The following is a 56736-nucleotide window of genomic DNA, read 5'->3' as shown; positions in this document are numbered from 1 at the left end:
AGGCCGAGACCGTGCGCACGACCTTATCCGAATGGCCATATTCGGCCAGCTTGTGCCGCGCGATATTGGCCGTAAAAGCCCGCGCATAGACCGGCGCACCCAGCTTTTCATAGAGATGCCCCACAGCGCCCACGTGATCCTCGTGGGCGTGGGTGATGAAGACGGCCTCCAGCTGGTTCTTGCGTTCCTCCAGCCAGGTGATGTCGGGCATGATCAGATCCACGCCCGGGCTGCCGTCCATATCGGGGAAGGTCACGCCCATATCGACCAGGATCAGCCGCTCGTTGTCTTCGGGCCCATAGCCGTAGACATAGCAATTCATGCCGATCTCTCCCGCGCCACCGAGAGGGAGGTAAATCAGTCGTTCGCTGCTCATGTGTTGCCTTGATCCTTGTTATAATTGTGAATGACCGTCAGGCCGTGCACGGTCAGAAATTCGTCAAAGACGTCAAACAGTGTATCCCCCTGCCCGAACAAAGGTGCAAGCCCCCCGGTCGAGATCACCCGCATCGGACGGTCATGTTCTGCCTTAATCTGCTCGCAAATCCCGCGCACCAGCCCGACATAGCCCCAAAAGATACCGCTTTGCATACAGGCGACGGTGTTGGTGCCGATCACCTTGGTGGGTTTGGTCACGTCCACATGCGGCAGCGCGGCCGCCATTTTGTGCAGCGCCGACAGTGACAGGTTCACACCCGGCGCGATCACCCCGCCGACATAGGCGCCATCCTGATCCACCACGTCAAAGGTGGTTGCCGTGCCGAAATCCACCACGATCAGATCGCCGCCATAGCGATCATAGGCGCCAGCCGTGTTCACCAGACGGTCTGGGCCCACCTGGGTGCCCGCATCCACACGCGGATCGGCGGGCAGCAGGCAATCGGGGCGGCCCACGACCAGCGGACGACAATCAAAGTAGCGATCCGCCAGAACCCGCAGGTTGAACACCACGCGCGGCACCGTCGAGCTGATGATCACCGCGTTGATGTCCATGGTGACATGGTGATGCTGCAACAAGCGATCCAGCCAGACAAAGTACTGATCTGCCGTGCGCTGATGGTCGGTGGCCGTGCGCAGGGTGCAGTGGATTTTCTCTCCGTCCCAGATGGAAAACACGGTGTTCGTGTTACCGCAGTCGATGGCAAGAAGCATGTGCGAGCCTCCTTAGAAAAATATTTCGGCCGCAGGAACCGTTTCGCGCCCGTCCGCTGTGGATAGGACAATATTGCCCGCCTCGTCCACAGTCTCGAACACGCCAGTGATCTCGTGACGCATGGTTCTGGCGGTAATGACCTCGCCCAGCCGGGCCGCGCGAGACAGCCACAGCCTGCGAATGGGGGCGAACCCGTAGGTTTGAAAGGTTTGTTCGTGGCGCGCATAGGCCGGTGCCAGAAGGTCCAGGAATTCCTGCGGTGTGATCCTTAGCCCGGTCTCGGACAAGATGGACACTGGCGGGACCGAGCGTTGCTCTAGATCGCTGGCCTCGGGAACTAAGGTCAGGTTCACCCCGATCCCGATCGCGATATGGCTGACGCCTTGCATCCCGCCGGCGCTTTCCAACAGTATACCCGCCAGCTTGCCCCCGTTCAGCAGCACGTCATTGGGCCATTTGAGGCTGAAAAGGTCCTCGCGCCCCGTGGCGGCGACACAGGCGTCATACAACGCCAACGCCGCCAGAAACGAGCGCAACGCGACCCTGTCGGGGCTTTCATTCGGCCGCATCACCAAGGTGGCCGAAAAATTACCGCCCGGATCGGCCCAAGGGCGGCCACGTCGGCCCCTGCCCTGCGTCTGACGCAGGGCCAGCACCCATTCGGGGCCGGTCAGGTCGGGGGCAATGCGCGCGGCCTCGGCATTGGTGCTGTCCACGCTGTCCAGAATGCGGCGGCCATAGCCTTGGGGCCAATCCATCATGTCGCGGCTTCCTATGTTTCAAACGCAAAACGACGCGCCCCACGGACGCGTCGCATTGAAAAGTCAGGGATCGCTCAAGCTTAGTTGACCAGAGCTTCGGCAGCGGCCGTCGCCATGCTTTCGACGCCCAGCAGGTCGATCCCGGGTATCCAGGCCAGACCGATGACCACGGCGCTGGCCATCAGGAAGCCCCACAGAACCGGCGAGCGGTTCTTGTCCAGGCCTTCGCCCTCTTCCCCGAAATACATGTAGAACACGATCCGCAGATAATAGAAGGCACCGATGACCGACGCGATCACACCCAGCACCGCCAGCCAGATCAGACCGGCCTCATATGCGGCTTGCAGCACGTAGAACTTACCGAAAAAGCCCACCAGCGGCGGCACACCCGCCAGGCTGAACATCAGCACCAGCACGGCCAGCGCCTTGCCGGGTTCACGCTTGGCGTACATGTTCAGCGAGGTGATGTCGGTGACGGGCTGGCCGTCTTTTTCCATGGTCAGGATGAAGGCAAAAGTGCCAACATTCATGGTGACGTAGATCGCCATATAGACCAGCAGAGCCTGCACACCGAACGCGGTGCCCGCCGCCAGACCCATCATCGCATAGCCCATATGGGCAATCGAGGAATAGGCCATCAGACGTTTGATATTGGTCTGACCGATCGCCGCGACAGCGCCAAGGAACATGGACAGAAGCGCCAGCAGCGCGATGATCTGCTGCCAGTCGGCAACCACGTCGCCAAAGGCGTCATGCATCACGCGGGCGAACAGGCCCATCGCGGCCATTTTGGGCGCGGTGGCAAAGAAGGCAGTGACCGGGGTCGGTGCGCCCTCGTAGACGTCCGGGGTCCACATGTGGAACGGCACGGCCGAGATCTTGAACGCCAGGCCCGAGATCACAAAGACCAGACCGAACAGCAGACCCAGCGAGGCATGCCCACCCGAGGCCGCCTTGATGATGTCCGAAAACAGCGTGGTGCCCGCAAAGCCGTAAACCAGCGACGAGCCGTACAGCAGCAGACCCGACGACAAAGCGCCCAGCACAAAGTATTTCATGCCCGCCTCGGTCGATTTCACGCTATCTCGGCGCAGCGAGGCCACGACATAGAGCGACAGGGATTGCAGCTCCAACCCCATATACAGGGCCATCAGGTCCCCGGCCGAAACCATGACCATCATGCCAACGGTCGCCAGCACAACCAGCACCGGGTATTCGAAGCGCAGCAGGCCTTTGCGGGCCATATAGTCCTGGCTCATGACCAGAACAGCAGCACCGCCCAGCAGGATCACAACCTTGGCAAAGCGGGCAAAGGCATCGTCGTTGAACATGCCGCCAAAGGCGACATGGGTACCTGAACCGCCGATGCCGATCCATGCGGCGACCAGCACCAGCACGGCCGCAGTGGCCCAGGTTAGCAGACCGGCCAGCCGGTCTTTGCCCGTGTAAACCGCCAGAACCAGCGCCAGCATCGCGTATACGGACAGAAGGATTTCCGGCAGGACAATATTCAGATCAGCCTGGATCATCTCTCAGGGCTCCTGTTTCAATGCGACGCGGCGACTTGCGTGGCGCCGGGGGCGTCCGCAAGGGCCAGTTCATAGTTGTGGATCAGCGCCTCGACCGAGGGGCCAATGATATCGGTGACCAGCGCGGGGTAGACCCCCAGCAGCAGGGTCATGAAAACCAGCGGAGCAAAGATCGCCTTTTCGCGGGCGGTCATGTCCTTGATGGTTTTCAGGCTTTCCTTGATCAGATCGCCAAACACGACGCGGCGGTACAGCCACAGCGCATAAGCCGCCGAGAAGATCACGCCCGAGGTTGCGATCAGCGCCACCCAGGTGTTGACCTGGAAAATGCCCATCAGCGTCAGGAATTCCCCAACAAAGCCCGAGGTGCCCGGCAGGCCCACATTCGCCATGGTGAAGAACATGAAGATCAGCGCATAGGCCGGCATCCGGTTGACCAGGCCGCCATAGGCCTCGATCTCGCGGGTGTGCATGCGGTCATAGATGACGCCCACGCACAGGAACAACGCGCCCGAGATAAAGCCGTGGCTGAGCATCTGGAAGATTGCGCCGTCGATACCTTGCTGGTTGGCCGCAAAGATGCCCATGGTGACATAGCCCATATGCGCGACCGAGCTGTAGGCGATCAGCTTTTTCATGTCGTCCTGCACCAGCGCCACCAGCGAGGTATAAACGATCGCAATCGCCGACATCCACAGCACCAGATCGGTCATCACATCTGCGCCGATGGGGAACATCGGCAGGCTGAAGCGCAAGAAGCCGTAGCCACCCATTTTCAGCAGGATCGCCGCCAGAACGACCGAGCCCGCAGTGGGGGCCTGCACGTGTGCGTCCGGCAACCAGGTGTGCACCGGCCACATCGGCATTTTCACCGCGAAGCTGGCAAAGAAGGCCAGGAACATCAGCGTCTGCATCCCGCCGACAATGTGAATGCCCAGCACGCTGAAGCTTTCCGACGCGAAGGTGTGGTTCATCAGCGTCGGAATATCCGTGGTGCCCGCGTCGACATACATCGCGACCATGGCCACCAGCATCAGCACCGAGCCAAGGAAGGTGTAGAGGAAGAACTTGAAGCTGGCGTAAATCCGGTTCGCCCCGCCCCAGATGCCAATGATCAGGAACATCGGGATCAGGCCTGCCTCGAAGAACAGGTAGAACAGCACCAGGTCCAGCGCCATGAACACGCCCAGCATCAGCGTTTCCAGCAGAAGGAAGGCGATCATGTATTCCTTGACGCGCTTCTCAACGCCCCAGCTGGCCCAGATGACCAGGGGCATCATGAAGGTGGTCAGCATCACGAACAGAACCGAGATACCATCCACGCCCATTTTGTATTTCAGGCCCAGGATCCATTCGCGCTCTTCCACGAACTGCATGCCCGTGTTTTGCGCGTCAAAGCCCGCCAGGATGAACAGCGACACCAGGAAGGTGATGCCGGTGGCCACCAGCGCCGACCATTTCGCATTGCGCTGCGCGGCGGCATCCTCGCCCCGCAGGAAGACAGCCAGAATGGCCGCCGCCAGCGCGGGAATGAAGGTGACAATGGAAAGAAGGTTATCCATTAGTGCGCTCCTCCGCTGAGCGCCATCCATGTGATCAGGACAACGATCCCGACCACCATGGCGAAGGCATAAGTAAAGATGTAACCGGATTGCGCGCGGCCAGCCAGGCGGGTGAAGAAGGGCACGATGCCCATGGCCACACCGTTCAGGAAGCCGTCGATGACATTGCCATCGCCGCGTTTCCACAAAAAGCGACCGATCGCCTGAGCAGGACGCACAAAGATGACGTCATAGATCTCGTCAAAGTACCATTTGTTCAGCAAGAACAGGTACAGCGGACGCTGGGCCGCAGCCAGTTTCTTGGGCATTTCAGGGTTCACGATATAGAACCAGATCGCCACCAGCAGACCGATGATCATCGCGATGAAGGGGCTGACCTTGACCCAGGTCGGGGCGTGGTGCGCCTCGTCCATCACGTGGTTGTCGGGGTGCATGAAGATCGCGCCTTGCGGGGCCATACCGTGATCGGCGGCCTTAGCGTGGTCATCACCGTGGTCATCATGCAAATCCGCAGCGGCATGGGTGTCGCCGTGATCATCACCATGCCCCTCGGATGCCTCGACGTGATGGTCGGGGATGCCGAAGAACTTGTTGACCTGGCTGTGATCGCCAAAGAACGAACCGTACCAGATCATCCCCGAGAACACGGCCCCCAGCGCTAGCACGCCCAGCGGGACCAGCATGACGGTCGGGCTTTCATGGGCATGCTCGTGCGTGTGCTTGTCTCCGCGCGGGGTGCCCCAGAAGGTCAGGAACATCAGGCGCCAGCTGTAGAAGCTGGTGAACAGCGCTGCCACAACCAGCATCCAGAAGGCATAGCCGCCTTGCGTACCGGCCCAGGCGCTTTCGATCACAGCGTCCTTGGACAGGAAGCCAGCAAAACCGATATGGGTCAGCGGAATGCCGACGCCGGTGATGGCCAGCGTGCCCAGCAGCATCGCCCAGAAGGTATAGGGCAGCTTTTTACGCAGACCGCCATAGTTGCGCATGTCCTGTTCGTGGTGCATCCCGTGGATCACCGAGCCCGCGCCCAGGAACAGCATCGCCTTAAAGAACGCGTGGGTGAACAGGTGGAACATCGCCACGCTGTAAACGCCCACACCAGCGGCCACGAACATATAGCCCAGCTGCGACATGGTCGAATAAGCGATCACGCGTTTGATGTCGTTCTGCACCAGGCCGATGGTGGCCGCGACAAAGGCGGTGGTCGCGCCCAGGAAGGTCACGAAACCCATTGCCTCGGGGGCGTATTCCATCAGCGGCGACATGCGGCAGACCAGGAACACACCCGCGGTCACCATGGTCGCGGCGTGGATCAGGGCCGACACCGGGGTCGGGCCTTCCATCGCGTCCGGCAACCAGGTGTGCAGGAACAGCTGCGCCGATTTCCCCATGGCCCCGACAAACAGCAGGAAGGCCAGCAGGTTCGCCGCGTTCCACTCGGTCCACAGGAAATGCAGCTGCGTGTCCGCCAAAGCAGGCGCGGCGGCAAAGATATCGTCAAAGCGGATGCTGTCGGTCAGATAGAACAGGCCGAAGATCCCCAGGGCAAAGCCAAAGTCACCCACTCGGTTGACGACGAAAGCCTTGATCGCGGCCGCGTTCGCGCTGGGTTTCTTGTAGTAGAAACCGATCAGCAGGTACGAGGCGACGCCCACGCCTTCCCAGCCAAAGAACATCTGTACCAGGTTATCCGAGGTGACCAGCATCAGCATCGCGAAGGTAAAGAACGACAGGTAGGCAAAGAAGCGCGCCTTGTAGTGCTCGCCATGTTTCCAGTTGTCGTCATGGGCCATGTAGCCGAACGAATAAAGGTGCACCAAGGCCGACACCGAGGTCACAACGATCAGCATGATCGCGGTCAGACGGTCCAGACGGATCGACCATTCAGTGCTGAGCGTCCCGGACTGGATGTAATCCAGAATATGCACATGTTTGACGTGCCCCGCGTCCAGACCCAGGAAGGTGATCCAGCTGAGGATACAGGCCAGGAACAACAGGCCGGTGGTGACGTATTGCGCGCCCTTCTCACCGATCAGTCGCCAGCCAAAGCCTGCGATTAGCGCCCCAACCAGCGGGGCAAAGAGGATAACGGTTTCCATATCTCTTTACCCCTTCATGACGTTGACATCTTCGACGTCAATCGTGCCACGGTTACGGAAGAAGACGACCAGAATGGCCAGACCAATCGCAGCCTCGGCGGCGGCAACGGTCAGAACCAGCAGCGTGAATACCTGTCCCACCAGATCCCCTGCAAAAGAGGAGAAGGCGACAAGGTTGATGTTCACCGACAGCAGCATCAGCTCGATCGACATCAAGAGGATGATCACGTTCTTCCTGTTCAGGAAGAGGCCAAAGATACCTATGACAAACAGCGCGGACGCCACTGCCAGGTAGTGTTCTATACCAATCATTTTTCCCTCGGTCCTTATTCGGTCCGGTGGCGAGCCTTACAGGCCCTGCCCCGGTTTCACGTCTTTCAATTCCATTGCGGTTGCCGGATCGCGATACATCTGGGCCAGCACGTCCTGGCGTTTGATGTCTTTGCGGTGGCGCAGCGTCAGCAGGATGGCGCCGATCATCGCGACCAGCAGGATCAGGCCAGCCAGCTGGAACAGCATGAAGTATTTGTCATACAGCAGCAGACCCAGCGCGGCGGTGTTCTCGATCCCTTCGGGGGCGACGGCCTGGCGCGCGGCCTCGGCATGCTCCGAGGTTTCCCAGGCACCGTAGGCCAGCCCCAGTTGCATCAGCAGCACAACCCCGATCAGCAGGGCCAGCGGCATATAGCGGGCCATCTCAGCCTTGAGCTCGGCGAAATCCACATCCAGCATCATCACGACGAACAGGAACAGCACCGCAACGGCGCCCACATAGACGATGATCAACAGCATCGCCACGAATTCGGCGCCCAGCAGCACGAACAAGCCGGCCGAGCTGAGAAAGGCAAGGATCAGCCACAAAACCGAGTGCACAGGGTTCCGGCTGATCACCGTGAACAGGCCCCCGATGATGGCGCAGATCGCGAACAGATAGAATGCCAGCGCTGCAATCGTCATTTCGTTTTATCCTCTTTGTCGTCCATGACCTCGCGGGCCAGTTCCATGCCCTTGGTCATGGCGGGTATGCCTGCGAACATCGACATCTGCGCGATGGTCTCGGCGATTTCATCCTTGGTTGCGCCTGCTTCCAATGCGTGGCGCACAGTCATTCTAAAGCCCGTATCATTCTGGGCCCCCTGCATGGTCAGCCCGGCCAAAGTCAGCAGCAGCCGCGTTTTCGCATCCAGCCCGTCTTTGCTGATCCCTTTGCCAAAGGCCATTTCCATCATGTCCTTGGGCAACGTCGGCCACAGGGCCTCCAGCCCCTTCGGAGAGAAGGATTCAAGCGCCGGATTGAACGCTTTGGCCATCGATTGGGCTTGCTGCATCAGCATTTCAAACGGGTTAGAGGAATCGCTCATCGGTAGGGGGCATCCAGTTCCAGGTTGCGGGCGATCTCGGCTTCCCAACGTTCGCCATTCTCCAGCAGCTTGGCCTTGTCATAGAACAGCTCTTCGCGGGTTTCGGTCGCGAATTCAAAGTTGGGACCCTCGACAATCGCATCCACCGGGCAGGCCTCTTGGCAGAACCCACAATAGATGCATTTGGTCATGTCGATGTCATAGCGTGTGGTGCGACGGCTGCCATCATCGCGCGGTTCCGCGTCGATGGTGATCGCCTGCGCCGGGCAGATGGCCTCGCACAGTTTACAGGCAATGCAACGTTCCTCGCCATTGGGATAACGACGCAAAGCATGCTCGCCCCGGAAACGCGGCGACAGCGGCCCCTTTTCATGCGGGTAGTTCAAGGTAGCTTTGGGCGCAAAGAAATACTTCAGACCCAGCTGGAACCCTTTGATGAAGTCCGCCAGCAGGAAGTATTTCGCGGCGCGTCCGTAGTCGATAGCTGCCATGGATTAGCCTCCAATTGCCCAGCGGGCATAGGCCCCGCCGAAGGCTTCGAATTTTGCCAGGAATGCCACGATCACAACCCAGGCCAGCGACATGGGCAGGAAGACCTTCCAGCCAATGCGCATCAGTTGGTCATAGCGGTAACGGGGGGTGATGGCCTTGACCATCGAGAAGATGAAGAAGACGAACAGCATCTTGCCCACCATCCACAGGATGCCATCAGGCAGACCGGGGATCGGCGACAGCCAGCCACCAAAGAACAGCAGCGTGGTCAGGGCGCACATCAGCACCACGGCGACCAGTTCGCCGATCATGAACAGCAGGAACGGGGTCGAGCTGTATTCAACCTGATAGCCGGCCACCAGTTCGGATTCTGCCTCGGGCAGGTCGAACGGAGGACGGTTGGTTTCGGCCAGGGCCGAGATCAGGAACAGGAACAGCATCGGCAGATGCGGCAGCCAGTACCAGCTGAACAGGCCATAGGCGCCGTCTTGTGCACGAACAATGTCACCAAAGTTCATCGACCCGGTCGAGATGATCACACCGATGATGATCAGGCCGATGCTGACCTCGTAGGAAATCATCTGCGCAGCCGAGCGCAGCGAGCCCAGGAACGGGTATTTCGAGTTCGACGCCCAGCCGCCCATGATCACGCCGTACACCTCGAGCGAGGAGATCGCGAAGACATAAAGGATGGCCACGTTGATATCCGACAGGACCCAGCCATCGTTGAACGGGATCACCGCCCAGGCGATCAGCGCCATCACCAGGCTGATCATCGGCGCCAGCAGGAACACCGCGCGGTCAGCCCCGGCGGGGAACACGACCTCTTTGACGATGTATTTCAGGAAGTCCGCAAAGCTTTGCAGCAGACCAAAGACACCCACAACGTTGGGCCCCCGGCGCATCTGGACAGCGGCCCAGATCTTGCGGTCGGCATACATCAGGAAGGCCAGAGCCACGAGCAGAGGAACGACGATCAGCAGGACCTGCCCGATGATCACCAGCGCCATGCCCAGGTAAGTGTTAGCAAAGAAATCAGCCATAGGTCCTCACACCGTCGGTATTCCGTTTTCCGCGCAATGAGCAGCGACGACTTCGGCGTCGATCGTTCTCAAACCGCGAGGCAGCGCAGGCGAGATGGTGTAAACCGCATCTCCTCGCCACAGGCCGCCCTGTTGCTCTACGTTCGTGCGCACATGGCGCGCGAACCCATATCCACGGATCAACGCGTATTGTGCGGCTGCACATTCGGCGTAATCCGAAACATCTTCGCCCGTACGGGCCCCGGTCATGGTCACCACAAAGTTGACCAGTTCACCGTCCAAAAGCTGCGTGTCGATCCCGCGATAATCCGGGCGGAACGCCGCAGCGTCGGGCTGTGCTTCGACACAACCCGCCACGGGCGCCGCCAGGGCCAGGGATATGACCGCAGTGCGCAGCATCACTCGGCAGCCACCGAGGTTTCAGCGCGTGCATTCGCCGTGCCGGCCAGCTCGCCCATCAGGGCGCTGGCCCGCGCGATTGCGTTGGTCAGGTAGTGGGCTGCATCCGAGTCCACCGCCAGTTTGAAGTGGCCCGCTTTCAACTCAGCGGTTTCCAGCGCCTGCCATACGTTTTCGATCACCTGATCGATCTGCGCCAGATGCGGCACCTCGGCGATCATCGCCTGACGCAGCTGGGCCAGGCTGTCATAGGCCAGCGGGGCGTCCAGTTCGGCGCTCAGCGCACGCAGGATGGCCCAGTTTTCCTTGGCCTCGCCCGGGGCAAACCCGGCGCGCATCGCCAGCTGAGGACGTCCTTCGGTGTTCACGAACAGGCCGTTTTCCTCGGTATAGGCGGCGGCGGGCAGGATCACGTCAGCGCGGTGCGCCCCTCGATCCCCGTGGCTGCCTTGATAGATCACGAACGGTCCTTCGGCGATGTCCACCTCGTCAGCGCCCAGGTTAAAGATCACCTCGACACCATCCATGGCCTTTTCCAGACCACCCTCGGTGACGGCGCCCAGATCCATGGCGCCCACGCGGCTGGCAGCGGTGTGCAGGACCAGCATCTTGCCGCCCAGTTTTTCGGTCAGAGCCTGCGCCTGAGCCAGAACCTTGATCCCGTCGCCCTCGGAAATGGCGCCCTGCCCCACGATGACGATCGCACCGTCGGTGGCCTTGGCGCTGCTGACTGCTTTGTTCAAAGGGTTGCGGCCAGGGCCGACATGCACTGTGTCATAGGTCAGATCCATGCCGGCAGGTCCGATCACACGAACCTCGGCGCCCGACAACCAGGCCTTGCGAATGCGGGCGTTCATTACCGGAGCTTCGTTGCGCGGGTTGGTGCCGATCAGATAGATCACCTTGGCGCTATCGATATCCTCGATCGCAGCGGTGCCCACATAGGCCGAGCGGTTGCCAGCGGGCAGAACCGCGCCGTCGGTGCGGGCCTCGATCGTGCCGTCCTGGCCTTCAACCAGCTGTTTCAGTGCAAAAATAGCCTCGGTCGGAGCCAGATCACCGACCAGAGCGGCCAGGTTTTTGCCTTTGATGGCCGTGGCTGCGGCGCTCAGCGCCTCGCCCCAGCTGGCCGGACGCAGTTTGCCGTCTTCACGCACATAGGGGCGATCCAGACGCTGGCTGCGCAGCCCATCCCAGACATAGCGGGACTTGTCGCTCAGCCATTCCTCGTTCACGCCGTCATGGTTGCGCGGCAGGATACGCATCACTTCGCGCCCCTTGGTATCCACACGAATGTTGCTGCCCAAAGCGTCCATCACGTCGATGGTTTCGGTCTTGGTCAGCTCCCACGGGCGGGCAGTGAAGGAATAGGGTTTGTTGACCAGCGCGCCGACCGGGCACAGGTCCACGATGTTGCCTTGCAGGTTCGAGACCAGCGTTTCGTTCAGATAGCTGGTGATCTCGGCATCTTCGCCACGACCGGTCTGACCCATCTGGGTGATGCCGGCGACCTCGGTGGTGAAACGCACGCAACGGGTGCAGCTGATGCAGCGGGTCATGTGGGTTTCAACAAGCGGGCCCAGATTCAGATCATCCACGGCGCGCTTGGCTTCGTTGAAACGGGTGCCCGACAGACCATAGGCCATGGCCTGATCCTGCAGATCGCATTCACCGCCCTGATCGCAGATCGGGCAATCCAGCGGGTGGTTGATCAGCATGAATTCCATCACGCCTTCGCGGGCCTTCTTGACCATGGGCGAGTTGGTTTTGACCACAGGCGCCTGACCTTCGGGGCCGGGGCGCAGATCGCGCACCTGCATCGCGCAAGAAGCAGCGGGCTTGGGCGGGCCGCCAACGACCTCGACCAGGCACATACGGCAGTTGCCCGCAATCGACAGACGTTCGTGATAACAGAAGCGCGGCACCTCGACCCCGGCCTGTTCACAGGCCTGGATCAGCGTCATGGCGCCGTCCACTTCGATCTCGTTCCCGTCGATGTTAATCTTGCGTAGGTCAGACATGGGGTCTCACTTTGCTCTCAGTAGTTGACCGATCTGGGTGCCCTTCGAAATCTCGGCGCGGCCAAGAGTGCAGAAGGTTTCCGGATCGGCATAGCTCACGCCGTTGGCTTTCAGGTAGGCTTCGCCCCTGGCACGCATCCGCGCCTTTTCGTTGGGCGATTTGACATAAGTGTCGATCTCGGACTGGGAATACCCCAGATCACGGGCGCGACGCTCGAGCCTGTTCATATAGGACAGGGCCCGGAACATACGGGCGGAAATGCTGTCGCATTGCTTGCGGATTTCGTTGGCGACGGCCACGACAAACAGCCCGTCGTCGATCTCGGCCACATCACGCAATGGGACTTTGGCAAAGGCAGGCTGGGCCGCTGTGATTGAGGCCATAAAAACCAGAGGAATAATCTTGCGCATATCAGTTCTCCTATCTGCAGGACGGCGCGGGCTGCGCATGGCAGACCGCCCATCTCTGCAAGAGATGGGGAGAGACGCGTTTGTCATGCAATAACAATCGCCCTTACCCTTTGATATGACGGAAGAATTCATCATGCTTTGCACCGGCCCCGCAACAGCAGAATGTCTTCGCTGACAACGACTTCGCGATTGTCGCGTTCTTGTACAACCAACCATTCCAGGGTCGAGTTGCCATAGCGCGTCACACAGTGGCGGGTGGCTTCGTAGCGGCCGGCATCTTCGGCCGCTTCATAGCTTTGATTGGCGCCACGCACAGTCACGTCAAACACTTGCGGATCTTCTTTCACAGCCTTCAACGAGGCCCTGAACGCATAGCCATCAAAGGTCACGCGTTGCTTGGAGCCCTTGCCGCTGCACCCGGCCAGCAGGCCCAGACTGATCATGAAAAGAACCACAAACCGCATCTCGATTACTCCGCCGCCATGGCGCCCATGCGCCCTGTTTTGTTGGCCTTGATGCGGTCCTCGATTTCTTCGCGGAAATGACGGATCAGGCCCTGGATCGGCCAGGCCGCCGCATCCCCCAGCGCACAGATCGTGTGGCCTTCAACCTGTTTGGTCACATCAAACAGCATGTCGATCTCTTCGATTTCGGCCTCGCCGCGCACCAGGCGATCCATCACGCGCATCATCCAGCCCGTGCCTTCGCGACAGGGGGTACACTGGCCACAGCTTTCGTGCTTGAAGAACTTGGCCAGACGCCAGACCGCTTTGATCACGTCGGTGTTCTGATCCATCACGATCATACAACCGGTGCCAAAGCTGGATTTGTTTTCACGCATCCAGTCGAAATCCATGATCGCATCTTCCAGGGCGTCTTTGGGCAGCACCGGACACGAGGCCCCGCCGGGGATGATCGCCTTGAGGTTATCCCAACCACCGCGGATGCCGCCGCCATGACGCTCGATGATCTCGCGCACGGGCATGGACATGGATTCTTCGAAGACGCAGGGATTGTTCACGTGGCCGGTCAGCGCCATCACCTTGGTGCCTGCGTTGTTCGGACGCCCGAACGAGCTGAACCACTCGGGGCCACGCCGCAGGATGGTGGGCACAACCGCGATGGATTCCACGTTGTTCACAGTGGTCGGGCACCCATACAGGCCCGCGCCCGCCGGGAACGGAGGCTTCATCCGGGGCATGCCCTTTTTGCCTTCCAGGCTTTCGATCAGGGCGGTTTCTTCGCCGCAGATATAGGCCCCTGCCCCGTGGTGCAGATACAGGTCGAAATCCCAGCCCGAGCCAGCCGCGTTGCGGCCCAGCAGGCCTGCGTCATAGGCCTCGTCGATGGCGTTTTGCAGCGCTTCTTTTTCGCGGATGTATTCCCCGCGAATATAGATATAGGCCGTATGTGCATTCATCGCGAACGAGGCGATCAGCGCGCCTTCGATCAGCGTGTGCGGATCGTGACGCATGATTTCGCGGTCTTTACAGGTGGCCGGTTCGGATTCATCCGCGTTGATCACCAGATAGGCCGGGCGACCGTCGCTTTCCTTGGGCATGAAGGACCATTTCAGACCGGTGGGGAAGCCCGCACCGCCCCGACCGCGCAGGCCGCTGGCCTTCATCTGGTCGATGATCCAGTCGCTGCCCTTCTGGATGATCCCGGCAGTGCCGTCCCAATGCCCACGTGCCTTAGCGCCCGCCAGGGTCCGCTCGTGCATCCCGTAGAGATTGGTAAAGATACGGTCTTGATCCTTCAGCATCCCATTACCTCTGATCGTTTTGGCGCGAACGCCAGATTTGATAGATCTTCACGATGGCCAGCACAAAGCCAACCAAGGCGATCAGGTCCAGCAACGCGCGCGTGCGTTGATCCAAACCCAGTTGTCCTCCGATGAAGGTGGCCAGCGCCCAGTACACACCGGTGCCCGCAATCAAGAGCGCAACCTTGCGCCCCCGAGCAGCCGTATCCGTGTCCCGTTCCGCCATCCTTCGTCTCCGTTAGTACACGCTGCCCTTGTCGACGCGCTTCGAGAACTCGGTGTCCTCGCCCGCTGCCAACAGTTTGGCCTGCCCGATCCAATCGTCGCGTGTGATCCGGCCTTTGAATTTCAGGCGGTTGTCGACCCACTGAATTTCGGCCTCGGTCCAGGCGGCGATTTGATCGAAATGATAGAAACCCAGCTCGTTCAGGGTTTGCTCCAGCTTGGGGCCAACGCCTTTGATCCGCTTCAGATCGTCGGCACCACCCTCGCGGGCACCGCTCAGCAATTCTGGAGCGGCCTCTTCGACCTCGCCTTCTGGTGCTTTGGTCGGAGCGGGCTTTTCCTCTTGGACCGGAGCAGCCTTGGGCGCTTCGGCCTTGGCGGCCTCTTCAACCTGTTTGGCCACGGGTTTGGCCGCAGGGGCTTCGGGTGCCGGGGCCGGAGGTGTTTGGGTTGGCGCCTCGTCGCGGCCTTTCAGCCAGGGCGTCAGGATCGGAACCTCGGTGCCGTCGATCCGCTTGAGCGTGTCACCGATATCGGTCGCCAGTTGAACGCTTGCGTTATACTTTGTGTGGCCGCTGTCGAAATCCTTGAGCGTGGTCAGACCGCCCAGCGGTTCCGATGCAAACCGGCCATTTTGCGGACCCGGCACCGGCACTTTGCCCGCGGCCATGTCGTCCAGCAATTTGGCGAAGCCTTCAGCCGTCAGATCCTCGTAATAGTCTTTGCCGATCTGCGCCATCGGAGCGTTGGTACACGCGCCCAGACATTCGACCTCTTCCCAGGTGAACTTGCCGTCCTCGGACAGGGTATGGGGGGTCGGAGCGATCTTTTCCTTGCAAACCGCAATCAGATCCTCGGCGCCGCAAATCATGCAGGTCGTGGTGCCACAAATCTGGATATTGGCAACAGATCCAACCGGTTGCAGCTGGAACATGAAGTAGAACGAGGCCACTTCGAGCGCGCGAATATGGGCCATGCCCAGCATATCCGCGACATGTTCAATCGCGGGGCGGGTCAGCCAGCCTTCTTGTTCCTGGGCGCGCCAAAGCAGCGGAATGACCGCAGATTGCTGGCGTCCCTCGGGGTATTTGGAGATCTGCCCCTGAGCCCATTCCTGGTTGGCGGGGGTGAAGGCAAAGCTGTCGGGTTGGTCTTTGTGAAGACGGCGGAGCATTAGGCCATCCCTTCGGCTGCGCGGCGGCTGTCGGAGCCTCCGGCGGGAGTATTTTGGGAACAAAGAAAGGCGGGCAGCGACATCAGCGGTCGATCTCCCCAAAGACGACATCCATGGTTCCGATGATCGCGGCAACGTCGGCCAGCTGGTGGCCACCTGCCACGTGATCCATGGATTGCAGATGCAAGAAGCCCGGCGCGCGCAGCTTGGCGCGGTAGGGTTTGTTGGTGCCATCTGCCACCATGTAGACGCCAAACTCGCCCTTTGGGGCTTCGACCGCGGCGTAGACCTCGCCTGCGGGGACGTGGAAGCCTTCGGTGTAGAGTTTGAAGTGGTGGATCAGCGATTCCATCGAGGTTTTCATGTCGCCGCGTTTGGGCGGGGTCAGCTTGCCACGCGCCAGCACGTCGCCGGTGGCTTCGCGCAGTTTGGTGATCGCCTGACGGATGATGCTGGTCGACTGGCGCATTTCTTCCATGCGGCACAGGTAGCGGTCATAGCAGTCGCCGTTTTTGCCAACGGGGATCTGGAAGTCGAATTCGTCATAGCATTCATAGGGTTGCGCGCGGCGCAGGTCCCAGGCGAGGCCCGACCCGCGCACCATCACGCCCGAGAAGCCCCATTCCTGGATGTCTTCTTCGGTGACGACGCCGATATCACAGTTGCGCTGTTTGAAGATGCGGTTTTCGGTCAGCAACCCGTCGATATCGTCCAGAACTTTGGGGAATTCGATCGCCCATTCTTCGATATCGTCCAGCAGCTCGTCGGGCAGGTCCTGGTGCACACCGCCGGGGCGGAAGTAGTTCGAGTGCAGACGGGCCCCGCAGGCGCGTTCGTAGAAGATCATCAGCTTCTCGCGCTCTTCAAAGCCCCACAGCGGCGGGGTCAGCGCGCCAACGTCCATCGCCTGGGTGGTCACGTTCAGCAGGTGGTTCAGAACACGGCCGATTTCCGAGTACAGAACCCGGATCAGCGAGGCCCGGCGGGGCACCTCGACGCCGGTCAGTTTTTCGATCGCCAGGCACCAAGCGTGTTCCTGGTTCATCGGCGCCACGTAATCGAGGCGGTCCAGATAGGGCAGGTTTTGCAGATAGGTGCGCGATTCCATCAGCTTTTCGGTGCCACGGTGCAGCAGGCCGATATGCGGATCGCAGCGTTCTACGATCTCGCCGTCCAGCTCCAGCACCAGACGCAGCACGCCGTGGGCCGCAGGGTGTTGCGGGCCGAAGTTGATGTTGAAGTTACGGATCTGCTGTTCGCCGCTCAGGGCGTCCACGCTGCCGTCGTCAAACTTGGAGCCGTCCATCATTTGGCCTCTCCTTTTTCATCACCGGGCAGGATGTATTCGGCACCTTCCCACGGGGACATGAAATCAAACTGGCGGTATTCCTGGACCAGCGACACGGGTTCATAGACGACGCGCTTTTGCTCTTCGTCGTAGCGCACTTCGGTATAGCCGGTGGTCGGGAAATCCTTGCGCAACGGGTGGCCGCGGAAGCCATAATCCGTCAGCAGGCGACGCAGGTCCGGGTGGCCCGAGAACAGCACGCCGAACATGTCAAAGACCTCGCGCTCGAACCAGTTGGCCGAGGGATGCACATCGGTGATCGAGGGCACCATCTCGTCTTCGCGGATCGACACGCGCAGGCGGATGCGCTGGTTCTGGTACATCGACAGGAAGTGATACACCACGTCGAACCGTTTCGCCCGATCCGGGTAGTCCACAGCGGTGATGTCCACCAGGCTGGAGAATTTGCAGGTCGGGTCGGTTTTCAGGAACTCGACAAAGCCCACGATATTGCCGGGGGTTACGTCGATGTTCAGCTCGTCATAGGCAATGTCCCAGGCCAGAACGCAATCGGGGCGTTTCAGCTCGATATGGGTGCCAAGCTCGGTCAGGGCTTCGGTCATGTGTCTTGTCCTTCCCGCTTAGCGCACGATCGTGCCGGTGCGGCGAATTTTGCGGGCCAGCTGCATGATACCGTACAGCAGCGCCTCGGCGGTCGGGGGGCACCCGGGCACATAGACATCCACGGGCACGATGCGGTCACAGCCGCGCACAACCGAATAGCTGTAGTGGTAATAGCCGCCACCGTTGGCGCAGGACCCCATCGAGATCACATAGCGCGGCTCGGGCATCTGGTCGTAAACCTTGCGCAGCGCGGGGGCCATCTTGTTGGTCAGGGTCCCGGCCACGATCATCACGTCCGACTGACGCGGGGATGCACGCGGGGCGATCCCGAACCGTTCAGCGTCATACCGTGGCATGGAGGTATGCATCATCTCGACGGCGCAGCAGGCCAGGCCGAAGGTCATCCAGTGGAGCGAGCCCGTGCGGCCCCAGTTGATGATGTCATCCACCGTGGTCAGCAGGAAGCCCTTATCCTGAAGCTCGCGGTTCAGCTCTTGCGTGGCGACTTCGCGGTCAAAGCCTGCCGTGTTCGCACCGGTCATCACTCCCATTCCAGGGCCCCTTTCTTCCACTCATAGGCAAAGCCAGCCGTCAGCACGCCCAGGAACACCATCATGCTCCAGAACCCCACCATCGAGATGTCCTTGAACGCCACCGCCCAGGGGAACAGGAAGGCGATTTCAAGGTCGAAGATGATGAACAGGATCGACACCAGGTAGAAACGAACGTCGAACTTCATCCGGGCGTCGTCGAAGGCGTTAAATCCGCATTCGTAGGCAGACACTTTTTCCGGGTCCGGATTGCGCACGGCAAGAACAATAGCTGCGAGGATAAGAACAAGACCAAGAGCAATGGCAATGGCCAGAAAGACGAGGATGGGAAGGTATTCCCTCAGCATCTCTTCCACAGGTGGCTCCTTTCATGCGCGCGGGCGCAGTCAGTAGGCTGATTTTGTAGGCCCGGGTTTACTCCTGCGTCACACTGGGGTCAACCGAACCAGCAACACATTCATCAATGTGAAAGTGTGTGGCGTTCCCCAATGTATACAATGGCACACGATTGCTTTGGCCTTGCGCTGCGTCAATTCGCCAACGGTTTTTAGGGGTTTTTCCACACTGAAAGACAAGAACCAGCGCCGTTTCTGCCCAACAGGGCGAATTGGCCGGCGCGCAATTCCTTGTAAAGGCGCGTCAGGCATACATATTTAACTGGAAAAACGGCACCCTATCGGGCGCCGTGTCACATATTTAATCGAATGAGATTTGGTTTGGCAGCGCGCTGATCACCCTTGCCAGTTTGGTTTCCGCTTTCCGAAAAACGCGCCAATTCCTTCCGGGGCTTCGTCGCCCTGCCAGCACGCGGCCAGTTCCGAGACCGTATGTTGGATCGTGGCCTCGTCGATCTGCGGCCCAAGGGCGCGCAACAAGGCCTTGGCACGGGCCACCGCCCCCGGGGCGCATTCCAGATAGGGCGCAACCTCGGCCTCGATCGCAGCGTCCAGATCTGAGGCGGGAACCGCGCGGGCCAACAGACCCAGATCCATCGCCTCGGCCGCGTCAAACCGGCGACCCGACATAAAGACCCGGCGCGCCCTGGCCTCGCCCATGCGGGCACAGACATAGGGGCCGATGGTGGCCGGGATCAGGCCCAGCCGCGTTTCGGTCAGCCCCATCAGCACGGTGTCGGCGCCGATGGCCACGTCGCACACACTGGCCAAGCCGACACCTCCCCCAAAGGCGTTCCCCTGCACCCGCCCGATCAGGGGCTTGGGCATGGTGTTCAAAGCCTGCAACGCGTAGGCCAGTTTCGAGGCCTCGGCCATGCGCACATCCGGGTCCGCCTCGAATTGTTCACGCATCCAGCCCAGATCGCCCCCCGCACAGAAGCTTTTGCCCCTGGCGGCCATGACCACAACGCGCACGCTGTCATCCGCGCCCAGATCGGTCGCGGCCTGGTGCAACTCGGCGATCATCAAAGCCGACATGGCATTGTGTTTCTCGGCCCGGTCCAGCCACAAGGTGGCCACGCCGCGAGCGTCTTTTTCGATATGGAGTGTCTCGCCCATGTCAGTCCCTTCTAACTGCGCATCGCGCGGGCCAAGCCCGCCGCCCGCGCCAAAATCTCGGGGTCCAGCCCGGTATCATAGCCCATCTCGGTGACGCGGGCTTGCACGGCCTCGGTGGCCACATTGCCAGCAGCCCCGGGCGCATAAGGACACCCGCCAAGCCCCCCAACCGCCGCGTCGAACACGCGCAGGCCCTTTTCGATCGAGGTTTCAATATTGGCCAGCGCACGCCCTGCCGTGTCGTGGTAATGCCCGGCCAGACGGGCAGCAGGCACTTCGGACAGCACCGCATCCAGCATGGCCGCGATGGTTTCTGGGGTCCCCTGCCCGATCGTGTCGCCCAAGGACACCTCGTAACAGCCCATCCGGTCCAGCGCCTTGGCCACCTTTGTCACCTGCGCCGGATCGACCGGCCCGTCATAGGGGCAATCTGTGACACAGCTGACATAGCCGCGCACTTTGATCCCTGCTGCCTGCGCCGCCTTGGCCACAGGGGCGAACCGCTCCAGACTTTCGGCGATCGTAGCGTTGATATTGGCCTTAGAGAAACCCTCTGAGGCCGAGCCGAAAATAGCCACCTCGTCGGCCTGCGCCGCCATCGCGCGTTCCAGCCCCATCATGTTGGGCGTCAGCGCCGCATAAGACACGCCCGGTGCGCGGGTGATCCCGGCCAGCACCTCGGCGCTGTCGGCCATCTGCGGCACCCATTTGGGGCTGACGAAACTGGCCACTTCGATCCGGCGGAAGCCAGCGCCGCTGAGGCAATCGACCAGCGCGATCTTGGCGTCGGTCGCGATCATCTGCTTTTCGTTTTGCAGCCCGTCGCGCGGGCCGACCTCGAATATCTCGACAGTCGCCCCCATACGCAGCCTCCTGCTTTGCTCTGGCCAGACGTCCAGTTGCTCGTCCCCGTCCGAGCCGCGCTGCGGCGCCTCCTCAGTCTTCATCGGCCAACCGCACCAGCGCGGCCCCCGCTTCGACCTGCGCACCGGCATCGGCCAGCACCTCGGCCACAACGCCATCACGGGCTGCCAAAAGGGAATGTTCCATCTTCATTGCCTCCAGAATGGCCAGGCGGTCGCCCTCGGACACCTGCTGGCCTGGCTCTACGAACACGGCTTTGACCAGGCCGGGCATCGGAGCCTCGATCAGGTTGCCATCGCCCGCAGCGCTGCTGGCACGATCCAGCGGATCAATCGTGTGGAACACCTGCCCACCATCGCGGAACACGGTGATTTCATCGCCCAGATGCGTGAAGGCCAGCTTGCTGCCGTCAAAGCTCCAGCCATCATTATATAGCGCTTCGACCACCAGCCCGTCCACATCCACCAGCGCCGAGCCAGGCCGGCGCAGGCGCACACCAACGTGGCGTTCCTCGCCATTGTGTTCGATCACCACATCGCGCCACGAGCTGTTCCACAGCGTGAATCCGTCATCCCATTTCGGAGCCCCCGTCAGCCCCACAGCGGCCATCGCGGCCTGCGCCACGACCTGAGGGCTGGCCTGGGGCTGTGCCACCAAGCTGTCCAGATCCCGCGCGATCAGGCCGGTATCCACCTCACCAGCGGCAAAGCCCGCATGATCGCACAGCGCGCTTAGGAACGTCAGGTTGGTCACTGTGCCCGCAACCTGCGTTTCCTCCAGCGCCTGCGCCATCTGTTTCAGCGCCACCTCGCGGGTGGGGCCGTGGGTGATGATCTTGGCGATCATGGGATCATAAAACGGGCTGATCGTGTCGCCAGTGCGCACACCGCTATCGGCGCGACAGCCCTCGGGAAAGGAAAGATGGCCCAGCGTGCCGGTGGCCGGTAGGAAGCCCTTGGGCACGTCCTCGGCATACAGACGGCTTTCGAACGCATGGCCGGTGATGGTCAGCGCGTCTTGCTGTTTGGGCAGACCCTCGCCGCTGGCCACACGCAGTTGCCATTCGACCAGATCGACGCCGGTGATGGCCTCGGTCACGGGATGTTCCACCTGCAGACGGGTGTTCATCTCCATGAACCAGAACCCGTCAGGGCGCAGCCCGTTTGACCCGTCCACGATGAATTCGATCGTGCCCGCGCCTTTATATCCAATCGCTTCGGCGGCGCGTACGGCGGCATCGCCCATCGCAGCGCGCATTTCGGGGGTCATACCGGGGGCCGGAGCCTCTTCGATCACCTTTTGGTGGCGCCGTTGCAGCGAGCAATCGCGTTCAAACAGATGCACTGCCTGGGTGCCATCGCCAAACACCTGCACCTCGATATGGCGCGGCTGTTGGATGTATTTCTCGATCAGCACATCGGGATTGCCAAAGGCGGTCTGCGCCTCGCCCTGCGCGCTGGTCAGAGCGGCTGCAAATTCGTCGGGCGCTTCGACCAGACGCATCCCCTTGCCGCCCCCGCCCGCGACGGCCTTGATCAGGACCGGATAGCCGATCTGAGCGGCCTGCTGCGCCAGGAATTCCGCGTCCTGATTGGTGCCGTGATAGCCGGGAACGACCGGCACACCGGCCTCTTCCATCAACACCTTGGCGGCGTCTTTCAGGCCCATTTTGCGGATCGCGTCGGCCGAAGGCCCAATGAAGGTCAGCCCGGCGTTCTGGACCGCCTCGACGAAATCGGGGTTTTCGGACAGGAAACCATAGCCGGGATGAATGCCCTGCGCGCCGGTGGCCTGTGCGACCTTGATGATGGCCTCGCCCAACAGATAGCTTTCAGCCGGGGCCGAGCCACCGATATGGATGGCCTCATCCGCCATGGCCACATGTTTGGCCCGCGCATCCGCATCCGAGTACACGGCCACGGTCTTCACCCCCATCCGGCGGGCGGTTTCCATGACGCGACAGGCGATTTCACCGCGATTGGCGATCAGAATTTTATCGAACATCTTGTCAGTCCTTTTCGCTCGGGTCTGGCCGATTACATCCGGAACACGCCGAACTGCGTGTCCTCGATTGGGGCGTTCAGGCTGGCGCTGAGCGACAGGGCCAGGACGTCTCGGGTTTTGCGCGGATCAACGATTCCGTCATCCCACAGCCGGGCCGAGGCATAGAGCGGGTGGCTTTGTTCCTCGAACATATCGATGGTGGGTTGTTTGAAAGCGGCCTCTTCCTCGGGCGACCAGGTGCCGCCCTGGCGTTCAATGCCGTCGCGTTTCACCGTGGCCAGAACCCCGGCGGCCTGTTCACCGCCCATCACACTGATGCGGCTGTTGGGCCAGGTCCACAAGAAACGCGGGCTATAGGCGCGCCCCGCCATGCCATAGTTCCCCGCCCCGAACGAGCCCCCGACCAGCATGGTAATCTTGGGCACTTTGGTGGTGGCCACAGCCGTGACCATCTTGGCGCCGTGCCGGGCGATCCCTTCGTTTTCATATTTGCGCCCCACCATGAAGCCGGTGATGTTTTGCAGGAAAACCAGCGGGATCTTGCGCTGGCTGCACAATTCAACGAAATGCGCGCCCTTTTGTGCGGCCTCGGAAAACAGCACGCCATTGTTGGCGACGATCCCGACGGGGCAGCCTTTGATATGGGCAAAGCCCGTCACCAGAGTTTCCCCGAACCGGGGTTTGAACTCGTCAAACCGGCTGCCATCCACGGTGCGCGCGATCACCTCGCGGATGTCATAGGGGGTGCGCAGATCAGAGGGCACAACGCCCAGGATTTCCTCGGGGTCATACAGGGGCTCTTCCGAGGTTTGCCACTGCACGCCCCCCGGTTTGGCGCGGTTCAGATGGCTGACCGCGCGCCGGGCCAGCGCGATGGCGTGGGCGTCATCCTCGGCCAGATAGTCAGCCACGCCGGACAGGCGAGTATGCACGTCGCCACCGCCCAGATCTTCGGCGCTGACGACCTCACCCGTGGCGGCCTTGACCAGCGGCGGACCCGCCAGAAAGATCGTGCCCTGTTCTTTCACGATAATGGTGACGTCGGACATGGCCGGGACATAGGCGCCCCCGGCCGTACACGACCCCATCACCACGGCGATCTGCGGGATGCCCTTGGCGGACATATTGGCCTGATTAAAGAAGATACGGCCGAAGTGATCCCGATCAGGGAAGACCTCGTCCTGATTGGGCAGGTTCGCGCCGCCACTGTCGACCATATAGATACAAGGCAAGTGGTTCTGTTCGGCGATTTCCTGAGCGCGCAGGTGTTTTTTCACCGTCATCGGATAGTAAGACCCGCCCTTCACCGTCGCGTCGTTGCACACGATCATGCAATCCTGCCCATGCACGCGCCCGATCCCGGCCACAACTCCTGCGCTTGGGGCGGCATTGTCGTACATGTTATGGGCGGCGGTGGCTCCGACCTCGAGAAACGGTGAGTCCGGGTCCAGAAGCGTGCGGATACGGCGGCGTGGCAGCATCTTGCCCCGGGCCTCGTGGCGCTGACGCGAACGTTCCCCGCCCCCGATACGCGCGGCCTCGGCGGCCTCGCGGATGACCTCCAGCGCCTCCAGATGGTTGCGCTGGTTGGTCTGGAAGGTCTCGGAAGACGGAATGGCGGATGAGCTGAGTTTCATAGGACCTCCGGTTCAGTTTCTGGCTGGTGCGAGCGGCGGATCATGCGCATTCCTCGGCAGCTAGGCGTTTCAGTTCCTTGCGGATCACCTTGCCGGTCACTGTCATGGGCAGCGCGTCGGTAAAGGTGATCTCGCGCGGGTAGGAGTGTTTGGCGACGTGGCTTTTGGCGAAGTCCTGAAGCTCTTGTGCCAGGGCATACGATGGCGCGTGGTCCGGTTTCAGCACCACATAGGCCTTGACCATTTCGGTGCGCAGCGGATCGGGCTTGCCGACCACCCCAACAGTTGCGACAGCGGGATGTTTCAGCAGGCAGTCCTCGATTTCCGAGGGGCCAATGCGATAGCCCGCGCTGGTGATCACGTCGTCTTCGCGGCCCAAGAAGCGCAGGAAATCCCCCTGCCATTGGCCGCGATCCCCGGTCAGCATCCAGTCACCATGGAATTTCGCGGCCGTAGCCTCGGGGCGGTTCCAATAGCCCAGCATCATGCTGGCGGCGCCTTTGCGGATGGCGATATCGCCCTCGCCCAGTGTGGGCTGACCGTCCCTATCCAGAACCGCGATATCAAAGCCTGGTGCTGGCTTGCCCAAGCTTCCCGGAGCCACGTCAAACAGCGCGCCGCAGGACGAGGCAACCATGTTGCATTCGGTTTGACCGTAAAATTCGTTGATCGTCACGCCAAGCGCCTGCCGCCCCCAGGCCAGCATCTCGGCGCCCAAAGGCTCGCCCCCCGAGGCGACAGTGCGCAGGCCGGAAATCGTGGCGTCCTGCGCCTTCAGCATCCGCAGCGCCGTGGGCGGGAAAAACACGTTGCGCACGCCGGTGGTTGCGATGATGCGCTGGCATTCGGCCACGGTAAATTTGTCCATCCGGGCCGCCACGACGGGCACGCCCAGGGCAAGGCCAGGCATCAGCACATCAAACAGCCCGCCGATCCAGGCCCAATCCGCCGGGGTCCACAGGCAATCGCCTTCTTGCCCAAGGAAATCGTGACTGACCTCGACCCCCGGCAGGTGGCCCATCAGCACGCGATGACCATGCAACGCCCCTTTGGGCGCGCCGGTGGTGCCGCTGGTATAGATCAGGACGGCCGGGTCCTCGGGGCCGGTATCTGTGGGATCAAAAAAGGTGTCCGAAAGGGCCAGATCCTCGGGGATCACTTGCCCGTGCCCCTCGATGGCCAACCAGTCGCGCAGGCCATCCGTGCCCTCGGGGTCCGCGACGACCCAGGCCACGCCCGCGTCCTGCAACCGGGTCAGCAGCCCATCCGTGCCAAACAGTTTGAACAGCGGGATCGAGACCGCGCCCAGCTTCCAGCAGGCGATATGCGCGGCGGCCGTCCACGGCGATTGCGAGCGCAAGACACCCACACGATCGCCCCGCCGCACGCCGCGCGCGGTCAGATCCGCGGCCAGCGTATCGGCCATACGACGCAGCGCAGCATAGCTGACATCCACGCGCCTATCGCCGGTCAAGTCGATGATCGCCACGCGATCCGGCGCACGCGCTGCCCAGTCGTCACAGACCTGCCGCGCCATGTTCAGCCGTGCGGGGATGTCCCAACGGAACCCCCGCATCAGCGCCGCATAGCTCTCCTCCCGCCGCAGCATGGCTTAGCTCATGGCCGCCATCATTTCGCGACCCACCAGCATCCGGCGGATTTCCGAGGTGCCAGCCCCGATCTCCATCAGCTTGGCATCGCGGAAAATGCGGCCCACAGGGTTGTCGGACAGATAGCCCGCCCCACCAAAGGCCTGTACCGCCTGGTGCGCCACGGCCATCGCCTCCTCGGAGGCATAAAGGCAACAGGCCGCTGCGTCCTGGCGGGTGACCTCGCCGCGATCACAGGCCTTGGCGACCTCATAGACATAGGCCCGGGCCGAGTTCATTTTCGTGTACATATCGGCCAGTTTGCCCTGCATCAGCTGGAAATTCCCGATGGGCTGACCGAATTGCTTGCGCTCGACCATATAGGGCATGACCTCGTCCAGACAGGCGGCCATGATGCCGGTGCCGATCCCGGCCAAAACCACGCGTTCGTAGTCCAGGCCCGACATCAGGACGCGTACGCCTTTGCCCTCTTCACCCAACACGTTTTCAAAGGGCACTTCACAGTCTTCAAAGATCAGCTCGGCGGTGTTCGAGCCCCGCATCCCCAGCTTGTCGAAATGTTTGGAGGTGCTGAACCCCTTCATGGATTTTTCAACGATGAAGGCGGTGATGCCTTTGCTGCCGGCCTCGGGGTCGGTCTTGGCATAAACCACCAGAGTGTCGGCATCCGGACCGTTAGTGATCCAGTATTTGTTACCGTTCAGCACGTAATACCCGTTGCGCTTCTCAGCCTTGAGCTTCATCGACACGACATCTGACCCGGCCGAGGGTTCGGACATGGCCAGCGCCCCTACATGCTCGCCCGAGATCAGGCCGGGCAGGTATTTCTTCTTTTGCTCTTCCGAGCCGTTCAGCTTGATCTGGTTGACGCATAGGTTGGAATGCGCGCCGTAAGACAACGATATGCTGGCCGAGGCCCGAGCGATTTCTTCGACCGCGATCACATGCGCCAGATAGGACATGCCCGCTCCGCCGTATTCTTCGGGTGTGGTGATGCCTAGCAGGCCCAGCTCACCCATTTCACGCCACAATTCGTTGGGGAACTCATTGTCCAGGTCCACCTGTGCGGCCATCGGCTTTACGCGCTCTTGCGCCCAACGGTGCACCATCTCGCGCAAGGCGTTGACATCTTCCCCCAGATCATAGGCCATCACTGCATTGAACACGGACCATCCCTCCGATCGCTTTATTGAACAATTGTTCATTAATAGGCACGCGCAGCGAGTTGCGTCAATCGAAATCGATCAGCACTGCAAAAGTAAGGGATCTATCATCCAATGGAGCGCGCTATCGCGCGCCCTCGATATCTCGGCATCGGCCTTTGGCCTCTGCCTCGGGGGTTGGCGGACAAGCCGCCAACAGCACGCCTTGCGACCTTCGACCTATCGAAACGCACAGATTGTGACGCACCGCTGAGACACCCACCCACCCGAGGCCGCAGGCCGAGACGACCTGCGCGCGCGCAGCGCGCTCCGCTTAGTCGTTCTGCCAGACTGCGCTGATCTCTGCCCGAATGATCCGTGCAATCTGTGCGCAGTCCTGCAAAGAGAACGTCAACGGCAGACGCATATCCAATAGCCCGCGCAAGATCCGGTCGGTGACGGGCATCGGCGTGGCATCTGCATAGTTCCAGCTGTCATATCTGCTGGTAAACCCGCTTGGTTCAGCCCCCCCGAACCATTTCAGCTCGACACCGCGATCCGCGCAGCGCCGCAGCGCCGACTGAACGGCCTCTTCGCTCCAATCCAGCAACAGGAACTGGATCGACGAGCCCACAAAGCTCTCTTCCGCTGGTCGCTCAACAATCGTCAGGCCAGGCGTGTGGCGCAGCCCTTGCTCGACAACCGCGTAGCGTTCGTTCCAGCGCGCACATAGCAGGGACAGATCGCGCAGCTGAGGCCGCAGGATCGCAGCGCGCAGGTTGTCCATGCGCCCCGAGATATTGGGGGTCTCGTATTTGATCTGCTCGAAGATCGCGGTATCGGGGCCCGCCAGATGACGATCATAAAGCATATAGCTGCCCGACAGCATCACCATCCGCGCCATCACCTGCGCGTCATTGGTGATCAACAGACCGCCTTCGCCGGAATTCACGTGCTTGTAGGTCTGTGTGGAATAGCAACCGATCAGGCCATCGGTGCCCGACAGGCGCCCCCTCCAACGCGCGCCCATGGTGTGGGCGCAATCCTCGATCACGGTGACACCTGCATCCTGGCACAGCTGCATCAAGCGATCCATGTCACATAGGTGGCCCCGCATGTGGCTGAGCATCAGAACCTGCGCCTGATCCAGCTTGGCCGCAAGGTCGTCCAGATCGATCACCAGCCCATCGGTGACCCCGACAAACACTGGCTGCGCCCCAACACTGGCGATCGCACCGGGGACGGGCGCAAGCGTAAATGCATTAGTCAAGACACGATCCCCTGGCTGCACCCCCACGGCCCGCAACGCAGTGGCCAGCGCATACCCGCCCGAGGCCACCGCCAAGGCATACTCCGACCCCATGGCGGCCGCGAATTCCTGCTCCAGCAACGCGACCTCTCCGGCCTCGTCCCCAACCGTGTTGTAGCGATGCAACCGCCCCGAGCGCATGACCCGCAATGCGGCCTCGATCCCCTCTTCGGGAATGGGCTCTTGCTGGGTGAACGTCCCGGTAAAAACCTCTGGCTCAGCCATGTGTCGCCCCCAGCAGATCGCGAACCAAATCGGGCAGATGGTCATAGTGATCCAACAGGGCCTCGGGCTGCAGGTCCGCCACTTTGCGCCCGTCCGGCCCAAAAGTGACCAACACGCAGGGCACGCCCAACGCCGCCGCCGTTTTGCGATCCGTCACCGTATCGCCAATCAGGACCGAGCGCATAGGATCCCCACCTGCCAGGATCGCCGCCTGCCGGAGCGGTTCTGGATCTGGCTTGCGCACCGGCAACGTGTCTGCCCCAATCATCGAACCAAAAGCATCGCGAATACCCAAACGCTGCAATAGTGTCTGCGCCAGCCCCTCGGGCTTGTTGGTGCAAATGCCAACCTTGTAGCCATCGGATTTCAGCGCCTCGACCGCCTCCATCGCGCCGGGATACAGGCGGGTGTGGCGATCAATGTCGGCAGCATACGCCTCCAGCAAGACCGGATACCATTTCTCGATCTCGCCGGTGATGTCGTGGTGCTGCAGCCGCTCCAACCCCAGGGTCAGCATCGCCCGTCCCCCGTGAAAGGCCGTGCTGGCATCCGCAACGGGCGAGAGCATGTCCCCCACCCCCATCTGCTGAAAACACGCATTCGCCGCTGCGATCAGATCGCCACTGGTATCCGCCAGGGTTCCGTCCAAATCAAAGATCACAGTTCTCATACAAAATACCCCGGTCAGCGTGTTTTCGCCCGCAATTGTCACATGCCGCAATCACAAGTGAAGCCGTGCGCCCTTGCGCCCTGTTCCCAAGCGGATAAAACGAGCAAAAGGCAAAAACAACAAGAGATATGGCATGAGCACGGCACTGATCATCCTCGCCGCCGGGATGGGGACCCGCATGAACTCGGACCTGCCCAAGGTCCTGCACCAGATCGCAGGGGCGCCGATGGTGGTGCACGCAATGCATTCGGGCGCCTCATTGGAACCGGAACGCACCGTGATCGTCACCGGACATGGCAGCGATCTGGTCGAGGCCGCCGTGCGCGCCCACGCGCCTGAGGCCCGGTTTGCCCTTCAGGCCGAACAATTGGGCACCGCCCACGCGGTCGCACAAGCGCGCGAGGCCCTGGACGGGTTCGAAGGCGATGCGATCGTGCTCTATGGTGACACGCCCTTCATCCGCCCCGAAACGCTGGAGGCCATGGTCGCGGCGCGCGCGGATCATGACGTGGTCATCCTGGGTTTTAACGCTGCGGACCCGGGCCGCTATGGCCGCTTGGTGATGGACGGAGACTTGCTGCAAAAGATCGTCGAGTTCAAGGACGCATCAGATGAAGAGCGTGCCATAACCCTCTGTAATTCTGGCGTTGTCTGTGCCAACGCGTCCGATCTGTTCACCCTGATCGACGCGGTTGGAAATGACAATGCTGCGGGCGAATACTATCTGACTGATATCGTGGAACTGGCCCGCGCCAAGGGCCTGTCTGCCACCGCTGTTGTCTGCGACGAAGCCGAAACGCTGGGCATCAATTCGCGCATCGAACTGGCCGGAGCCGAGGCCGAATTCCAGGCCCGCGCCCGCGCGCAGCTGATGGAAGACGGCGTCACGCTCAGCGCACCGGACACGGTCCATCTGGCCTTTGACACTGTCATCGGGCGCGACACGATCATCGAACAAAACGTAGTTTTTGGCCCCGGTGTCACCGTCGAAAGCAACGCCCGCATTCGCGCGTTCTCGCATCTCGAAGGGTGCCATGTCAGCCAACGCGCTATTGTCGGCCCCTATGCCCGCCTGCGCCCAGGCGCCGAGTTGGCCGAAGACACCCATGTCGGCAATTTCGTCGAGATCAAGAATGCGGTGCTGGAGGAAGGCGCCAAAGCCAACCACTTGACCTATATCGGGGACGCCCGCGTCGGCGCCGCCACAAATATCGGTGCGGGCACAATCACCTGCAACTATGATGGCGTCATGAAGCATCACACCGACATCGGCGCGAACGCCTTCATCGGGTCAAACACAATGTTGGTGGCCCCGGTCAAAGTTGGGGATCGCGCGATGACAGCCAGCGGCTCGGTCATCACCAGCGACGTCCCGTCCGAGGCACTGGCCCTGGCGCGCGCCAAGCAGGCCAACAAACCGGGCCTGGCGGTAAAATTGTTCGATATGTTAAAGAAACAAAAAGAAAAGCGCAGCAAAGGGGCAGAATAATGTGCGGTATTGTTGGGGTACTAGGAGACCACGAGGCCGCGCCTCTGCTGGTCGAAGCCTTGAAAAGGCTAGAATATCGCGGTTATGACAGCGCCGGGATCGCCACCATCAACGATGGTCATCTGGACCGCCGCCGCGCCGTTGGCAAGCTGGTGAATCTCAGCGATCTGCTGGTGCATGACCCCCTGCCTGGCAAGTCCGGCATCGGCCACACCCGCTGGGCCACGCATGGCGCGCCCTCGGTGACCAATGCCCACCCCCACCGCGCCGGCCCGGTCGCCGTTGTTCACAACGGGATCATCGAGAATTTCCGCGAACTGCGCGAAGAACTGGCCGCCAAGGGGCTGGAATTCGTCACCGAAACCGACACCGAGACCATCGCCTTGCTGGTTCAATCCTATATAGCCGAGGGGCACGCCCCTGTTGAAGCCGCACGCCTGACTTTGGGCCGATTGAACGGTGCCTTTGCGCTGGCCTTCCTGTTTGAGGGCCAAGAAGACCTTCTGGTCGCTGCGCGCAAAGGCAGCCCGCTGGCCATCGGTCATGGCGACGGCGAGATGTTCGTGGGCTCGGATGCCATCGCTCTGGCCCCACTGACGGATCGGATCACCTATCTGGAAGAGGGCGACTGGGCGGTTATCACCCGGAATTCATTGGAAATTCGCGACGCGAACAACGAGCTGGCCAATCGGGACATGCGCAAGATCGAGGTCGACAGCGCGCGCGTTGATAAGGGTGGCCATAAGCACTTCATGGCCAAAGAGATCGCCGAGCAGCCCAGTGTGATTGGCGAGGCGATTCAGCACTATCTGGACACTAGCGGCGACTCGGTTTCGTTGCCCGATGATACGCTGGATTTCACCCAGATTGACCGGTTGACCATGGTCGCCTGTGGCACCGCGTTCTACGCCTGTCTGACCGCAAAATACTGGTTCGAGCAGCTGGCGCAGATCCCTGTCGAGGTCGATATCGCCAGCGAATTCCGCTATCGCGAGCCCCCGATTGCCCCGCGCACCGTCGCCCTGTTCGTCAGCCAATCGGGCGAAACCGCCGACACTCTGGCCGCCCTGCGGTTCTGCCATGAAAAGGCGGACAAGATCGTCTCGGTGGTGAATGTGCCCGAAAGTTCGATCGCGCGCGAAAGCGATCTGGCCCTGCCCATTCTGGCCGGGACCGAGATCGGCGTGGCCTCGACCAAGGCGTTTACCTGTCAGCTGACCGTGTTGTTGATGCTGGCCCTGAAAGCCGCAGAGCAGCGCGGGACCATCAGCGCTGAGCGCCTGTCGGATCTGTTGTCTCAACTGCGGGCTTTGCCCAATACGTTGAACCATGCGCTGGACACCAACGCCGCCACCAAGACCATCGCGCGGCAGTTGGCCGAGGCGACGGATGTACTGTTCCTGGGTCGCGGGCTGATGTATCCCCTGGCGCTTGAAGGCGCATTAAAGCTCAAAGAAATCAGCTATATACACGCCGAAGCTTATGCATCAGGCGAACTAAAACACGGCCCCATTGCGCTGATCGACAAAACCCTGCCCGTGGTCGTCATGGCCCCGCGGGACGAGCTGTTCGAGAAGACCGTTTCGAACATGCAAGAGGTGCTGGCGCGTGGTGGCAAAGTGCTGTTGATCACCGATCAGCAAGGCGCGGACGAGGCCAATGGCGACACTTGGAACACTCTGGTGATGCCGAATGTCGATCCGGTTCTGGCCCCCATTCTTTATGCTGTACCGGCGCAATTGTTGGCGTATCATACCGCCGTAGCCAAGGGCACAGACGTGGATCAGCCGCGCAATCTGGCAAAATCGGTGACGGTGGAGTAATGGCCAAACAATTCAACAGCATCGAGCCCCCCCACCGCGCATTCATCGAAGCGCAGCACATGTTTTTCGTCGGCACGGCAGCGGCTGAGGGGCGGGTGAATATCTCTCCCAAGGGCATGGACAGCCTGCGCGTGCTGGATGAAAACCGCATCGTCTGGCGCAACATGACCGGCAGCGGCAACGAAACGGCGGGTCATCTGAAACAGATCAACCGGATTACCTTGATGTGGTGCGGGTTTGAAAAACGCCCGATGATCCTGCGCGCCTATGGCAGCGCACGCACCTTGCATCCGAGAGATGCGGACTTTGCCGACCTGAACGCTCTGTTCGCCGACGAACCCGGTGCGCGCCAGATTTACGATGTGTCGGTCGAGATGGTGCAGACGTCCTGTGGCTATGCCGTGCCGTTTTTTGATTATGCGGGCGAGCGGGACACGCTGAAAAAATGGGCCTTGGATCGTGGTGATGACGGCGTCAGCGACTACTGGGCCGAAAAAAACCAGCAGACGATTGATGGGCTACCGACGGACGTGCTTGGGGCCGACAATGACGCTTGACGACGCAATGGCGCAACTGCGCGCCCTGATCGAGCCCGGCCGGGCCGAGGGGATGCGCAAATATCACAAGCAAACCCGCGAGATTCTGGGCGTTTCCAACCCCTCGATGAATGATCTGACAAAGGGCTGGCGGCAGACCCTGACCGTACCTGAACGCGTTGATCTGGCACGAGAGCTGTGGCGCACAGACATTTTCGAGGCCCGCATCTGTGCTGCAAAGGTGCTGACGCAGGCGCGGATCAAAGATGACGAACAAGTCTGGGTGCTGATCCAGACCTGGGTGGACGATTTCGACAGCTGGGCGATTGCCGATCACGCCTGTATGGCCGGGCAAAAACGTTTGTTGGCCAATCCGACGCGTGTCAGTGATGTCGAGGAATGGACCCATTCAACCCATATGTGGACCCGCCGCGCGGCCTTGGTGGTGACCCTGCCCTGGACCAAGCAGAACAACCCAAAACACACGGATCTGGAAATCCGCGATCAGGTGCTGGGCTGGTGCGCGCGCTATGCGGATGACAACGAATGGTTCATCCAGAAGGCTATCGCCTGGTGGCTGCGCGATCTGTCCAAACACGACCCGGACCGCGTTGTGAAATTCCTGGATCGCTATGGCGAACAGCTGAAACCGTTCGCCCGCAAAGAAGCCTCGAAATACCTGTCAGCCTAGGTCACTCGGCATAGACCATGACCTCGGGCAAGCCGGCGACCGGGGCATCCAGCAGCTGCATCGCGGACAGCGACAAACGGCTGCCCGCAGTGGGTTCGCCGGGGATCGGGATCAGATCAACCTTGATGGTACGGCCGGATTTTTCATAGGTCACGCGCCCCTTGCCCGCGGTCGCGGCCAGCGGGGTTTCGATCCAGAACCCCGGCTTATTGGGATCGCCAAGCGACGCGATAGTGCGGCCTAAGAAGCCCTCTTCGACGGGGGCCACCTCGGTTTCCTCGACCGGATCAGGCGCGGGCAAGGCAGCAACGGGTTCGGGCTGCGGCGTTGGGCGGCCAATGTTCAACCGCTCCAGTGGCGCGCAGGCGGACAGACCAAGGGCAAGAACAAGCGGGGCAACAAGCGACATGTGTTTCATAGCCCGACGCTACGACCATTTCCTGAGGCGATCAACGCCTTCGACCCTTGCCGTGGCAAGGATCCGCCCCTAGGTTCACCGGCATGACTGCTCCTTTGATTGACCCCTTTCAGCGCGCGATCAGCTATCTGCGCGTGTCCGTGACAGACCGCTGCGATTTTCGCTGCCAATACTGCATGGCCGAAAACATGACCTTTCTGCCCAAGAAAGAGCTGCTGACGCTGGAAGAGCTGGATCGCGTGAGCTCGACCTTTATCCGCATGGGCGTGGAAAAGCTGCGGATCACAGGGGGCGAGCCCTTGGTGCGGCGCGGAATCATGACCTTTTTCAACGCCATGTCCCGCCATCTGGACAGCGGCGCATTGAAAGAACTGACGCTGACAACCAACGGATCACAGCTGGCCCGGTTCGCCGATGATCTGTTCGCAGCGGGCGTGCGGCGGGTGAATATCTCGCTGGATACGCTGGACGAGACGAAATTTGCCGACATCACCCGCTGGGGCCGTCTGCCCCAGGTGTTGACCGGCATTGATGCGGCCCAACGCGCCGGAATGCGGGTGAAAATCAACGCCGTGGCGCTGAAGGGTTTCAACGAGGACGAACTGTTCCGCATGGTCGAATGGTGCCATGAACGTGACATGGATCTGACCTTTATCGAGGTCATGCCCATGGGCGATATCGGCAATGAAAACCGGCTGGATCAGTATTGGCCGCTCAAGGATCTGCGCGCCACGCTGGGCGAACAGTATTCGCTGATCGACCTGGCCGAACGCACCGGGGGCCCGGCGCGCTATGTCCGTTTGGAAGAGACAGGCCAAAAAATCGGTTTCATCACCCCGCTGACCCATAATTTCTGCGAAAGCTGCAACCGGGTGCGCCTGACCTGCACCGGCGAGCTGTACATGTGCTTGGGCCAGGAAGACATGGCCGATCTGCGCCCTGCCCTACGCGATCACACCGACAGCGACCAGCCCCTGGAAGAGGCCATTCGCGCCGCCATCGGGCTGAAACCCAAGGGCCATGATTTTGATTATTCGCGCCAGGAAGTGGCCGGACAAATGTCCCGCCACATGAGCCACACAGGAGGTTAACGGGGGCTGATCAGGCCGCCGGCATCCGTTGCTCCACGATCTCGGCCCACCAGCTGCAGCCGATCGGGATGGCCTCGTCGTTGAAGTTATATTCGGGGTGATGCACCATCGCGGTGTCCCCGTTGCCGACCAGAATATAGGCGCCGGGGCGTTCTTCGAGCATAAAGGCGAAGTCCTCGCCGCCCATGACCAGCGGCGCCTCGGCGCAGTCACCGGACACGATGCGGGCCACCTTGGCGGCAAATTCGGTTTGTTCGTCCGAGTTCACCATCACCGGGTAGTTGCGGATATAATTCACCTCGACGGTGCCGCCATAAGTCGCGGCAACCCCCTGACAGATCTCGGAAATCCGCTTCTCGGCCAGATCGCGCATGGCCGGGCTAAGCGTGCGCACGGTGCCCAGCATTTCCACCTTTTGGGGGATCACGTTGAAGGTTTCCGAACTGGTCCGGAACGAGGTCACCGACACCACCAACTGATCCACCGGGTCGGCATTGCGCGAGGCAATCGTCTGCAGCGCCTGCACAGCCGAGGCCGCCATCACCGTTGTATCAATCGCGTCCTGCGGCTTGGCGGCGTGGCCGCCCTTGCCTTCGAACATCACCTCGAACACATCGGTGGCTGCGAAAAATGGACCCGGACGGATGGCGAATTTGCCCAGGGGCTGACCGGGCCAGTTGTGCATGCCGTAAACCTCTTGGATGCCCCAGCGGTCCATCAGCCCATCATCGCACATGACTTTGCCACCGCCACCGCCCTCTTCTGCGGGTTGGAAGATAACGATGACCGTACCGTCGAAATTCCGGGTCTCAGACAGGTATTTCGCGGCCCCCAGCAGCATCGCTGTATGCCCGTCATGGCCACATGCATGCATCGCGCCGGGGGTCTTGCTGGCATAGTCCAGCCCCGTCTGTTCATCGATGGGCAGCGCATCCATGTCCGCGCGCAGACCGATCACCTTGCCGCTGTCATGCTGCTTGCCTTTGATCACCCCAACCACCCCGGTGCGGCCGATGCCTTCGATCACGTCGTCACACCCAAATTCGCGCAGTTTATCGGCGACAATCCCGGCCGTACGGATCGTATCAAACATGATTTCGGGGTGTTCATGCAGATCTCGGCGCCAGGTGGTGATCTCGTCATGCAGCTCGGCAAAGCGGTTCTTAACAGGCATGGTTTGGTCCTCTATTTCGCGCGGGGCTGTCTGTGGCCCGAATGTCCTGTGAAATGATAGCGGTACAACCGCTGAGGTCCAGCCACCCCAGGTCGTAATCACGTTGGCCCGAGGCCATGCGGCAGGTATTCGCCGCCAACCTGCCTTTTTGAAGGCCATTTCCCAAGCCTGGATTTCAGCCCTTGGGCCCTAGACAATACTCTGGGCTGCGCACCACATTCTGGGTTTCAAAGGCCCCAAGAGCGCGCGCAGATCCGCAATCCCGGGGCGCCACCTCGATCCAAATCGCCCGCGACAAGGTGCTATTTGACATGGCCCTGACTGCTCGAATTCACCGATTTTCAGACCGATACCTCGTATGCGAAAGAAAAATCATGGAAACATAGGGGCTTATTGGTGCATCCTTGCCTTAGATCGTGCACAGAATCACCTGTGGGCAAAGCGACAACACAGCACGCCAACCGTGCAACCTGGAGAGCGATATGAACCTGAGGGCCATTCTTCTGAGCGTCACAGCCCTGGCCGGGCTTGCTCCCGCAGCCATAGCCGAGCGCGGTTCAGACGGGCACGTAAATCTCATGTACTGGCAGGCCCCTTCGATCCTGAACCCGTATCTGTCTGCTGCGGTGAAAGATGTCGAACCCGCCTCTTTGGTGCTCGAACCTCTGGGGCGCTTCGATCAGGATGGTGGGCTGGTTCCCTATCTGGCCCAGGAAATACCAACGGTTGAAAACGGCGGCGTCTCAGCGGATCTGCGTTCGATCACCTGGAAGCTGAAGCCCGACCTGACCTGGTCAGACGGGACAGCCGTGACCTCGGCCGATGTGAAGTTCACCGCCGAGTATTGCATGCATCCCGCCGGTGGCTGCGCTCAGCTGGCCCGGTTCGAAGGTGTCAGCATGATCGAAACCATTGATGATCTGACACTGAAGGTCACGTTTTCCGGGCCCAAGCCCAACCCCTATCTGCCCTTCATGGGGGGACAGTCGCCAATTCTGCAAAAGGCTCAGTTTCAGGACTGCCTGGGCGACAAGGCGCTGCAATGCACCGATCAGAATTTCGGCCCCATCGGCACCGGTCCGTTCGTGGTGGATGGGTTTCGCGTCAATGACGTGATCTCGATGTCGGCGAACCCCTATTACCGCGACCCGGCCAAGCCTGCCTTTGCGACGCTGACGTTGAAAGGCGGCGGAGACGCAACCCAAGCGGGGCGCGCAGTGCTGCAAACGGGCGAATTTGACTATGCCTGGAACCTGCAATTGTCGCCCGATGTCCTGAAAAACATGGAAAAAGACGGCAAAGGTAAGGTTGTCGCGGCCTTCGGCCCGGCGGTTGAGCGGTTAGAGATGAACCTGACCAACTCCAGTGACCAATTGCCCGAGGGCGAACGCTCGACCGCGCAGTATCCCCACCCGATCCTGTCAGATATCCGGGTGCGCAAGGCGCTGTCGAAGGCCATCAACCGCAATCTGCTGGTCGAGATCGGCTATGGCCCGACCGGACGCGCCACCTGTAATCTGGTGCCTGCGCCAGCACTGTATGCCTCGGACAACACCGAGTGCCTGGAACAGGATGTCGAGGGGGCCAGGGCCCTGTTGGATGCGGCGGGCTGGATCGTAGGCCCGAATGGAGTGCGCGAGAAAGACGGTCGTCCGCTGCGCTTGCTGTATCAGACCTCGACCAATGCCGTGCGCCAAGAGGTCCAGGACCTTGTCAAACACTGGTGGAACGATATCGGTGTTCAGACCGAGCTGCGCAACGTTCCCGGTTCGGTGTTTTTCAGCTCGGACCCTGGCTCGCCCGACACCTATCTGAAGTTCTATGCCGATGTGCAAATGTACGCCAACCTGTTTCACGGCACCGATCCCGAGGCCTATCTGGCCGAACATACCTGCGAAAAGGCCCCGCGCCCGGAAACGCAATGGGTTGGCGCGAATATCAACCGCTTCTGTGACCCCGAATATGACGCTCTGATCGCCGAGCTTGGCCAAACGGGCGAGCGCTCCAAGCGCGGAGAGATTGGCAAAAAGCTGAACGATATGCTGACCAAGGACAGCTATGTCGTGGTGCCCCTGGTCCATCGAGGACGGGTCTCGGGTCATGCGAATTCGTTGGGTGGCGTCATTATGAACAGTTGGGATTCCGAACTATGGAACATCGCCGATTGGTATCGCATCCAGTGACGATTGCGCGCGTTCCAATGGAACGACGCCCCACGACCCGCACCGGCAAAGACGACTAGATGCTCGCGTTCACGATACGGCGACTGCTGCTGGCGGTGCCAACATTGTTGTTTATCAGCCTGGTAATATTCCTGTTGCTGGACCTGGCCCCCGGAGACCCGATGGCGCAGGTGCCCCTAAGCGTGCCCCCCGAGGTCAAAGAACGTATGCGCGAGGCCTTGGGCCTGGGGCAGCCGGCGCATGCGCAATTCCTGAAGTGGCTGACCCAGTTTTTCTGGATTGAACCCCAAGTGTGGCTGGATCACTGGTTTGGCACCACCTTTGCCGAGGGCAAGCAGCGCATTCTCAGTTGGCAAAGCCACGCCCCCGTCATGGAGGTCGTGGCGCAGCGTCTGCCTCAGACCCTGTGGGTGGTGGGGCTGTCCTATGTCGTGGGCATCCTGATTGCGCTGCCCATCGGGATTTACGCGGCCTATCGTCAGTATTCTGTATTCGATCAGGCGGGCACATTCGTGACCATGCTGGGCCTGTCCGTGCCGCCGTTTTTCTCGGGGCCGTTGCTGATCATGCTGTTTGCGGTGCAACTGGGCTGGTTTCCATCGGTCTATGACACCACGCATACCGTCACGGATTGGGGCAGTTTCCTGGTACAGCTGCGCCAAATGATTATGCCGGTGATGGTGCTGTCGCTGCAGACCACAGCGCAGATAAGCCGCTATCTGCGGGGCTCGGTGCTGGACAATCTGCGGCAGGACTACGTGCGCACCGCCCGTGCCAAAGGCGCGCCGGAAATCCGCGTGGTCCTGGTTCACGTGCTGCGCAACTCGATGCTTCCGGTGATCAGCGCCATTGCGATGGGGGCGCCCAGTGTTTTCGGAGGCGCCATCATCACCGAGGCGGTCTTCAAGGTGAACGGGATCGGAGATCAGCTGTTGAACGCCCTGCTGGCCAACGATTTCCCCACGGTACAGACGCTGACCTTTCTGATTGCGGTATTGGTCGTGCTGCTCAACATCCTGGCCGATCTGATTTATGGCGTACTGGACCCCAGGATTCGCTATGACTGATTTCGCCAGATCACCGCGCCGCGACATCTGGCGCCAATTCAAACGCCACAAAGGAGCGATGATCGGCGGGGGTCTCTTGGCCTTTCTGACGCTGGGCGTGTTGCTGGGGCCCGTGCTGTGGTCACTGGATCCTCAGGCTCTGGATATCCGAAACAAGGATCTGCGCCCCGTCTATACCGCGCTTTGGAACAGCGCGGCCAAGATCCAATGGGCGCACCCGCTGGGCACCGACAATCTGGGTCGGGATACCCTGGCCAAGATGATTGCCGGAGGGCGCAGCTCGATCGCCGTGGGATGGGTCGCGATGGTCTTGTCCATGGGGGTCGGAACCACAGTGGGCCTGCTGGCCGGGTATGTGCGGCGATTGGATGGGATTCTGATGCGCTTCACCGACCTGATGCTCTCGTTGCCTGTCATTCCCCTGCTCTTGGTGGCCGTCACCTTATTTCGCGCGCCCCTGCGCAGCACCTTTGGCCCCGAGACCGGCATGTTCCTGTTGATCGTCGGCGTCGTGGGGTTGACCAGTTGGATGCAGACCGCGCGGATCGTCCGGGCCGAAGTGCTGACCCTGAAACAGCGCGAGTTCATCCTGGCCGCGCAATCCCTTGGTGCCACGCCCGGCGCGATCATATGGCGCCATCTGTTGCCGAATGTGATCTCTCCGATTGTGGTGTCCGCCACGCTGGGGCTGGCCACCGCGATCATCACTGAAAGCGCGCTGTCCTTTCTGGGGCTTGGCTTTCCGCCCGACCATCCCACCTGGGGCAAAATGCTGGCCGACGCTGTCCCCCGTATGGATTTGTACCCCGAGCGCGTCGTGCTGCCGGGCTTGGCCATTTCCCTCATTGTTCTAAGCGTGAATTACCTCGGCGACGGTCTGCGGGACGCCCTGGACCCGCGCATTCAACGCAAATAGCGCCAGATCGCGAAAAAGGATCAAAATGCAGGGCCAAGCCTGCGACATGGGCTGATGTCTTCCTGTTCCATTCACAAAACAAGATTCGTTTTGAGTATCGGGCGTTCTCAGAACTTTATCCCTCACCCAAAGGGCTTACCCCTTATTATTAAGCTTGATCTGTCAGCAATTTCGCTCCAAATGGGAAATTATTCCAAACCCCGATGAGAGCAGATCATGTTTGAAACCTTCGGCTTTGAAACCCTTACCGCGCCGCAGGCCGCCGTTTACGTCGCTCTGGCCATTGGCCTGGCGTTCGGTGCGCTGGCTCAGATCACCAAATTCTGCTTTCGTCGCGCCATCGTAGGACAGGATCGCAAGCAAGCTGCCGGCGTCTGGCTAAGCGCGTTGGCAGTGGCCGTGCTCGGCACGCAAATCGCTGTCGCTTCCGGGCTGATCTCGTTTTCCGAACATCGTTTTCTGGCCGATGAGCTGCCGGTTCTGGCCATTGTCGTTGGCGGGCTGTTGTTTGGGGTTGGCATGGTTTTGACCCGCGGATGTGCCTCGCGGCTGGCGGTTCTGACCGGAACCGGAAACCTGCGCGCGGCCCTTGTACTGGTCGTTTTCGCGGTCGTGGCCCACGCGACGATGAAGGGCACATTGGCGCCGCTGCGCATCGCCCTTAGCGACGTCACCGTGACGCTGTCCCCTTCCCTTCCTGGCAATGCTCTGATCTGGAGCGCCCTGATCGCTGCATTGGCGCTGGTGGCCGCCCTGCGCTCGGGCAATCGGGTCGGGACTTTGATCGCCGCCGCGGCGATTGGCGCATTGGTGCCGCTGGCCTGGGTGGGCACCGGATACGTGCTGTATGACGATTTCGATCCGATCACCATGGAGGCGCTGAGTTTTACCGCCCCAGCCGCCGACACGCTGTTCTGGTCGATCGCCAGCACATCGATTTCTGCCAATTTCGGCGTAGGCCTGTTCACAGGCGTCCTGGTTGGCGCTCTGATCACCGCCTTGGTGCGCGGGCAGTTCCAATGGCAGAGCTTTGAGACCCCGCGCCAAACAGGCCGCTATCTGACCGGCGCTGCGTTGATGGGCGTGGGCGGCGTGCTGGCCGGAGGCTGCACCTTGGGCGCAGGCCTGTCGGGCGTGCCGACCCTGTCGATCGCGGCGATCCTGGCCATCTTCAGCATCGCTCTGGGGGGCTGGGTGGCAGGGCGTGTGCTTAGTGCATCTTCCGCTGAATCCGCCGCAGCATCCACCACACCGCCCCTACAACCGGCAGAGTAAGCGCTGCCGTCAGCTCGCCTTTGCTGATCCCCAATGCCCCCGTCAGCGGGTAGGCCGCGTAGGACGCCAACGAGACCGCGTAATAGCTGATGGCAACGACGCTCAGCCCCTCGACCGTCTTTTGCAGACGCAGTTGCAGGTCGGCCCGCCGGTCCATGCTTTCCAGCAGCTTCTGGTTCTGCGCCGAGCGTTCGACATCTACCCGGGTCCGTAACAATTCGCCCGCGCGGATCGCCCGATCTGCCATGGCGGCCAGGCGGGACTGCGTGGATTTCACCGTCCGCATGGCCGGGTCATAGCGGCGCATCATGAATTCGTTGAAGGTCTGGCGCCCCTGATAGCGTTGCTCGCGTAGGACCTGTATCCGGTCATGCACAATGGCCTCGTAGGCCGCCGTAGCACCAAACCGAAACGAATTGCGCGCGACCATGCGTTCGAGCTCGGCCGACGCCATCAGCAACCCGGTCAAGGTATCCTCTGGGGCGCTGTCATCCGTGGTCATCTGGTCCATCAGCCCGGTCAACTTGCTGTCCAGCTCGGTCATCCGCCCCGAGATCTCCTTGGCCCGCGCAAAGCCCAGCATCGACAGGCTTTTGTAGGTCTCGATTTCACACAGGCGCTGCACCACGCGACCAATACGGCGGGCTCCGGCCTCGGGCGCGGCGAACACGGCAAAGCGCAGATGCCCCGAGGCGTCGATCCGGAAATCCCCTGCAACAATGGCCGTGTCATCCAGCACCCGTGTTGCGGCCAGGCTTTCGGGCACAAACCATTCATGCAGGCTTGGCATCGGGTCCTGGTCGGCCTGCCAGGGTTCGACGCGCAGCAAGGCCGAGGTCACCCGAACACCCGGAGCCTTGGCCAGCCAATCGGCTGGAAAGACCTCGAAATCGGTGGGATCAAAAGGGCGGCTGCTTAGCGTATCGGTAAATGTGGTGTAGGTCACGAATTCCGTATGCTGTTCCCATTTCAACATATGCCGGCCAATCTGGCCGAAATAATGCGTGGCCCCAGGCTGAGGGTGCGGCGCGCCGTAGCGATCCAGCAAGTCATGCAGATGCGCAAGGTCCAGCGAACGATCCCGGCTGGCCGCATCTTCGGGCCGCTTGATCGCCAAATAGGCCGCGGTACTGGACGCCTCGAGCGAGGGAAAAGGGCGCGCATGCAGCTCGTTCGCAAGGCTATAGCGTAAATCGTGGTCAGGAATGGAATGCACTGGGGTCTCCTTTCGCGTCACCTTACGCATCACCACGAAAAAGTAAATAAGTCTTTTGTTTCATGGGGTTAAGTGAATACCGCCGCATACAGAACCTTCAGCCGGGTCCTTGAAGCACAAGAAAGGGCGCCCAAAGGCGCCCTTCCCGATCACTTAGCGATGTTCCGATCAGCTGATTTTGGTCAGCAGCTCGTCCAGCGACTTTTTCGCGTCGCCATAGAACATGCGGGTGTTTTCCTTATAGAACAGCGGGTTCTCGATGCCCGAGTAGCCCGTACCCTGACCACGCTTGGACACGAAGACCTGTTTTGCCTTCCAGCATTCCAGAACCGGCATACCGGCGATGGGGCTGTTGGGGTCTTCTTGTGCGGCGGGGTTCACGATGTCGTTCGAGCCGATCACGATGACAACATCCGTTTCCGGGAAGTCGTCGTTGATCTCGTCCATCTCCATCACGATGTCATACGGCACCTTGGCTTCGGCCAGCAGCACGTTCATGTGGCCAGGCAGACGGCCTGCAACGGGGTGAATTGCGAAACGCACCTCTTTGCCTTTGCCGCGCAGACGCTTGGTCAGTTCCGACACGGACTGCTGCGCCTGAGCCACGGCCATCCCGTAGCCGGGGATGATGATGATGCTGTCGGCCTCTTCCAGCGCGGTGGCAACACCGTCGCTGTCGATCGCGACTTGCTCGCCCTCGACTTCCATCGCGGGACCAGCCGTGCCGCCAAAGCCGCCCAGGATCACGCTGACGAACGAACGGTTCATCGCCTTACACATGATGTAGGACAGGATCGCACCGGACGAACCCACCAGCGCGCCAACCACGATCAGCAGGTCGTTGCCCAGGCTGAAGCCGATGGCGGCCGCGGCCCAGCCCGAATACGAGTTCAGCATCGAGACAACCACAGGCATGTCCGCGCCACCGATCCCCATGATCAGGTGATAGCCGATGAACAGCGCCATCACGGTCAGGATCGCCAGCGGCAGGAAGCTGGCCGAGCTGAAGTACCAGATCAGGCAGACCAGCGAGATCACAGCTGCAGCCGCGTTCAGGATGTGGCCACCGGGCAGCTTTTGCGCGGCCGAGGTCACTTTGCCAGCCAGCTTGCCATAGGCAATCACCGAGCCGGTAAAGGTCACAGCACCGATCCAGATGCCCAGCGCCAGCTCGACCTTCAGGATGTTCAGCTCGACCGAGGATTTATGCGCGATCAGCTCGGCGAAGGACCCAAGGTGCTGGTCGTGGAACCAGGTCTGCACGCCTTCGGCGTTCAGGGAGCCCGGCGCGGTGGCCAGAACTGCGGCCACGTTGGACATCTCGAAATGGGCGTTAAAGCCTACAAAGACAGCCGCCAGACCCACCAGCGAGTGCATGGCTGCAACCAGCTGGGGCATTTCGGTCATCTGCACGCGTTGGGCAACATAGTACCCGATGGTGCCGCCCGCTGCGATCAGGACGATCGACAGCAGCCACAGGCCCGAACCGGGGCCGATCAGGGTTGCGGCAACGGCCAGAGCCATGCCGACGATGCCGTACCAGACAGCGCGTTTGGCGCTTTCCTGGCCCGAGAGGCCACCCAGCGACAGGATGAAGAGAACAGCGGCAACAACATATGCCGCAGTGGTAAATCCGAATTCCATGTGTCCCTACTCCTTACGATTTCTGGAACATGGCGAGCATGCGCCGGGTCACGAGGAAGCCGCCGAAAATGTTGATCCCGGCCATAAAGACCGAAAGCGCGGCGAGGATGATCACCAGGAACGAGCCAGAACCGATCTGCATCAGCGCGCCCAGGATAATGATCGACGAAATGGCGTTGGTCACAGCCATCAGCGGGGTGTGCAGCGAGTGGCTGACGTTCCAGATCACCTGGAAGCCCACGAACACGGCCAGAACGAACACGATGAAGTGCTGCATAAAGCTGGCCGGAGCCACCAGACCCACGCCCAACAGCAGCACGGCACCAACTGCCAGCAGGGTCACCTGCTGCTTGGTCTGCGCCTTGAAGGCCGCCAGTTCCTCGGCCCGTTTTTCTTCGGGCGTCAGTTCCTTGGGGGCTTCTTTGGGTTTCTGGGCGGCAATCGCCTGAACCTTGGGCGGTGGCGGTGGCCAGGTGATTTCCTTTTCAAAGGTCACGGTGGCGCCACGGATCACGTCGTCTTCCATGTCGTGATTGATCTGACCGTCTTTTTCAGGGGTCAGGTCAGTCATCATGTGACGGATGTTGGTCGCATATAGCGACGACGCCTGCGAGGCCATGCGCGAGGGGAAATCGGTGTAGCCGACGATGGTCACGCCATTCTCGGTCACGATTTTCTCGTCTGCGACGGTCAGCTTACAGTTGCCGCCCTTTTCAGCCGCAAGGTCCACGATCACGGAGCCGGGCTTCATCGCCTCGACCATGTCCTTGGTCCACAGCTCGGGCGCTTCGCGGTTGGGGATCAGCGCGGTGGTGATCACGATGTCCACCTCGGGGGCCAGTTCGCGGAACTTGGCCAGCTGAGCCTCGCGGAATTCATCCGACTGAACAGACGCGTAACCGCCGGTGGCGGCGCCGTCCTGCTGTTCTTCTTCGAAGTCCAGGAACACGAACTCGGCGCCCATGGATTCGACCTGCTCGGCCACTTCGGGGCGCACGTCGAAGGCATAGGTGATCGCACCCAGCGAGGTCGCGGTCCCGATGGCGGCCAGACCGGCCACGCCAGCACCCACAACCAGAACCTTGGCGGGGGGCACTTTACCGGCAGCCGTCACCTGACCGGTGAAGAACCGGCCAAAGTTGTTGCCCGCCTCGATCACGGCGCGATAGCCGGCGATGTTGGCCATGGACGACAGCGCGTCCATTTTCTGAGCACGCGAAATACGCGGCACCATTTCCATGGCGATCACGTTCGCGCCCTTGGACTTGGCCAGTTCCAGACCTTCTTCGTTCCCGGCCGGGTTGAAGAAGCTGATCAGGGTCTGACCTGCCACCATGCGCTTCAGCTCGGTTTCGGTGGGCTGACGCACTTTGGCAACAACGTCGACACCTTTCCACAGCTGGGCCGCGGTCTTGATGATCTCGACCCCGGCCTTTTCATAGACCTCGTCCGAGAACCCGGCGGCGGCACCCGCCCCGGACTCGATGGCGCATTCGTAGCCCAGCTTCTGCAATTGCAGAGCCGAGTCAGGAGTCATCGCAACGCGATTTTCTCCCTCGAATACTTCCTTAGGAGTTCCGATTTTCAACTTTTTTGTCCCCCTTAAGAACAGTTAACCCCTTGGCCCTGAGTTTTTCAGAGCATATTTCTTTTTGACCGCGCAATATTATTGCGCAGCTTCCCGCACCAGATGCACTGAACTGTGCTTTCTGTCAAATCCATCGGCGCGTCTTTTGGCAGTAGCGTGCGAAATTTGCACGAAATTTGATCCTCAACCTATTTTCTTCGGGTATCACAAAGCGTTTTTCCAACACCCACAACAATACAGGCACCAGCGGCAGCGACAATACGGCATCGAACCGCAGAACCAACCCCGCCAAAAGCACTACATCCCCAAGGTAGATCGGGTTGCGCGACCGCGAGAAGATGCCCGTCGTGACCATCGTTTCCGCCTCGCGATGCGGGATCACCGTGGTGCGATGCTTGCGCATCTCGACCACAGCCAGCAGCATCAGCAAGATGCCCCCGCCAACCAGAACACCCCCCAGGAAATCGGCCCAGTATCCCCCAAAGCTGAAGCCGAAGGGAAAATACGTGCCCTGCACCCAAGCGACGATGGCCGCCACCAGCAGCCACATCGGGGGAATATCAAGCCATTTCATCAACACGAACCCTTAGAAATTCACCCAAACGGGCCGGAAATCGGAAACACAACGACAGACCTGCGCTGCGATTGGTCAAGGACCTACCACCATTCCAAACTGACGACCACGCGGCATTGTGTTTCCCTGCTGCTGTCACCGTTTGCAGCGTGGGCGCTTTCTGTTTGCGCAGCAAGCAGGCCGCGCGGGCCCCGGCCCGTCGCTGTTTCAGGTCGGCACTCTGGGAGTACGAGGCTATTCCCACTCCATCTCTTCAAAGACGCGCCCGGCGTTCTTGGTGGCCAGTTCCTCGAACGTGTCCAGGTTTCGCCAGCGCTCCTGATCGACATAATACGCGCCGGCCAGATCACCGCCCTCGTCGATATGGGCGCCGATCTTGGCACGCAGATCTGTGAGATAGTCATAGGTATAGCGCGTCACCTGCGCCATGTTTGTAGGATGTCCGTGGCCGGGGATGACATAGGTCGCATTGATCGGGGCAAAATACTCCTCCCAGGTCAGCAACCAGCAGCTGGTGCAGGTGTCCTCGAATATGGGCAGCATCCGCTCGTGAAAGGCGATGTCCCCGGCGATCATCATGCTCCATTGCGGGATATAGACCTGTGTGTCCCCCGGCCCATGCGAGGGGCCCAGATGGGTGATCTTGAACGTCACGTCGCCCATGACCACCTCATAGTTCTGCTCGAAGGTGATGGTGGGCATGACCACGCGGGTGCCCTCGGCCTTGTCGCGGTTATAGCGCTCCATGCCTTGCAGGATGAAATCGCCATTTTCCTCGACCTCGTGGGCGGCATCCACATGCATCAGGATGTCCACACCCAGATCGGCCCAGTACGAGTTCCCCAGCATCGCGTGCCCCTGCCCGTTCTCGCTGATCACCAGTTTGACGGGCTGGTCGGTGACGGCCTTGATTTCCTCGTGCAACGCTGCCGCCAGTCGGGCCGAGGCCCCGCCATTGATCACCACCACACCGTCCCCGGTGATGACGAAGCTGAGGTTGTTGTTGTGGCCGCTGTTTTCATAGGTAGGCGGTGCCGTGGCCCCGATGGCCGAGAACACATGCGGGATCACCTCGACCGGTTTGGAATACAGTTCGGACTGCGGGTACTGGTCGGCGATGTCTTCGCTGGCCAGCGCCAGGGGCGCGGCCAGGGCCAGCGATGCAAAAAGGCTGGCGCTAAAAGAATGGGTCATGAAATCTCCTCCGGGGCTGATTGCGCAACAAATTCACAGATGCGAATAAGTTTGTAAAGACCGCCAGACCCCCGCCCGGGCAAAGTGACGGAACGGCGGACTTGTCAGCGCCCGGTCCTGTCGTGAACATGGCGCTATAGCGGAGGAGGACGAACAATGGACATAATGGGCAAACACGCGCTGGTCACGGGTGGCGGCACGGGAATCGGGTTGGCCATCGCGCGCGCCCTGGCGGCGCAAGGAGCGATTGTCACCATCACTGGCCGGCGGCTGGAGGTCCTGGAACAGGTCGCGGGCCCGAACATGTTTCCCGCGGCGATGGATGTCACGGATGATTTGCAAGTCGCCACGGTCATTGATCAGGCGGTCGCTCAGCATGGCCCCATCCAGATTTGCGTTGCCAATGCCGGGATTGCCGAAGGACGCAAACTGCACAAGACCGATACCGAATTCTGGCGCCGTATCATGGCGACCAATCTGGACGGGTGTTTCTATACGATCCGGGAATCCATGCGCTCGATGCTGACCACCGATTGGGGGCGCGTGATCGCCATCAGCTCGATCGCCGGGGTGCGCGGTGCGCCCGGGGCCGGGGCCTATGCGGCGTCAAAACACGGGGTGATCGGGATGATCCGCTCGTTCGCCGAGGATTTCATGGGCGGCCCCTATACGTTCAACTCGATCTGTCCGGGCTATGTGGACACGCCGATTGTCAGCCGAAACACCGAGGCCATCGCCGAACGCGCTGGTGTCTCGACCAAAGAGGCCCGCGACATGATGCTGCAAATGAACCGCCACAAACGTCTGATCGCCCCCGAGGAGGTCGCCGCCGCCGCGCTGTGGCTGTGCCACCCGATCAACGAAAGCAGCAACGGCCAGGAAATCCAGATCGCAGGCGGGCAGGTTTAGGGCGTTAGTGCACGGCCAAACAGCAGCGCCAGACGATGAATCGAAGCCCGGAAAAACTCGGGATCCTGCAGGTTGGTTTTCACCCCGTGCAGTGCGTCATAGATGGTTTTGGCAACATCCTCGGGCGCGTCGCCCAAGCCCTCGAGGGTGATGCGCCCCGCAGCCGCGCCGTCACGCAGCCAATCCGCATACAAGCCGGTCAACCGCGCATCCCCTTCGGACACGACCTCCATCGTGTGGATGTGTTTCGTGTCCAGCATTTCCTGCCCATGCGGAGAGGACACCATCGCCTCGTAAATGGGGCCGGCCTGAGCCTGAAATGCCTGGTGCAATAGCTGCTCGAGCGGCATGTCCTGCGCCAGAATTTCGGCAACGGCCTGCGCGGCCATGTCGTAATACCCCTGCGCAAGCGACTGAAAAATATCCTCTTTGTTGCGGTAATGCAGATACACCGCCGCACGGGACATCCCTGCCCCTTTGGCGATGTCCTCCATCGAGGTGCGCTTGAACCCATACAGCCGGAAGGCCTCGAACGCCGAGGCCAAAATCGCCTGTTGTTTGGGGTCCAGACCAGAAATTTCTTGTTTGATCTCTTGCATTTGCAAGGAACTGACACATTTGGCAAAAAATGTCAATTGACACTATGACATTTTCACCTCATTTTGTCACTACGTCACAAACAGCCCCCAACAGGAGCCTCAGCCATGTCAAAGACGCTGACAATCAACGGCAAAAGCCACCAGATCGACCTGCCCGACGACGTTCCCCTGCTGTGGATTCTGCGCGACGAGGTCGGGCTGACCGGTACCAAATTCGGCTGCGGCGTGGCCGCCTGCGGGGCTTGCACCGTACAGATCGACGGCGAGGCCGTGCGCAGCTGTCAGGTGCCCCTGTCAGATGTCACGGGCGAGGTCACAACGATCGAGGGGCTGGGCACTCCGGACGCCATGCACGCGTTGCAAACGGCCTGGGTGAAACATCAGGTGGCGCAATGCGGCTATTGTCAGTCTGGCCAGATCATGCAGGCCGCCGCCCTGCTGGCCGAGACCCCAAAACCCACGGACGCGCAGATCGACGAGGCCATGCAGGGCAATCTGTGCCGCTGCGGGACCTATCCGCGCATCCGCGCCGCCATTCATGACGCAGCCACCACGATGGAGGGTTAACCCATGGCCAGCATTGGAAAAATCGCCCGCCGCACCTTTTTGATCGGATCCGCTGCCATCGTTGGTGGCGTGGCCTTTGGCGCCTATAAGATCAACCAGGATCCCGACAACCCTCTGACCGCTGACGCGGGCGAGGCTGTTCTGAACCCCTATGTGGTGATTGATCAGAACGGGGTCACCATCGTCACTCCCCGCGCCGAGATGGGCCAGGGCATTCACACCACTCTGGCCGCGCTGGTGGCCGAAGAGCTGGACGTGGACATGGCCGACATCCGCACCATGCACGGCCCGCCCGCGCAGGCCTATTTCAACGAGGCCATGCTGGGCAGCGCCCTGCCAATGAAGGAATACGCCAAAAGCGATTTCATGCACGGCGTGTCCGACGCCGTCGGCAAGGTGGGCAAGCTGATCTCGTTGCAGGTCACAGGCGGGTCGACCTCGACCGTGGATGGCTATGAAAAGATGCGTGCCGCCGGTGCCAGCGCGCGTGAGGCGCTGAAACAGGCCGCTGCGAACCGTTCGGGCGTCGCTATGTCGCGCCTAAAAACCGGGCAAGGCCACGTGATCCTGCCCGATGACACCCGGATCAGCTATGTTGATCTGGCCCCCGAGGCCGCCGCGATCAAACCCAAACAGGTGGCGCTGCGTCCCTCCAGCCAATGGAAGATCCTGGGCAAGGCCGCGCCCCGTGTCGACATGGTTGAAAAATCCACTGGCACCGCGACTTTTGGCATCGATGTGCGCGTGGAGGGCATGAAATTCGCCGCTCTGCGCACCAACCCGCATCTGGACGGGGTGATGAAAAGCTTTGATGCGACCGAGGCCCTGGCCATGCCCGGCGTGGAACAGGTGGTTGATCTGGGCGATGGAATTGCCGTTGTGGCGCGCAACACCTGGATCGCCATGCAAGCCGCCGAACTGGTGGACATCACCTGGGGCACCGGCCCGCATCCGCAGACGATGGAGGCAATCAACGCCAAGATCGCCGAGGCCTTTGACGGCAGCGCCAATTCTACCCTGCGCAATGATGGCGATCCCGACAGCCTCCCGGCTGGGGCGACCGAGATCACAGCTGAATACCACCTGCCCTATCTGGCCCATGCCACGATGGAGCCGATGAATGCCACCGCCCTGTATACAGGGGACTCGCTGACCATCTGGGCGGGCAACCAAGGGCCGCTGATCGTTCGGGACAAATGCGCGAAAATCGCGGGGCTGGACCCTGAACAGGTTGAAGTTCACACCACCTATATGGGCGGTGGCTTCGGTCGTCGCGGAGAGGTGGACTATGCCCAATACGCCACCAGCCTGGCCCTGGCGATGAAGGGAACGCCGGTGCAACTGACCTGGTCGCGCGAACAGGACATGACCCATGATTTCTATCGCCCCGGCGCCATTGCGCGGTTCCGCGGGGCTGTCAAAGACGGCAAAGCGGTCCTGATGGATGGACAGATCGCCGCGCAATCCGCCACGGTACAGGCTGGCGGTCGCATGATGGGCCTGCCGATGTCCGGCCCTGACAAAGTGCTGGTCGAAGGCTGCTTTGATCAGCCCTACCAGATCCCGAACTATCGGATCCGGGGCTATATCGCCGATCTGGATCTGCCGGTGGGGTTCTGGCGCTCGGTTGGGGCCTCGTTTAACGGGTTCTTCCACGAAACCTTTATTGACGAACTGGCCCATGCTGCCGGGCGCGATCCTTTGGAATTCCGTCTGGAGATGATGGAGACCGAAGATCCGGTTTCGGCCGCGTGTCTGAAGGCCGTGCGCGACATGTCCGGCTGGACGGGCAAAACGCCCGAAGGCGTGGGGCGTGGCGTGGCGTTCAACTATTCCTTCGGCACCCCGGTGGCCGAGGTGATCGAGGTCCAGCAGACCGAGGACGGCATCAAGATCACCAACGCCTGGATCGCCGCAGATGTCGGCACCGCGCTGGATCCATCGATTGTTCAGGCACAACTAGAGGGCGGGTTGATCTATGGCCTGTCCGCAGCCATCCACGAACAGATCACCTTTGACGAGGGCGCGGTAGAGCAAAGCAACTTCCCCGATTTCGACGCGGTGCGCATGCATAATGTGCCCAAAATCCAAACGCAGATCCTGCAAAACAAGGCGCATATCTCGGGCGTTGGCGAACCAGGGACACCCCCGGCCAAACCCGCGCTGGCGAATGCGCTGTTTGATCTGACAGGCGAACGCGCGCGCACTCTGCCGCTGATCGATCAATTCGATCTTCTCAGCTAGGCCAAACAAAGCTGCTCTTGCCTCTCGGGGCCTTGCAAACTTGCCGATTTGCGGAAATTCACGTAATGTAAACGCAAATGCCACGATAAAGATGGCGATCAGAGGCAAGTTCGGGGGCCCACCCCCAAAGGCAGGAGCAGTTTCATGCCCACCGGCTATAGAATTACGCTCGGCGATGGTTCGCTGGACACTGGGGATTCCTTGGGGACGTCCCCGGTCAGTTTCACGACGGCAACAACGCTGGGATCCGGTGATGTCACCTTTACCGGACGCATTGGCAGGATTGGCGAAGTTCAGGATTACAACCTGAACGGCACCTATTACGAAGCGACCGATGGCAATGTCTATTTCGTCCCCAGCTCGACGATCCGCCGGTTTGATGAGGCCGAGGTTGACGATGCCCCCAGCTATTCTTCGCAGGATGGCGTTGTCGATGGCACCGGTGGGGACGACCTGATTGATGCCTCTTATGTGGACACCCAAGGCGACCAGGTTGATGACGGCGTTGGCACGGGGGCCAGCGGCATGGGCGACAGTATCGAGGCGCAGGACGGGGATGATACTGTCCAGGCCGGGGATGGCGACGATTTCATCAGCGGTGGCGGCGGCAGCGATTCCATTGATGCGGGCGATGGCGATGACACGATCTATGGCGATAATGTCACGACGGCCTCTTCGACCTCGGAATTGCTGAACTGGTCCAGTCAGGGCAGCGACGAAAGCGACATTTCAGGCGGTTTCACCCAAACCACCGGCGTGATGGACGTGACCGTAGGTTTTTCCGATGACGGAAATGCCACGGGCTTTACCGTTGAAAGCTCCAGTTCGACCTATGTCGCCAGCGGAGAGAGCTTTAACGCCAGTTCGATGCTCGAACTTCGGGGCTCTGGCAACGGGGATACCTCGACCACCACCATTGATTTCACCTCGAACCAGCCGGACAGTTATTCCGACAATGTGAACAACCTGTCGTTCCGGATCGGGGACATCGATGGCGTCAACAATGGGTGGCAAGATGTCATCACCATCCGCGCGGTTGATGCCAATGGCGATTCCGTGACCATCGATCTGACCGGAAACGGGGATGATACGGTCGGAAATGGCGTGATCACGGCCAGCCTCAGCAACGACAGCTTTTCATCGCAATCCGGCTCGGTATTGGTGGAAATCTCAGGCCCGGTCCAATCGATCGAGATCGACTATGACAATGGTTTCTCGAACGGTCAGATTCTGCTGGTCACGGATGTGCATTTCGACACGATCCCGGTTGTGGCCGGGGATGACACCATTTCAGGCGGCGAAGGCGATGACCTGATCTATGGTGAGGAAGGCGATGATAGCCTCAGCGGTGACGCGGGCAGCGATACGATCGTTGGGGGCGATGGCGATGACACGCTCTCGGGTGGGGCCGACGGTGACAGCCTGAGCGGTGGCGCTGGCATGGATTTTGTCGACTATTCGGGCTCCTCTGCCGGGGTAGATGTGGATTTGGGCGCGGGCACCGCCGACGGAGGCGACGCGACCGGGGATACACTGGCGGGTGGCCTCGATGGGATCATCGGCTCGGATTGGGATGATACGCTGACCGGCTATGACGCCCAGGGCGCCGATTGGACCAACGTGTTTTATGGTCGGGGCGGCGATGACATTCTGGACGGGGCCGGTGGCGATGACAGCCTGTATGGCGGCGCGGGCGATGACACGTTGATCGGGGGCGATGGCGCGGATGTCCTTTCGGGCGGCGACGACGATGACGTGCTGCAGGTCGGCAGCGGCGACACAGCAACTGGCGGCAGCGGAGACGACACGTTCGAGCTGGACGAAGACTGGCTGGGCGGTGGCAGTATCTCGATCGAAGGGGGCGAAACCGGGGAAACGACCGGGGATACGCTAGATTTCGGCGGGCTGCTGAATGGCGACGGCATCACCTATACCAACACGGTCGATCAGGGGGGCGGGCTCAGCGGCTATGCCACGCTGGTCGACGGCACCGTGGTGAATTTCGAGAACATCGAAAACATCATCATCTGCTTTAAGGCGGGCACACGGATCAGCACTCCGTTTGGTCCGCGCCGGGTCGAGGATTTGCGGCCCGGCGACATGGTCGTCACCCGCGATAATGGGGTTCAGCCGATCCGCTGGACCGGGCGACGCGCGGTCAACGGCACCGGAGACCTTGCGCCGATCCGTTTCGCCCCCGGGTCGGTCGGCAACGCCCGACCGCTACTGGTTTCGCCACAACACCGCATGTTGATCCGCTCGTCGAATGTAAACTTGCTATTTAATACTGCCGAGGCCTTTGTGGCCGCCCGTCACCTGGTAAACGGGAGCTCGATCCGGCGGGTGGAAAAGGCCAGCATCGACTATGTGCATATCCTGTTTGACCGGCACGAGGTGATTTTTGCTGAAGGGGCGCAAAGCGAAAGCTATCACCCCGGGCGTCACGGTCTGAACGGCATTCTGGATCACGCCCGTGAAGAGCTGTTCTCGATCTTTCCCGAACTGCGCTCGGATCCCGAAAGCTATGGTGATACCGCCCGCCCCTGCCTGAAAGAATTCGAGGCCAAGCTGCTGCAAACGGCCTAAATATCAGGCGGTGCGCAGCATCCGCTGGCTTCTGCCAGCGGCCCAGGCGCGCACAGCATCCCCAAACGCGGTGAACAAGGGGCGCGAGACCGGATCATTCGCTGCGTCCCATTCAGGGTGCCACTGGACGGAATAGGTAAACCCCTTGGCGCCGTCGACATAAATCGCCTCGGGCGTGTCGTCGGGGGCATAGCCATCGATGACGATCCGCGCACCAGCGGTCTTTATCCCCTGCCCGTGCAACGTGTTGGTCATCACCTCTTGAGCCCCCATCAACTGATGGAATTTTCCCCCTTCGGTGAAGCGTACCTTGTGACGCAGGGCGAATTTTTCCTCCAGCGTCCCGTCGGGCGGCATACGGTGGTTCATCCGCCCGGGCAGGTCGCGAATCTCGGGATAGAGCGATCCGCCCATGGCCACGTTCACCTCTTGGAAACCACGGCAAATCCCCAAAAACGGCTGACCGCGTTCGACACAGGCCCGGACCAAAGGCAGCGTGATCGCATCCCGGTTCCGATCGAAGTCCCCATGCGCCTCGGTCGGGGACTCGCCATATTCTTCGGGGTGCACATTGGGGCGCCCGCCGGTCAGAACGAAACCGTCACAGGCCTCCAGCAATTCCGCAACGCTGATGAACCGCGGATCGGGCGCGATCAGCATCGGCAGACAGCCGGACACACAAGACACGGCCTCGGTGTTCATCAGCCCGCTCGCGTGGACCTGATACGTCTCGTTGATGACGTGGTGATTCCCGATAATGCCGACAATAGGACGGGTCATGGCGCGCCTTTTTCAAACCTTCATCGCACAGAATATATGCATCCTGCCCGCGACAAAACAAGAAACCTGCGCGCAGACGCACAGTCATCCAGCACATGCACACCGTTTTGGCAGGGGTCAGGCCTCGCCGATCAAGCCTGCGGCCTCGATCCCGGCCAGGGCCGCCACGGCGTCGTTGTCCGAGGTATCCCCCGTCACGCCAACAGCGCCGACGATCACGCCCTTCTTGTTGCGCACCAAAACGCCACCGGGGACCGGCACGACATTGCCGCCATAGACACCCGCCAAAGCGGTCATGAAATAGGGTTGCTGTTCGGCCCGCGCCATCTGGGCCTTGCCGGGCATCCCCAGCATCACGGTGCCATAGGCCTTGCCATGCGCGATGGCGAAACGGCCGGGGGCCGCGCCCTCACCTCGTTCGAACGCAATCACGTTGCCGCCCGCGTCCAGCACCACGGTGCTGAGCGGCTTCAGATCCATTTCCTTGCCTACATCGAACACTTTGCGAATGATTGTGCGAGCTTTTCTGAGCGAAAGGTCAGCCATAAGAGAATCCTGTTACTTGGGTACACACTGCGCCGGCCGTCTGGGACCTGGCACAATGCTATCAACCAGAGGCCTTCAATTCCAGTCGGCGCTGATGCAAAACGGGCTCGGTATAGCCGCTGGGCTGCACGCGCCCCTTAAAGACCAGATCGCAGGCCGCCTGGAACGCGACCCCGTCAAACCCAGGCGC

At 60.9% G+C, this 56736-nt stretch carries 54 protein-coding genes (2 of these 54 running past the window's edge); 13 read left to right on the top strand and 41 right to left on the bottom strand.

The genetic code is table 11. The annotated features are described in order from the left end of the window. From ACXADQ_RS13505 to ACXADQ_RS13360, 30 genes are all read right to left on the bottom strand, one after another. Positions 1-376, bottom strand: partial view of a ribonuclease J gene (locus ACXADQ_RS13505; protein ID WP_475321411.1) — the beginning only. The gene continues 1292 nt to the left of window position 1, outside the view; 376 of the gene's 1668 nt are visible here — the first part of the coding sequence; its start codon is at positions 374-376; its stop codon lies off the left edge, out of view. Next, positions 373-1152, bottom strand: coding sequence for a type III pantothenate kinase (locus ACXADQ_RS13500; RefSeq protein ID WP_475321409.1), 780 nt, complete (start codon positions 1150-1152; stop codon positions 373-375). Before ACXADQ_RS13500 ends, ACXADQ_RS13505 begins: the two co-directional genes overlap by 4 nt. A gap of 12 nt (positions 1153-1164) precedes the next feature. Next, positions 1165-1914, bottom strand: a complete 750-nt coding sequence (locus ACXADQ_RS13495; protein WP_475321406.1) for a biotin--[acetyl-CoA-carboxylase] ligase — start codon at positions 1912-1914, stop codon at positions 1165-1167. An 80-nt stretch (positions 1915-1994) separates the two neighbouring features. Further along, positions 1995-3443, bottom strand: coding sequence for an NADH-quinone oxidoreductase subunit NuoN (gene nuoN / locus ACXADQ_RS13490; protein ID WP_475321403.1), 1449 nt, complete (start codon positions 3441-3443; stop codon positions 1995-1997). A gap of 17 nt (positions 3444-3460) precedes the next feature. Beyond that, positions 3461-5005 (bottom strand): NADH-quinone oxidoreductase subunit M, encoded by a 1545-nt coding sequence (locus tag ACXADQ_RS13485; RefSeq protein ID WP_475321399.1) that lies wholly within the window; start codon positions 5003-5005, stop codon positions 3461-3463. Next, positions 5005-7107, bottom strand: coding sequence for an NADH-quinone oxidoreductase subunit L (gene nuoL, locus ACXADQ_RS13480; protein WP_475321395.1), 2103 nt, complete (start codon positions 7105-7107; stop codon positions 5005-5007). The genes ACXADQ_RS13485 and nuoL overlap by 1 nt, the downstream gene beginning before the upstream one ends. Before the next feature lie 6 nt (positions 7108-7113). Continuing rightward, on the bottom strand, positions 7114-7419 hold the full coding sequence (gene nuoK / locus ACXADQ_RS13475; protein ID WP_420567036.1) for an NADH-quinone oxidoreductase subunit NuoK: 306 nt from the start codon (positions 7417-7419) through the stop codon (positions 7114-7116). Between the two features lie 36 nt (positions 7420-7455). Beyond that, a complete protein-coding gene (locus tag ACXADQ_RS13470; RefSeq protein ID WP_475321390.1) occupies positions 7456-8064 on the bottom strand; it encodes an NADH-quinone oxidoreductase subunit J in 609 nt (202 codons plus the stop codon). Then, the gene (locus ACXADQ_RS13465) at positions 8061-8468 is read right to left on the bottom strand and encodes a carboxymuconolactone decarboxylase family protein (protein ID WP_475321386.1); all 408 of its coding nucleotides are present in this window, start codon (positions 8466-8468) and stop codon (positions 8061-8063) included. Before ACXADQ_RS13465 ends, ACXADQ_RS13470 begins: the two co-directional genes overlap by 4 nt. Continuing rightward, complete coding sequence (gene nuoI, locus ACXADQ_RS13460; RefSeq protein WP_475321382.1) at positions 8465-8959, bottom strand: NADH-quinone oxidoreductase subunit NuoI; 495 nt, start codon at positions 8957-8959, stop codon at positions 8465-8467. The genes ACXADQ_RS13465 and nuoI overlap by 4 nt, the downstream gene beginning before the upstream one ends. A 3-nt stretch (positions 8960-8962) precedes the next feature. Next, positions 8963-10003 carry an NADH-quinone oxidoreductase subunit NuoH gene (gene nuoH, locus ACXADQ_RS13455; RefSeq protein ID WP_475321379.1) on the bottom strand — a complete coding sequence of 347 codons (1041 nt, stop codon included), beginning with the start codon at positions 10001-10003 and terminating at the stop codon, positions 8963-8965. A 6-nt stretch (positions 10004-10009) separates the two neighbouring features. Further along, complete coding sequence (locus ACXADQ_RS13450; RefSeq protein ID WP_475321375.1) at positions 10010-10402, bottom strand: hypothetical protein; 393 nt, start codon at positions 10400-10402, stop codon at positions 10010-10012. Beyond that, positions 10402-12423, bottom strand: coding sequence for an NADH-quinone oxidoreductase subunit NuoG (nuoG, locus tag ACXADQ_RS13445; RefSeq protein ID WP_475321371.1), 2022 nt, complete (start codon positions 12421-12423; stop codon positions 10402-10404). Before nuoG ends, ACXADQ_RS13450 begins: the two co-directional genes overlap by 1 nt. Positions 12424-12429: 6 nt before the next feature. Further along, a complete protein-coding gene (locus tag ACXADQ_RS13440) occupies positions 12430-12834 on the bottom strand; it encodes a DUF5333 domain-containing protein (protein WP_475321368.1) in 405 nt (134 codons plus the stop codon). Between the two features lie 131 nt (positions 12835-12965). Further along, the gene (locus ACXADQ_RS13435; protein ID WP_475321364.1) at positions 12966-13298 is read right to left on the bottom strand and encodes a hypothetical protein; all 333 of its coding nucleotides are present in this window, start codon (positions 13296-13298) and stop codon (positions 12966-12968) included. 5 nt (positions 13299-13303) lie between these two features. After that, the gene (nuoF, locus tag ACXADQ_RS13430; protein ID WP_475321361.1) at positions 13304-14599 is read right to left on the bottom strand and encodes an NADH-quinone oxidoreductase subunit NuoF; all 1296 of its coding nucleotides are present in this window, start codon (positions 14597-14599) and stop codon (positions 13304-13306) included. A 4-nt stretch (positions 14600-14603) separates the two neighbouring features. Next, a complete protein-coding gene (locus ACXADQ_RS13425) occupies positions 14604-14825 on the bottom strand; it encodes a DUF5337 domain-containing protein (RefSeq protein ID WP_475321356.1) in 222 nt (73 codons plus the stop codon). Positions 14826-14837: 12 nt separating this feature from the next. Further along, positions 14838-15998: an NADH-quinone oxidoreductase subunit E gene (locus tag ACXADQ_RS13420; protein ID WP_475321352.1), complete on the bottom strand. Its 1161-nt coding sequence runs from the start codon at positions 15996-15998 to the stop codon at positions 14838-14840. 82 nt (positions 15999-16080) lie between these two features. After that, positions 16081-17304 carry an NADH-quinone oxidoreductase subunit D gene (locus ACXADQ_RS13415; RefSeq protein ID WP_475326080.1) on the bottom strand — a complete coding sequence of 408 codons (1224 nt, stop codon included), beginning with the start codon at positions 17302-17304 and terminating at the stop codon, positions 16081-16083. Continuing rightward, positions 17304-17909: an NADH-quinone oxidoreductase subunit C gene (locus tag ACXADQ_RS13410; RefSeq protein ID WP_475321347.1), complete on the bottom strand. Its 606-nt coding sequence runs from the start codon at positions 17907-17909 to the stop codon at positions 17304-17306. The genes ACXADQ_RS13415 and ACXADQ_RS13410 overlap by 1 nt, the downstream gene beginning before the upstream one ends. Positions 17910-17927: 18 nt before the next feature. Continuing rightward, entirely contained in the window at positions 17928-18461 is a 534-nt protein-coding gene (locus tag ACXADQ_RS13405) for a NuoB/complex I 20 kDa subunit family protein (RefSeq protein ID WP_420567023.1), read from the bottom strand. Next, on the bottom strand, positions 18452-18817 hold the full coding sequence (locus ACXADQ_RS13400; protein ID WP_420567022.1) for an NADH-quinone oxidoreductase subunit A: 366 nt from the start codon (positions 18815-18817) through the stop codon (positions 18452-18454). Before ACXADQ_RS13400 ends, ACXADQ_RS13405 begins: the two co-directional genes overlap by 10 nt. Positions 18818-19192: 375 nt before the next feature. Then, the gene (locus tag ACXADQ_RS13395) at positions 19193-19975 is read right to left on the bottom strand and encodes a crotonase/enoyl-CoA hydratase family protein (RefSeq protein WP_475321340.1); all 783 of its coding nucleotides are present in this window, start codon (positions 19973-19975) and stop codon (positions 19193-19195) included. An 11-nt stretch (positions 19976-19986) separates the two neighbouring features. Then, positions 19987-20838, bottom strand: a complete 852-nt coding sequence (locus tag ACXADQ_RS13390) for a hydroxymethylglutaryl-CoA lyase (RefSeq protein ID WP_475326079.1) — start codon at positions 20836-20838, stop codon at positions 19987-19989. A 73-nt stretch (positions 20839-20911) separates the two neighbouring features. Then, positions 20912-22843 (bottom strand): acetyl/propionyl/methylcrotonyl-CoA carboxylase subunit alpha, encoded by a 1932-nt coding sequence (locus tag ACXADQ_RS13385; RefSeq protein ID WP_475321336.1) that lies wholly within the window; start codon positions 22841-22843, stop codon positions 20912-20914. 32 nt (positions 22844-22875) lie between these two features. After that, a complete protein-coding gene (locus ACXADQ_RS13380) occupies positions 22876-24480 on the bottom strand; it encodes a carboxyl transferase domain-containing protein (RefSeq protein ID WP_475321334.1) in 1605 nt (534 codons plus the stop codon). A 40-nt stretch (positions 24481-24520) separates the two neighbouring features. Beyond that, entirely contained in the window at positions 24521-26089 is a 1569-nt protein-coding gene (locus ACXADQ_RS13375; RefSeq protein ID WP_475321330.1) for an AMP-binding protein, read from the bottom strand. Between the two features lie 3 nt (positions 26090-26092). After that, positions 26093-27256, bottom strand: coding sequence for an isovaleryl-CoA dehydrogenase (locus ACXADQ_RS13370; RefSeq protein ID WP_475321326.1), 1164 nt, complete (start codon positions 27254-27256; stop codon positions 26093-26095). Positions 27257-27566: 310 nt separating this feature from the next. After that, the gene (locus tag ACXADQ_RS13365) at positions 27567-28766 is read right to left on the bottom strand and encodes a DegT/DnrJ/EryC1/StrS family aminotransferase (RefSeq protein WP_475321320.1); all 1200 of its coding nucleotides are present in this window, start codon (positions 28764-28766) and stop codon (positions 27567-27569) included. After that, positions 28759-29436 (bottom strand): HAD-IA family hydrolase, encoded by a 678-nt coding sequence (locus ACXADQ_RS13360; protein ID WP_475321316.1) that lies wholly within the window; start codon positions 29434-29436, stop codon positions 28759-28761. Before ACXADQ_RS13360 ends, ACXADQ_RS13365 begins: the two co-directional genes overlap by 8 nt. A gap of 133 nt (positions 29437-29569) precedes the next feature. Between ACXADQ_RS13360 and glmU the strand changes: the two genes are divergently transcribed. From glmU to ACXADQ_RS13340, 4 genes are read left to right on the top strand one after another with little or no spacing between them, the layout of a single operon-like run. Beyond that, positions 29570-30925, top strand: a complete 1356-nt coding sequence (gene glmU, locus ACXADQ_RS13355) for a bifunctional UDP-N-acetylglucosamine diphosphorylase/glucosamine-1-phosphate N-acetyltransferase GlmU (protein ID WP_475321312.1) — start codon at positions 29570-29572, stop codon at positions 30923-30925. Continuing rightward, on the top strand, positions 30925-32748 hold the full coding sequence (gene glmS / locus ACXADQ_RS13350) for a glutamine--fructose-6-phosphate transaminase (isomerizing) (protein WP_475321309.1): 1824 nt from the start codon (positions 30925-30927) through the stop codon (positions 32746-32748). Before glmU ends, glmS begins: the two co-directional genes overlap by 1 nt. Further along, a complete protein-coding gene (locus tag ACXADQ_RS13345; RefSeq protein WP_475321306.1) occupies positions 32748-33305 on the top strand; it encodes a pyridoxamine 5'-phosphate oxidase family protein in 558 nt (185 codons plus the stop codon). The genes glmS and ACXADQ_RS13345 overlap by 1 nt, the downstream gene beginning before the upstream one ends. Continuing rightward, positions 33295-33975, top strand: a complete 681-nt coding sequence (locus tag ACXADQ_RS13340) for a DNA alkylation repair protein (RefSeq protein ID WP_475321303.1) — start codon at positions 33295-33297, stop codon at positions 33973-33975. Before ACXADQ_RS13345 ends, ACXADQ_RS13340 begins: the two co-directional genes overlap by 11 nt. A gap of 1 nt (position 33976) precedes the next feature. Here ACXADQ_RS13340 and ACXADQ_RS13335 read toward each other — a convergent pair whose 3' ends face one another. Next, positions 33977-34384 (bottom strand): hypothetical protein, encoded by a 408-nt coding sequence (locus ACXADQ_RS13335; protein WP_475321300.1) that lies wholly within the window; start codon positions 34382-34384, stop codon positions 33977-33979. A gap of 92 nt (positions 34385-34476) precedes the next feature. Between ACXADQ_RS13335 and moaA the strand changes: the two genes are divergently transcribed. Continuing rightward, positions 34477-35484, top strand: coding sequence for a GTP 3',8-cyclase MoaA (gene moaA, locus ACXADQ_RS13330; protein ID WP_475321298.1), 1008 nt, complete (start codon positions 34477-34479; stop codon positions 35482-35484). Between the two features lie 10 nt (positions 35485-35494). On the opposite strand, the gene ACXADQ_RS13325 is transcribed toward moaA, so the two are convergent. Then, positions 35495-36658: a M20 aminoacylase family protein gene (locus tag ACXADQ_RS13325; RefSeq protein WP_475321296.1), complete on the bottom strand. Its 1164-nt coding sequence runs from the start codon at positions 36656-36658 to the stop codon at positions 35495-35497. 482 nt (positions 36659-37140) lie between these two features. On the opposite strand from ACXADQ_RS13325, the gene ACXADQ_RS13320 reads away from it, so the two are divergent. The 4 genes from ACXADQ_RS13320 (at position 37141) to ACXADQ_RS13305 (ending at position 42099) form a co-directional block, all read left to right on the top strand. After that, positions 37141-38841, top strand: a complete 1701-nt coding sequence (locus ACXADQ_RS13320) for a peptide ABC transporter substrate-binding protein (RefSeq protein ID WP_475321292.1) — start codon at positions 37141-37143, stop codon at positions 38839-38841. A gap of 59 nt (positions 38842-38900) precedes the next feature. Next, positions 38901-39908, top strand: a complete 1008-nt coding sequence (locus ACXADQ_RS13315; protein ID WP_475321288.1) for an ABC transporter permease — start codon at positions 38901-38903, stop codon at positions 39906-39908. After that, positions 39901-40824 carry an ABC transporter permease gene (locus ACXADQ_RS13310; RefSeq protein WP_475321284.1) on the top strand — a complete coding sequence of 308 codons (924 nt, stop codon included), beginning with the start codon at positions 39901-39903 and terminating at the stop codon, positions 40822-40824. The genes ACXADQ_RS13315 and ACXADQ_RS13310 overlap by 8 nt, the downstream gene beginning before the upstream one ends. A gap of 216 nt (positions 40825-41040) precedes the next feature. Beyond that, complete coding sequence (locus tag ACXADQ_RS13305; RefSeq protein ID WP_475321281.1) at positions 41041-42099, top strand: YeeE/YedE family protein; 1059 nt, start codon at positions 41041-41043, stop codon at positions 42097-42099. Here the strand turns inward: ACXADQ_RS13305 and ACXADQ_RS13300 are convergent. The 5 genes from ACXADQ_RS13300 to ACXADQ_RS13280 form a co-directional block, all read right to left on the bottom strand. Then, entirely contained in the window at positions 42035-43315 is a 1281-nt protein-coding gene (locus tag ACXADQ_RS13300; RefSeq protein WP_475321279.1) for a DUF3422 family protein, read from the bottom strand. The genes ACXADQ_RS13305 and ACXADQ_RS13300 overlap by 65 nt on opposite strands. A 168-nt stretch (positions 43316-43483) precedes the next feature. Beyond that, the gene (locus tag ACXADQ_RS13295; RefSeq protein WP_475321277.1) at positions 43484-44959 is read right to left on the bottom strand and encodes an NAD(P)(+) transhydrogenase (Re/Si-specific) subunit beta; all 1476 of its coding nucleotides are present in this window, start codon (positions 44957-44959) and stop codon (positions 43484-43486) included. 13 nt (positions 44960-44972) lie between these two features. Next, on the bottom strand, positions 44973-46547 hold the full coding sequence (locus ACXADQ_RS13290) for a Re/Si-specific NAD(P)(+) transhydrogenase subunit alpha (protein WP_475321273.1): 1575 nt from the start codon (positions 46545-46547) through the stop codon (positions 44973-44975). A gap of 124 nt (positions 46548-46671) precedes the next feature. Then, positions 46672-47121: a methyltransferase family protein gene (locus ACXADQ_RS13285; RefSeq protein ID WP_475321269.1), complete on the bottom strand. Its 450-nt coding sequence runs from the start codon at positions 47119-47121 to the stop codon at positions 46672-46674. Positions 47122-47355: 234 nt separating this feature from the next. Beyond that, positions 47356-48315, bottom strand: coding sequence for an MBL fold metallo-hydrolase (locus ACXADQ_RS13280; protein ID WP_475321266.1), 960 nt, complete (start codon positions 48313-48315; stop codon positions 47356-47358). 156 nt (positions 48316-48471) lie between these two features. Here ACXADQ_RS13280 and ACXADQ_RS13275 point away from each other — a divergent pair, with 156 nt between their 5' ends. Then, positions 48472-49224, top strand: a complete 753-nt coding sequence (locus ACXADQ_RS13275; protein ID WP_475321261.1) for an SDR family NAD(P)-dependent oxidoreductase — start codon at positions 48472-48474, stop codon at positions 49222-49224. On the opposite strand, the gene ACXADQ_RS13270 is transcribed toward ACXADQ_RS13275, so the two are convergent. Continuing rightward, positions 49221-49823 (bottom strand): TetR/AcrR family transcriptional regulator, encoded by a 603-nt coding sequence (locus tag ACXADQ_RS13270; protein WP_475321259.1) that lies wholly within the window; start codon positions 49821-49823, stop codon positions 49221-49223. The two genes, ACXADQ_RS13275 and ACXADQ_RS13270, sit on opposite strands and share 4 nt — an antisense overlap. Before the next feature lie 105 nt (positions 49824-49928). On the opposite strand from ACXADQ_RS13270, the gene ACXADQ_RS13265 reads away from it, so the two are divergent. The 3 genes from ACXADQ_RS13265 (at position 49929) to ACXADQ_RS13255 (ending at position 55220) form a co-directional block, all read left to right on the top strand. Next, entirely contained in the window at positions 49929-50390 is a 462-nt protein-coding gene (locus ACXADQ_RS13265) for a (2Fe-2S)-binding protein (protein ID WP_475321257.1), read from the top strand. Positions 50391-50393: 3 nt separating this feature from the next. Next, positions 50394-52634, top strand: coding sequence for a xanthine dehydrogenase family protein molybdopterin-binding subunit (locus ACXADQ_RS13260; RefSeq protein ID WP_475321255.1), 2241 nt, complete (start codon positions 50394-50396; stop codon positions 52632-52634). Positions 52635-52778: 144 nt separating this feature from the next. Then, the gene (locus ACXADQ_RS13255) at positions 52779-55220 is read left to right on the top strand and encodes a Hint domain-containing protein (protein WP_475321252.1); all 2442 of its coding nucleotides are present in this window, start codon (positions 52779-52781) and stop codon (positions 55218-55220) included. Between the two features lie 3 nt (positions 55221-55223). Here the strand turns inward: ACXADQ_RS13255 and ACXADQ_RS13250 are convergent, their stop codons facing one another. From ACXADQ_RS13250 to ACXADQ_RS13240, 3 genes are all read right to left on the bottom strand, one after another. After that, entirely contained in the window at positions 55224-56000 is a 777-nt protein-coding gene (locus ACXADQ_RS13250) for a gamma-glutamyl-gamma-aminobutyrate hydrolase family protein (protein ID WP_475321249.1), read from the bottom strand. 117 nt (positions 56001-56117) lie between these two features. Next, positions 56118-56546, bottom strand: a complete 429-nt coding sequence (locus ACXADQ_RS13245; protein WP_475321246.1) for a GlcG/HbpS family heme-binding protein — start codon at positions 56544-56546, stop codon at positions 56118-56120. 61 nt (positions 56547-56607) lie between these two features. Continuing rightward, a protein-coding gene (locus ACXADQ_RS13240) for a malate synthase G (protein WP_475321242.1) crosses the window boundary here: on the bottom strand, positions 56608-56736 show its 3' end. It continues 2028 nt past the right edge of the window; 129 of the gene's 2157 nt are visible here — the last part of the coding sequence; the start codon falls outside the window, past its right edge — the gene reads right to left on this strand; the stop codon is at positions 56608-56610.

This window comes from Thalassovita sp. ABM4_323 (assembly GCF_056158665.1).
The sequence above is the reverse complement of the archived record's forward strand: the minus strand, read 5'-3'. Positions and strand labels throughout refer to the sequence as shown.

Excerpts from the sequence above, each read along its gene's own strand:
- ACXADQ_RS13500 (WP_475321409.1), bottom strand. The coding sequence starts at position 1,152 with ATGCTTCTTGCCATCGACTGCGGTAACACGAACACCGTGTTTTCCATC.
- ACXADQ_RS13495 (WP_475321406.1), bottom strand. The coding sequence starts at position 1,914 with ATGATGGATTGGCCCCAAGGCTATGGCCGCCGCATTCTGGACAGCGTG.
- nuoN (WP_475321403.1), bottom strand. The coding sequence starts at position 3,443 with ATGATCCAGGCTGATCTGAATATTGTCCTGCCGGAAATCCTTCTGTCC.
- ACXADQ_RS13485 (WP_475321399.1), bottom strand. The coding sequence starts at position 5,005 with ATGGATAACCTTCTTTCCATTGTCACCTTCATTCCCGCGCTGGCGGCG.
- nuoL (WP_475321395.1), bottom strand. The coding sequence starts at position 7,107 with ATGGAAACCGTTATCCTCTTTGCCCCGCTGGTTGGGGCGCTAATCGCA.
- nuoK (WP_420567036.1), bottom strand. The coding sequence starts at position 7,419 with ATGATTGGTATAGAACACTACCTGGCAGTGGCGTCCGCGCTGTTTGTC.
- ACXADQ_RS13470 (WP_475321390.1), bottom strand. The coding sequence starts at position 8,064 with ATGACGATTGCAGCGCTGGCATTCTATCTGTTCGCGATCTGCGCCATC.
- ACXADQ_RS13465 (WP_475321386.1), bottom strand. The coding sequence starts at position 8,468 with ATGAGCGATTCCTCTAACCCGTTTGAAATGCTGATGCAGCAAGCCCAA.
- nuoI (WP_475321382.1), bottom strand. The coding sequence starts at position 8,959 with ATGGCAGCTATCGACTACGGACGCGCCGCGAAATACTTCCTGCTGGCG.
- nuoH (WP_475321379.1), bottom strand. The coding sequence starts at position 10,003 with ATGGCTGATTTCTTTGCTAACACTTACCTGGGCATGGCGCTGGTGATC.
- ACXADQ_RS13450 (WP_475321375.1), bottom strand. The coding sequence starts at position 10,402 with ATGCTGCGCACTGCGGTCATATCCCTGGCCCTGGCGGCGCCCGTGGCG.
- nuoG (WP_475321371.1), bottom strand. The coding sequence starts at position 12,423 with ATGTCTGACCTACGCAAGATTAACATCGACGGGAACGAGATCGAAGTG.
- ACXADQ_RS13440 (WP_475321368.1), bottom strand. The coding sequence starts at position 12,834 with ATGCGCAAGATTATTCCTCTGGTTTTTATGGCCTCAATCACAGCGGCC.
- ACXADQ_RS13435 (WP_475321364.1), bottom strand. The coding sequence starts at position 13,298 with ATGCGGTTTGTGGTTCTTTTCATGATCAGTCTGGGCCTGCTGGCCGGG.
- nuoF (WP_475321361.1), bottom strand. The coding sequence starts at position 14,599 with ATGCTGAAGGATCAAGACCGTATCTTTACCAATCTCTACGGGATGCAC.
- ACXADQ_RS13425 (WP_475321356.1), bottom strand. The coding sequence starts at position 14,825 with ATGGCGGAACGGGACACGGATACGGCTGCTCGGGGGCGCAAGGTTGCG.
- ACXADQ_RS13420 (WP_475321352.1), bottom strand. The coding sequence starts at position 15,998 with ATGCTCCGCCGTCTTCACAAAGACCAACCCGACAGCTTTGCCTTCACC.
- ACXADQ_RS13415 (WP_475326080.1), bottom strand. The coding sequence starts at position 17,304 with ATGGACGGCTCCAAGTTTGACGACGGCAGCGTGGACGCCCTGAGCGGC.
- ACXADQ_RS13410 (WP_475321347.1), bottom strand. The coding sequence starts at position 17,909 with ATGACCGAAGCCCTGACCGAGCTTGGCACCCATATCGAGCTGAAACGC.
- ACXADQ_RS13405 (WP_420567023.1), bottom strand. The coding sequence starts at position 18,461 with ATGGGAGTGATGACCGGTGCGAACACGGCAGGCTTTGACCGCGAAGTC.
- ACXADQ_RS13395 (WP_475321340.1), bottom strand. The coding sequence starts at position 19,975 with ATGGGCGAGACACTCCATATCGAAAAAGACGCTCGCGGCGTGGCCACC.
- ACXADQ_RS13390 (WP_475326079.1), bottom strand. The coding sequence starts at position 20,838 with ATGGGGGCGACTGTCGAGATATTCGAGGTCGGCCCGCGCGACGGGCTG.
- ACXADQ_RS13385 (WP_475321336.1), bottom strand. The coding sequence starts at position 22,843 with ATGTTCGATAAAATTCTGATCGCCAATCGCGGTGAAATCGCCTGTCGC.
- ACXADQ_RS13380 (WP_475321334.1), bottom strand. The coding sequence starts at position 24,480 with ATGAAACTCAGCTCATCCGCCATTCCGTCTTCCGAGACCTTCCAGACC.
- ACXADQ_RS13375 (WP_475321330.1), bottom strand. The coding sequence starts at position 26,089 with ATGCTGCGGCGGGAGGAGAGCTATGCGGCGCTGATGCGGGGGTTCCGT.
- ACXADQ_RS13365 (WP_475321320.1), bottom strand. The coding sequence starts at position 28,766 with ATGGCTGAGCCAGAGGTTTTTACCGGGACGTTCACCCAGCAAGAGCCC.
- ACXADQ_RS13360 (WP_475321316.1), bottom strand. The coding sequence starts at position 29,436 with ATGAGAACTGTGATCTTTGATTTGGACGGAACCCTGGCGGATACCAGT.
- glmU (WP_475321312.1), top strand. The coding sequence starts at position 29,570 with ATGAGCACGGCACTGATCATCCTCGCCGCCGGGATGGGGACCCGCATG.
- glmS (WP_475321309.1), top strand. The coding sequence starts at position 30,925 with ATGTGCGGTATTGTTGGGGTACTAGGAGACCACGAGGCCGCGCCTCTG.
- ACXADQ_RS13345 (WP_475321306.1), top strand. The coding sequence starts at position 32,748 with ATGGCCAAACAATTCAACAGCATCGAGCCCCCCCACCGCGCATTCATC.
- ACXADQ_RS13340 (WP_475321303.1), top strand. The coding sequence starts at position 33,295 with ATGACGCTTGACGACGCAATGGCGCAACTGCGCGCCCTGATCGAGCCC.
- ACXADQ_RS13335 (WP_475321300.1), bottom strand. The coding sequence starts at position 34,384 with ATGTCGCTTGTTGCCCCGCTTGTTCTTGCCCTTGGTCTGTCCGCCTGC.
- moaA (WP_475321298.1), top strand. The coding sequence starts at position 34,477 with ATGACTGCTCCTTTGATTGACCCCTTTCAGCGCGCGATCAGCTATCTG.
- ACXADQ_RS13325 (WP_475321296.1), bottom strand. The coding sequence starts at position 36,658 with ATGCCTGTTAAGAACCGCTTTGCCGAGCTGCATGACGAGATCACCACC.
- ACXADQ_RS13320 (WP_475321292.1), top strand. The coding sequence starts at position 37,141 with ATGAACCTGAGGGCCATTCTTCTGAGCGTCACAGCCCTGGCCGGGCTT.
- ACXADQ_RS13315 (WP_475321288.1), top strand. The coding sequence starts at position 38,901 with ATGCTCGCGTTCACGATACGGCGACTGCTGCTGGCGGTGCCAACATTG.
- ACXADQ_RS13310 (WP_475321284.1), top strand. The coding sequence starts at position 39,901 with ATGACTGATTTCGCCAGATCACCGCGCCGCGACATCTGGCGCCAATTC.
- ACXADQ_RS13305 (WP_475321281.1), top strand. The coding sequence starts at position 41,041 with ATGTTTGAAACCTTCGGCTTTGAAACCCTTACCGCGCCGCAGGCCGCC.
- ACXADQ_RS13295 (WP_475321277.1), bottom strand. The coding sequence starts at position 44,959 with ATGGAATTCGGATTTACCACTGCGGCATATGTTGTTGCCGCTGTTCTC.
- ACXADQ_RS13285 (WP_475321269.1), bottom strand. The coding sequence starts at position 47,121 with ATGAAATGGCTTGATATTCCCCCGATGTGGCTGCTGGTGGCGGCCATC.
- ACXADQ_RS13280 (WP_475321266.1), bottom strand. The coding sequence starts at position 48,315 with ATGACCCATTCTTTTAGCGCCAGCCTTTTTGCATCGCTGGCCCTGGCC.
- ACXADQ_RS13275 (WP_475321261.1), top strand. The coding sequence starts at position 48,472 with ATGGACATAATGGGCAAACACGCGCTGGTCACGGGTGGCGGCACGGGA.
- ACXADQ_RS13270 (WP_475321259.1), bottom strand. The coding sequence starts at position 49,823 with ATGCAAGAGATCAAACAAGAAATTTCTGGTCTGGACCCCAAACAACAG.
- ACXADQ_RS13265 (WP_475321257.1), top strand. The coding sequence starts at position 49,929 with ATGTCAAAGACGCTGACAATCAACGGCAAAAGCCACCAGATCGACCTG.
- ACXADQ_RS13260 (WP_475321255.1), top strand. The coding sequence starts at position 50,394 with ATGGCCAGCATTGGAAAAATCGCCCGCCGCACCTTTTTGATCGGATCC.
- ACXADQ_RS13255 (WP_475321252.1), top strand. The coding sequence starts at position 52,779 with ATGCCCACCGGCTATAGAATTACGCTCGGCGATGGTTCGCTGGACACT.
- ACXADQ_RS13250 (WP_475321249.1), bottom strand. The coding sequence starts at position 56,000 with ATGACCCGTCCTATTGTCGGCATTATCGGGAATCACCACGTCATCAAC.
- ACXADQ_RS13245 (WP_475321246.1), bottom strand. The coding sequence starts at position 56,546 with ATGGCTGACCTTTCGCTCAGAAAAGCTCGCACAATCATTCGCAAAGTG.